Here is a 57,671-nt window from a genome sequence, read left to right as displayed (position 1 = left end):
ATGCGGGCCGGTTGTGGACCGGGCCGAACGAGGGCGCCGTCAGGGTCGCGAAGACGCGCGGGTGGTCACGGACGATCGTGGAGACGCCCTTGTTCACGTCGCCGGTGATCCCGGCACGGATCAGGTGGTAGGTGTCCCCGGCGTAGGTCCAGGCGCACGAAGGGCAGCGCGAGGCACGCCGGTTGCCGCATGCCACCCGTAACCGGCCGCCCGGCTCATCCCCTGTCGAATACGAGTAGAGGACATCCCCGCTCGCACGGTCCCGCGTGACGGTCTGGCCCACCAGGTGAATCGGATCGGAGCAGCCGCCCGTTCGGCGGACTTGGTCCTGCCAGCGGTCGAAGCCCGGCGAGTTCGCCACCCGCAGCAGATCAGCGAGCGTCAGAGGGTCGGTGCCCATGGAGGCCGCAGCGCCAGCCACGGCCTCCGGAGGGATGGGGAACACCGTCACGCGACCACCGCCAGCGGGGCCGGGGCGGGGCTGTAGCCGAACGAGTGGTCGCGCGGGCAGATCAGGTCACCGTCGTGGGTCACCACGGACAGGCCGTCGATGTCGACGCGGACCCAGGCCGGGGCGTATGCGCCGCAGCCGGGGCAGCGAGGCGACCGGGCGGGCGCCGCATCCAGCAGGTCCCAGCAGGAAGGGCGAAGGCTCATGCCGCCACCCCCCGAACGGGCACGGGCACGAGGGCGGTGAGGCGGGCGACGTGTGCGGCGAGCCGCTTCCTGGCGCCCTCGGTGATCTCGTGGTCCGGAATCCCACCGACCGCGAACTCGTTCAGGCCCGAGCCGTCGCAGTAGCCGCAGAAGATCTCCCACAGGACGCAGTCCTCATCGGCCCAGCCCGAGCCGTCGCACTTGGTGCAGTCAGCCCACGGCCGCGAAGTCAGGAAGAACAGGCACTCAGCCGGATCAGCGCACGTAGTGCCGAGGCAGGCCGGGCAGCCACGCCGAAGCCATGGACTGTTACCGGCTGCTCGGTGAAGACCGGTTCGCCGAGAACCTCGCCCACGAAGTGATCCGGGCAGGGACTGACTTCGATGGTTCTGAGCGCTCGCCAATGCGGATGGCGGAGGCAAGGATCACCCTCGGTGTCGTCGCGGCGCGTCAGGGAGATCTGGACCAGGCGGTGAACTACGGCGAGTGGGCCTTGAAGGGCGACCGCCATTCCCTGCCGTCTCTGCTCATGGTCAGTCGTGAGCTTGCAGCCATCGTCAATCGCGACTTCGCCGCCGAGCCGACCGGCCGTGAATACCTCGATCACCTGACGGCGTTGAGCCGAGCCACCTAGGCAGTTACAGGTTTCTCTACCTCATCAAGGCGGCTCGCTCCGCTCACCGCGCGCTCCCCGGCTCACCGCCGGGGCCGACGCTCCTGCCTTCGGCCCGCTCTGGCCCCGGCTACGCCGGTCGCGCGGCTGGAGCGAGCACCACCGTGGGGAGAAACCCACTGCGGCTGGGGCGGTCGGCTCCACGGCTTTAGGCAGCCACTTTGGGGCGAGCCTCTAAGATCATGGCCCCAACGTCGTGCTTTACGGGCAGGTCCACTGACTGCCCGACTCGCCATCAGCTTACGGGGCCATGATCACTCGCCCCAAAGCAGCTCCAGCCCAAAGCCGCTCCGCCGACCTTGAAACTCTGCTGAAGGCCCAGCCAGCAACTCAGGCCGCCGATATGATCTGACCCGTGGCGATTTCAGAGAAATCCATGAAGATCCTTTGGGCCCTCAGCGGCGGCTGCTGTGCTATCTGCAGAACCACACTCGTAGTTCCACGCGAGGTCGAGTTGGATGACCATTCAGTCATCGGAGAAATGGCTCACATTTACCCGCAGTCACCCGGTGGACCAAGAGGAAATGCACCTTTCACCGGAAATGGGGATCATCATTCAAATCTAGTTCTGCTATGCGGAAACCATCACAAGGTAGTCGACGACCAGGAAAATGGCTGGCCCGTGGAAAGGATGAAGAAACTCAAGGCAGACCACGAAACGTGGGTCGCGGAGACTCTTACGCACAGGCCCCTCCGCGTCACTGTCGACCCGAGTGGGCCTGATCCAAAAAAAGAAAAATTCTATATGATCAATTCGGGGGCAGAGCTATGGAACCTCATTTCTGATGCCTGGTCTTTCCTTCCCAGCTATTCGGAGGAGAATCAAAGAGACGAACAAGTGGAGCAGGTTCTTGGGCTACTAGAAGAGCTTAAAGAGTGGATGGAGATGAGCGAGTTCATTGAAACCATGACAGAGCAGCGAAACGCAAGGAAGTGCATGGATGCCATCTTGAAGGAGTGCGCAGATAACGGCTACATTCTGTATTCGCGTAGAATCAGATTTCGCACCACGGGAGGAGTTGACCCCAGTCCCATGACCTGGTGGCAGGCAGAAGTCCGCGCCGTTCCTTTTGGGGATTTTTTCAAATTGGTGGAGGAACACCTGAAAAAGCAAGAAAATGTTGACGGGGGCGAAGATTAGAGAGTAACTATGTGGGTGACCCTTTGGCGTCATCGAAATCATGCGACGGTTACATAGCGGCCCGCTTCGAGCATCGGTCCCCGTGCCGAGGCTCCACGCCGAGTGACGGCTACCCCAACGGCACAGACCCCAACGAGCGCTCGGCATTGTCAATCAGTTCCTTATAGGTGAGCACCTCTACACGGTTCACGTGAGTGTTGAGGGTGCGAAGAGCCTCGTTGATCGATTGCTCGGGTACGGAAGGTTGGACTGACGGGTGTCCGATCAGCACCACTGCGCTCGCTCGGCGGGTTTCTATGCCCAGTTCCTTGCGGATCCGGTGCCGGTTCTCGTCCAGGTTCACCAGGTAGTTCACAGCCTGACCGACTGCATTGTGCACCTCAGCGGTAGGCACCCATGACCCTCGGTACTTCTTCACCAGATTGCCGGCAAGGCTCGCGGCACGCTTCAGCTCAACCACATGGAGTGCCCCGTCACCGCGGATGAGAGGTATGTCGACCTCGTCACCCGGCACCAGTCTGCGGTGGGCGGCCTCTCCCACGAACCGCCCTCCGAAGATCCAGTGTTGCCCCTCCAGAGCGCGTTGCAGTTCGAGTTCCGAAGCAGTGGGGTCCTCGACCACCTTGCGCAAGGCCGCCAGGCCGGTCGACCGCCGGTGCAACTCGGCCGCCCTGAGAACCATCTGCCCTTCCGTATCAGCAGCAAGTAGGGCTATGGCTTCCGGCGTGCTGACGATTCGGTGGGCGGCTTCGGCCGCATCCTCAACGTCCACACGTTCTTGGAGAACGCGCTCCAGCCACACGGCTCTCTCCGCCCGCCCACGAAGAAGGCGGTAGCGCCCAGGTCGGTCCTCCGGTGCATCGAGGAACCGCGCGTCCTCGCTGAGTGTGCCGAAGTACGCAATCAGGCCGTCCACACTCGCCTCGGGGTGCTTGTCCATGTACTCACGGCCAGCCTCAGTGATGTACCTGTAGTTGATCGAGAGGATGTTCCCGACGTGCTTCCGTAGCGTCTCGCTGCGCACACCGTCCTGAAAGAGGCGATAACGCTCATCGAAGTCAGGTTGGAGGATCCGCCCTTCGGCATAATCCAGGGAATCCTGCACGAGTCGTACGACTGGCCATTCACCGGTATCCGCCGCCCGTTGGCGAGCCGTTTCCAGGAGTTGGATGAGTACTTGCCCGCCTCTGCGATGGCCCCCTTTCCCACTCTTCATGTGCTTGCGAGCAGAGGCGAGGGCGGCCTTCACCTCCGGATGGGCTGCTTCCTCAAGAACCTTCTCCACCTGAAGTTCCAATGAAAAGTCTGACCTGACACTCATACGGTGATTGTGGTCGAAGGGTCTGACAGTGGGCGTTCGTAACCTCGTCCGGCTTCGAGACCCATGTGAAGTCGATGGGGCGAAGGGACCACGCCGTGCCTGCGAGCCATGGTGGAGGCAGACGCTAGGCCGCACCACAAGCGCACCAGATCAAGCGGGGAGCAGCGGGGAACCACGGTGAAAGCAGCCGAGCGCGACGCGACTCCGGGGCAACCATTCGTGCAGGTCAGCGCCAGAACCAGCCGCAAATGACCGCAGCTTCCCAAGCTGATGGCTCAGCGGTTTGGACAGCTCAGATCTATTGGGACGCCTGTGGCCCCTCAGCATCCCTGCGGCTGGACACGACATGCCGCGCGATCGAGGACAAGGCCAGCTCGCGATCCTCGTCAACCACAAGCCAACCCTTGGCCAGGAGCGATTGCAGCACTGGGCGAACCGCTTCACCCAGCTCCTGCGCCAAGTTGTCATCCGTAGGGGAGGCGCCATCCTGGACGAGGCTCGCCACGTGGAACACGACGGCTTCTTCCCCCGCGGTGATGTTGAAGTCCATGACGTGAAGGTATGCGAGCCCTTTGGCCGCAACACGCTGAGGGCCCTGCGGTGACGGGCCCGCCGTCACGGCTTGCTCTGGTCGACGGCACCGACGGCGTGGTCGAGGCCCGCGGGGGCTGAGCGAGGCATACGCATGCGTGGCCGGTCGGCGCACCCGCCGTCGTGGCTGACTGTCGTCGGCTGAGGTTCGGACGGGGTGCTTCGAAAGTGCCGGCCGTCGGTCGAGTGCGGCGAAGCTGGGCCGTCCCTGGGCCGTCCGAGGGCGCCCGAGGACGACCGATGGCAACCGACAGTGACAGACGACCCACAGGCGTCAGTGGTGGAACCCCAGGTCACAGCCCCCCGGCCGAACGCGTTTCCCCCGAAGGCTAGCCGTCAGGCAAGATGGGGTGTATCTGCCCACTGCCGATTTCAAGCGTCCGGACGGTTTCTCTTGGCTGAGTTCATTTACACCATGCGCAAGACGCGCAAGGCGCACGGCGACAAGGTGATCCTCGACGACGTCACCCTGAGCTTCCTCCCGGGTGCGAAGATCGGCGTGGTCGGTCCCAACGGTGCGGGTAAGTCCACCGTTCTCAAGATCATGGCGGGCCTCGAGCAGCCCTCCAACGGTGACGCGTTCCTGTCGCCCGGCTTCAGCGTCGGCATCCTCATGCAGGAGCCGCAGCTGGACGAGTCCAAGACGGTCCTGGAGAACGTGCAGGACGGCGCCGCCGAGCTGATGGGCAAGCTCAGCCGCTTCAACGAGGTCGCCGAGCTGATGGCGACCGACTACTCGGACGCGCTCATGGAGGAGATGGGGAAGCTCCAGGACGACCTGGACCACTCCAACGCCTGGGACCTCGACGCGCAGCTCGAGCAGGCCATGGACGCGCTGGGCTGCCCGCCCGGCGACTGGCCGGTCACCAACCTGTCCGGTGGCGAGAAGCGCCGCGTGGCGCTCTGCAAACTGCTGATCGAGGCTCCGGACCTGCTCCTCCTCGACGAGCCCACCAACCATCTCGACGCCGAGTCGGTGAACTGGCTGGAGCAGCACCTCACGAAGTACGCGGGCGCCGTCGTCGCCGTCACTCACGACCGGTACTTCCTGAACAACGTCGCCGAGTGGATCCTCGAACTGGACCGCGGCCGCGCGATCCCCTACGAGGGCAACTACTCCACGTACCTCGACAAGAAGGCCAGCCGCCTCAAGGTCGAGGGCCGCAAGGACGAGAAGCGCGCCAAGCGGCTCAAGGAAGAGCTGGAGTGGGTCCGGTCCAACGCCAAGGGCCGCCAGACCAAGTCCAAGGCCCGCCTCGCCCGTTACGAGGAGATGGCGGCCGAGGCCGACAAGATGCGGAAGCTGGACTTCGAGGAGATCCAGATCCCGCCGGGCCCGCGACTGGGCTCCATCGTCGTCGAGGTCCAGAACCTCTCCAAGGCGTTCGGCGACAAGGTCCTCATCGACGACCTCAGCTTCACGCTGCCGCGCAACGGCATCGTCGGCGTCATCGGCCCGAACGGCGCCGGCAAGACCACGCTGTTCAAGATGATCCAGGGCCTGGAGACGCCGGACACCGGCGCGATCAAGGTCGGCGACACGGTCAAGATCAGCTACGTCGACCAGAGCCGCGCCAACATCGACCCCAAGAAGACGCTGTGGGCCGTCGTCTCCGACGAGCTCGACTACATCAACGTCGGTCAGGTCGAGATGCCGTCGCGGGCCTACGTGTCCGCCTTCGGCTTCAAGGGCCCGGACCAGCAGAAGCCCGCGGGCGTCCTCTCCGGCGGTGAGCGCAACCGGCTGAACCTGGCGCTGACCCTCAAGGAGGGCGGCAACCTGCTGCTCCTCGACGAGCCCACCAACGACCTCGACGTGGAGACCCTGTCCTCGCTCGAGAACGCGCTGCTGGAGTTCCCCGGTGCGGCCGTGGTCATCTCCCACGACCGCTGGTTCCTGGACCGGGTCGCGACGCACATCCTCGCGTACGAGGGCGAGTCGAGGTGGTACTGGTTCGAGGGTAACTTCGAGTCGTACGAGAAGAACAAGGTCGAGCGTCTCGGGGCCGACGCGGCTCGCCCGCACCGCGCCACCTACAAGAAGCTGACCCGGGGCTGATCGGTCTTGCGCCACATCTACCGCTGCCCGCTGCGCTGGGCGGACATGGACGCGTACGGCCACGTCAACAACGTGGTGTTCCTCCGCTACCTGGAGGAAGCCCGTATCGACTTCCTGTTCCGCCCGGAGAAGGACTTCAAGCAGGGGTCCGTGGTGGCGCGACACGAGATCGACTACAAGCGGCAGCTGGTCCACCGGCACGCGCCGGTGGACATCGAGCTGTGGGTGACACAGATCCGGGCGGCGTCCTTCACCATCACCTACGAGGTGAAGGACCCGGACCAGGTCTACGTCACCGCCTCGACGGTGATCGTTCCGTTCGACTTCGAGCAGCAGCGCCCGCGCCGGATCACCGCCGACGAGCGCGACTTCCTGGAGTCCTACCGGGACGACGAGGACGAGGCCGTCGCGGCATGACCGTCCTGCACCTCGCCGACGCGGGGGAGGCCGCCGACCTCGGCGCCTTCCTCGCCCGGCTGGTCCACTACGACCGTGCGGCTGCCGTGCGCCTCCAGGCGCAGGGCACCACCCTCGCGGTGTTCGGCCGGCCCCCGTCGTTCGAGGTCCTCGCGATCCGCACGGCACGGCTGGCCAAGCCCTACGAGTACGGTCTCGACGACAACCTCGACGTGACCGTCTCCGCGGGTGAGCTCCTGGAGTCCGTCGACGAGTCGGCGGCCACCGCGACCGTCCCGGGCGCCGTCACCGGACCGCCCTGGGCCGGGGTGCTGCCGCCGCGTGGCGGCTGGCGGCAGGAGCCGGGGCTGCCCGCCCCGGACGCGGTGCGCGCCACGGTCGCCGCCGTGGTCGCCGAATTCCGCTCCCGTACGCAGGAGTTGGCGCCCGAGCTGCGGACCCGTGCCGAACTGGACCGCCTCGGGCGGGAGATCTGGTCCCGGCCGCTCGGTGACACCTCGCTGCCCGTCAGGGCCGCGCACGCCGCCCAGTCGCTGGGATTCCTGCGACCCGTCGCGCCCACCGCTCCGCGTGTCCGGCCGACCGCCGCTCGGGCCGCGGACGACCGGCGACTCCTCTCCGATGAGGGCGAGTTGGGGCTGTACTCGTCGGGAGCCTGGCTTCGGCTGCGCACTCCCTTCGGGTCGATCGCCGTCCGCAGGGCCGGACTCGGCGCCCTGGACATCAGCGTCACCTGAGCCGGCCCTTCGGGAACCGCCGGGTCACTCGGGACGGCTGTCGTCCGGCCACACGCCGATGTGGTCCGCTTCCAGTTCCAGGGCCACGCGGTCCCGCATGCCCAGCGTCCGTGTGTAGTCCTCGGGGAGTTGCAGGCGCCCCGCCCGGTCGAGCATCGCGTACTCGCGGGCCACCACCGCCTCCTGGCCCGTCGCCGCGTCGACCTCCGTGCGGCGCAGCACCTCCGTGGACGTCCGGCCGTCGCGGATGGCGACCGTGCGGCGGACCTCCGAGGCGACCGCCTGGTCGTGCGTGACGATCACGATCGTCGTCCCGAGCCGCTCGTTGGCCGTGCGGAACGCGGCGAAGATCTTCTCGGCGGTGTGCGAGTCGAGTTCGCCGGTGGGCTCGTCGGCGAGCAGGACGGCCGGCGCGTTGGCGAGGGCCACCGCGATCGCCACACGCTGCTGCTGACCGCCCGACATCTGGTGCGGCCGCCGGGCGCGGCAGTCACCGATGCCCAGCAACTCCAGTAGCTCCAGGGCCCGTTCGGACTGTGCGCGGCGGCTCGTCCGGCGGGCCGCCAACTGCATCGGCAGAGCCACGTTCTGGGCCGCGGTCAGGTAGGGCAACAGGTTGCGGGCGGTCTGCTGCCAGACGAAGCCGACGACCTCCCGGCGGTAGCGCAGCCGGTCCTTGGAGCTCATCGTGAGCAGATCGCGGCCCGCGACCCGCGCCGCGCCCGCCGTCGGGGTGTCCAGTCCGGCCAGGATGTTCATCAGGGTCGACTTGCCGCTGCCCGACGCCCCCACCAGAGCCATCAACTCGCCCTCGCGGACCAGCAGATCGAGACCCTGGAGGGCCTGCACCTCCACCCCGTCCGTGGTGAAGATCCGGACCAGGCGGTCGCAGGTGATCAGGGCGTCGTGGCCGTAGGCGGGACGGCCCCGGCGGGCGGCGGCGCGGTCCGCGAGGTCGGCGAACGTCGGGCCCGCGGGCTGCGCGGAGCCCGCGGCTTCCGTCGGGTCGGCGGTGGTCATGGGCGACTCCCGGTGCTGCTCGTCGAAGGGATGCGCGAGGTGGCGGCCGAGCCGGTGGGCGGCCTGCGGTGCACGGGTGCTGCCCTCATCGGCCGTCCCCCGCCCGCAGCTCCCGGACCGAGCCGCGCCGGCCCGTCCACCACGCCTGCGCCAGCGCGACGCCCGTGGCGACGACCAGCACGGCGAGCGACGGGACGAGCAACGAGAACGCGTCCGTGCGGAGCCGGGCGGCTCCTCCGGGCGCGGGGCGGCCCGCTACCGCGATCGCCGTCAGATCGAGCCCGGGGGACAGGAGGCGGACGGCCGCCCAGCCCGTGAGCGCGCCGCCCACCGCCGCCAGCAGAGCCTGGGGCAGGGACTCCAGGACCAGGAGGCGGCGCCCCTGGGCCCGGGTGAGGCCCATCGTGCGCAGCCGGGCGAGGAGCGCCGTGCGTTCCGGTGCGGCCCGGACGAGGGCCAGCAGCAGGGCCAGTACGGCGTATCCGGCGCCTGCCGCGACCGCCGCCGTGTAGATCCGCTCGGCGCCCGACTGGAGGGGCGAGTCGACGTACGCCGCCCGTACCTCCGCGCGCAGCCGTACGTCCACGCCGCTGCCCGCCGCCCCGCGCAGAGCGGCCCCGTCCAGGTGGCCGCCGGTCAGGAGCAGCGCGGTCGGCCGCGCCGCCCGCCGGGTGAGGGCCGCCCGGTCCACGACGAGGAAGTCCAGGTCGGTCACGGCGGGCGTCACGTCCCGTACCGCCGCGATCCGCACGGTCACCGTGCTGTCGTCCTCCAGGCGCACGGAGAACGGGGCGGTGCCGAAGCGGTCGGCGAGGGAGGGGGACGCGACGGCGGGGACCACGGTCCTGCCGGCGCCCGGTCCGGCGGAGCGCAGCGTTCCCGCCGGAAATCCTCCGAGGCCCAGCTTCCGCGACAGGTGTCCGTACGCGCCCGGTTCGACGCCCACGAGCGCCGCCGTCTCGCCCGCGGTGCCCGACCCCCTGCCCGCCTGGGCCCGGTAGGCGACGCTCACGGGGACCGCCTCGCGCACGCCCCGGATACCGCGGATCCGGTCGGGGAGACCGGTGGGCAGGGCGTGGGTCGCCTCGACGCGGGCGTCGGCACCGGTGGCGAGGAGGGCCGCGTGGTCGCGGGCGGTGTGCACGCCCGCGAGGACCGAGCCGCCGAAGGCCGCCGTGGTGAGCGCCGTGAGGAGGGCCAGCAGGGGCAGCGCCGTGGAGGCCGAGGTGCGGCCCGCGCGGGCCAGCGAGAGATGGGCGACCACTCCGCGCAGCCGTCCGGCGGGGCCGGACAGCCGGCGCAGGGGGAACGGATAGAGCCGGACGAGGACCAGCGCCGCGATGACGCCGACCAGGACCGGTGCCAGGGCGACCAGGTGGTCTCCGGACCCTCCCGAGGAGCCGGCGCCGTCCGTCCCCCCGCGCCGCAGGGCGGCCACCGCGGCCGTCGCCAGCACCAGCACGGTGAGTTCCGCGACCGTGCGGCGCCGTGAGGGGCGAACGGACGCGACGTCCTCGCGTCCCTCGTGGACGCGGACCGCGCGATGGGCGTACACGGCGCGCACCGGCAGGGCGGCGCAGGCGAGGGCCGTCACCGCGAGGGCGGCGGCCACGGCGTGGGAGACACGGCCGTACGGGACGGCGAGCAGGGCCGCCCCGAGGCCGAGCGCCCCCGCCGGGACGGCCACGACGGCCGTCTCGGCGAGCAGCCGCCCGAGCAGGCCGGGCAGCGAGCCGCCGCGGGCGCGCAGCAGGGCCAGCTCGCCGCGGCGGCGCTCGGCGGCGAGACCGCTCGCCATGAGGACGACGACCGCGGCGACCGTGCCCGCGCCGAACGCGGCGACGGCCACCAACGGGGCGATGCCGGAGCGCAGTTCGGTGAAGGACGCCAGGACCTCGTCGAGATCCGTCGTCACGTCGGTCAGCGGGTCCACGCGCTCACGGATCCGCGACAGACCGGGGCCCGACTGCAGCGCGGCGACCGCGGAGGCGAGCCGGGACACGTCGTGGGCGGTCGGACCGGACGTGTCGGGGGCCACCTGCCAGTACCGCTCGGGCTTCCCGGGCGTGCCGAGCAGGACCGGTGCCGCGTCCGGCGCCAGCAGCAGCGCGCCGATCCAGTACGTGCCGCCGTCGCTGGGCAGGGTGATGAGGGACGGCTTGCGGATCAGCGGGGTGGACATCCAGTACGCGCCGTCCGGCTCGCGCGGCGCGATGATGCCGGTGATCCGTACGGCCAGCGGCGCGCGCTCCAGGCCGGGCACGTGGATCACCGAACCGACCGCGATGTGCAGGGCCCTGGCGGTCTCGGTGGTGACGGCCGCCTCCACCTCGGGGGTCGCCGCGGTGACCGAGCCCGTCGTGCGGGGCAGGCGGCCCGAGGCCGGACGGGAGTGATCGCCGAGGGCGTTCTGGGCCACGAGCGCGACCCGCGGCGGCAGCCCGCTCGGCCGGGCCAGGAAGGAGTCCGACGCGTCGGTGGGGTTGGCGGTGCGCACCCCGTACGAGGACTGGGCGCGGTCGGCGACCAGGGGCTTGTCGACGGTCGAGAGCACGGCGGCGTATCCCTTGCGCAGTGCGGTCTCGCGCAGGGCGGACTCCCCTTGCTGCCGGGAGAGTTCGAAGTCGGGCAGCGGGGCGAAGAACTGGACGGTGGTCAGCCGCGGTGACGCGTCGTCGAGGGTCCGGCGCAGGCCCGCGTCCTCGTACCGGTCGACCGCGCGCGGGAAGGCGGCGGCCAGCGTGGCGGTGAGCGCGACGAGCAGGGCCAGCGCCAGAGCCGCCCCGGGGGCGGCGCGCAGCCGGGTGCGCACCCAGGGGGCCACCACCCTCGGTCCGTCCGGGCGGGTGCGCCCGCGCGTTCCGGCATCCGTGCCGTCGTCCGTGCCCGTCATGTCACTCGCCTCCCTGCCGGCGCAGCGAACTGTCCGCGTCCGGGCGGCGCAGCGCCATGAACGCCGTGATGGCCAGCGGTGTCACGGCGACTCCCGCCAGCAGCACGGCGACGTGCGGCAGAGGGAGCCGCACCAGGACGGCGGGGACCGGGCGGGTGGCCTCCGAGGTCAGGACGATCAGCGGGACCACCGCGCGGGTCAGCACCGTGCCGAGCGCGACCCCCACCACCAGCGCCAGGCCCACCAGGACGCCCTGTTCGGCGGCGATCAGCCGGGCCAGCTGGCGGCGCGGCGCGCCCAGCGCCCTGAGCACCGCGAACTCGCCCCGGCGCTCGCGCAGCGAACCGGCCGTGCTCACCGCGAACCCGACCGCTGCCAGCGCCGCCGCGACGACCGCCGCCGCCGCGAACGCGGCCTCGGGGCCCGCCCCGAACGGATCGTCGCGCAGCCGGTCGGCGACCTCGCCCCGCACGACGACCTGGGACGGTTCGGTGCCGGGCAGCTTCCGCAGCGCTGTGGCGACCCGCGCCGCGTCGCCCGGCGCGGTGTCCAGCCACCACTCGGTGGGCGGGACGCTCTGTCCTTCGTGCGCCTGCAACACCCGGTTCACGGCTCGCAGATCGACCAGCAGCGCCCCGCCGTCGCCGTCACCGCCGTCGGCCTCCGAGGTGGTCGGCAGGGCCCGTACGGTGCCCACGATGGTCACGGGGACCGTCTCGCCCGCGAAGGGGACGTCCAGCTGCTGCCCCTCCCGTACGGCCGCCGACTTCAGGAAGCGGTCGGTCGCGACCGCCGTGACCTGCGCGGCGGCCGAGCGGTCCGGGTGCAGCCGGACGGTCACCGAGGTGACCTGCCAGGCCAGGTCGCGCGGCATGTAACCGGTGCCGTAGCGGACGGACAGGGCCGTGGCCGAGGACGCCACCAGCTTCGGGCGCGTGGCTCGCGTGGCATCGTCCGGCGCCGCCGCCGTGCTGCTGGTCCGCGAGTCGGCCTTCCAGCCGGCCGGCAGCGCGAGCCGCCGCCGCGCCCCGCCGGCGTCGCTGACGCTCAACTCCCGCAGATCCACCTGGTGTCGCTGTGCCGTGTCGACGGGCTGGGTCATGTCCAGCTGGACGCCGGTCAGGGTCAGGGGACCCGTCGCGAGGTCCAACGACAGGGCGTGGGGCCTTCCGTCGGCGGGCAGTTGACCGATCCGCTCGGTGTACGGCGTCCCGAAGCGGTCCTCCAGCGTCGCCGACACGTCCACCTCCACGCGGGCGTTCGAACTGCGCAGCCGCATCAGCAGACCGAGTCGCGTCGAGCCCTTCGGGATCGCGACCCCCCCGGTGGCACCCCTCGCCGCTAGGCCCTTCAGCAGCGGCCCCACGGGCCGTGCGGCCAGATCGCCGCGAAGCAGCATCCCGTCCGCGGCGTGCGCGGTGTCGAGAGCGAGGACCGCCGCCGTACGGCCACCCGACAGCGGCAGGGTCGTCCGGAGGGCGGGCGCCGCGTCGCGGACGCCCGGGAACGCGGTGAAGACGGCCGCCTCGCCCGGCCCGGCGTCGCTGTCCGCGGTCACGCGCACCGACGTACCTGCGCGGAAGTCCGCCTGGTCGTCCTGCGAGCGGTTCCAGGAGGCGCCCTGGCCGATGGCGAGCATGCCCATCGCCACGGCGAGGACCAGCAGCAGGACCGGTCCCGCGCCGCGCATCGGGCGCCGGCTGAGCTGCCAGCCCGCGAGCGCCGCAGGCAGCCCGCGGCCGCTCGCCGCCCGGTGCTCGGCGAGCCGGGCGACGGGCGGCAGCAGCCGCAGGGTGAGCACGGTCCCGGCGAGCAGCGCGAGGGCGGGCGCCGCCACCAGGAGCGGATCGATGCCGAGCGAACGCACGCCGGTTCCCCCGGTGGCGCCCGGCTCGGCGGAGCCGCCGGTCAGGGCGCCGGAGGTCTGCCGGTCCAGCTGCCAGTAGGCGACGGCGGCGATCACCAGCAGGCCGATGTCGGCGCCCGCGCGCACCGGAGCCGGCAGCGCCCGCGCCCGCCCCGCCGGGCCGTCGCCCGATGTGAGCGCCGGCAGGGTCACCGCGAGGGCGCATCCCAGCGCCACTCCCGCGCCGACCAGCCACACCCCGCCCCGCCCCTGGGCGACGTCCAGGCGCAGCCCGATGCGGGCCAGCGCTCCCTGTCCGGCGAGCAGCCGGGTCAGCGGGCCCGCGACCAGCGGCGCGCACAGGGCCGCCGGTACGGCCAGCAGCAGAGCCTCCAGGGCGGCGAGCCCGGCTATCCGTCGCCGGGAGGCTCCCCGCGCCCGCAACACCCTTGTCTCGCCCGCCCGTTCGGCGCTCAGCAGCCGGGCGACCAGCAGCAGCGCGTAGCCGGCCAGGAGGGCCAGTTGCAGGGCGACGATGAGGAGGGTGGAGCGCGACACGAGCAGCGAACGCTCGACACTGTCCAGGATCTCGGGCAGCGAGGTCGTCACGGCGGTCGCCCCGCTCAGCGCGTGGTTCCTGCGCAGGGCCTGCTGCCCGGCCCGTGCGGTGTCCCGCAGGGCCCCGATGCCGTCGGGCGAGAGCGTCGAGAAGTCCGCGGACGCCTGCCACGCCGACTCCCCGGCGCTGACCCGGCCGCCGGTGAGGACGCCGGGATCGGCGAGGAGCGGACCGTACGTCGTGAAGTCGACCTTCTTGATCCCGCGTCCGCCCAGCTCGTCCAGCCGCCAGTAGGGCGCGTCCGGCCGGGCGGGCCGGTACAGCCCGGTGACCCGGACCTCGCGACCGGGGCCGCCGAGCCGGTCGACCAGTGCGAGGCGGGCGCCCGGCTTCAGACCGAGCCGTTCGGCCGCCGATACGGGCAGGGCCACCTCGATCGGGGAGCCGCCGGAGCCGGTCGCCGGTCCGGGCAGCCGTCCCGAGGTGATGTCGACCTGGGTGCGGTCGAGGGCGGCGAAGTGGGTGAGGTCGGGATCCCCGGCCCGTGCGGCCGGCGCCTGGAGCGACCGGGGGAGCGCGTAGGAGCCCGAACGCACCAGCGTGCGCACGGTCACCGGATATTCGCCGAAGGTGCGCCGGGCCCCCTCGCGGACGGCGCTGTCCGCGGCGGCCCGTTGGCCGGCGCGAAGGTCGGCGCGGACGACGAGCGCGGTGTCCGCGGTGTTGCCCGGGTCCCGGAGCGCGTGGCGCAGCGAGGCGTCGCCGATGGCGGCGGAGTAGGCGGTGAGCGTCGCGAGGACGGCCGTGGTCAGCAGCACCGTGAGCAGCGCGGCGGCCAGCAGAAGACGGTGCGCCCGCGCGCGCAGTAGGACGAACCCCGTCACCCGGCCCCCCGCCGTCGTTCCGGATCTCGGACGAGCGCGATGCTTTCAGAGCGGAGGGCCTGGGGGTAAGCGCTTGTAGGCCCGCCTTGACCGGATCGTGACCGGAATCCGGCGTCGAACGACCGGAATACGCCCGTCAGTGACCGGTGATCAGCCCGCCGTGTTCACCATGGAGGCGGCCGCGTACGTCAGGTAGTTCCACAGGGTGTGCTCGTGCTCCTCGGAGAGGCCGAGCTCGTCGACCGCGACGCGCATGTGCCGGATCCAGGCGTCGTGCGCGGCCTGGTCGACCTTGAAGGGCGCGTGACGCATCCGCAGCCGCGGGTGCCCGCGGTTCTCGCTGTACGTCGTCGGGCCGCCCCAGTACTGGATCAGGAACAGCGTGAGCCGCTCCTCGGCCGGGCCCAGGTCCTCCTCCGGATACATGGGCTTCAGCAGCGGATCCTCGGCGACCCCCTCGTAGAAACGGTGCACGAGGCGACGGAAGGTCTCCTCGCCGCCGACCTGCTCGTAGAAGGTCTGCTCCTGCAACGTGCCGCGCCGAATCTCATTCACGTCCCCCATGCTCTCAGACCGGGTGACCGAGGACTCAGGGCTTAGGACCACGCCCGCGTACGGCGACGTACGGCGTCCGCGCTGTGACTTCGGGCGGATCGCGGGGAAGCCGCCGCACGTGCGGCCGCTCGCTCCGGAGGCCGTACGGCAGCACAGTGGAGGTATGGCTGCGCACGCTCTGGAGACCGGACCGGATGACCTCGCCTGCCGGGCGCGGGCGGCCCTCGTGCGCGAGATCGACCGGAGCGGGGCCTTCGCCGCCGACCCGGTCTGGCGGGAGGCCTTCGAGGCCGTCCCGCGCCATCTCTTCGTGCCCTTCTACTACGTCGGCGGCGCAGCCGGCAACGGCGGCTTCGAGCGGGTGTGGAGCGAGGACCCTGACCCGCGGGTCAGGGACGACTGGCTGCGCGGCGCCTACGAGGACACCCCGCTCGCGACCCGGGTGCGCGACGGCGAACTCGTCTCCTCCAGCAGCCAGCCGTCGCTGATGGCCAAGATGCTGGTCGAACTGGACGTACGGGACGGGCACGACGTCCTGGAGATCGGCGCCGGGACCGGGTACAACGCGGCCCTGCTCGCACACCGTCTCGGCGACTCCCGGGTCACGACGGTCGACCTCGACGTGGAGATCACCGAGGCCGCGCGCCGGCACCTGGCCCGCGCCGGACACCACCCGGCCGTCGTCACCGGCGACGGCGCCCGCGGGGTGCCCGAACGGGCCCCCTACGACCGGATCATCGCCACCTGCACGCTCACCACGATCCCGCCCGCCTGGCTGCCCCAGTGCGCGCCCGACGCCCGCATCCTCGCCCCGCTGGCCACCGGACTGATCGCGCTGCGCGTGCGGGGCCCCGGGCACGCGGAGGGCAACTTCCTGCACACCCCCGCCTACTTCGTGCCGCTGCGCGGAGACACCTCACCCGGCCCGCGGCCCGACCGGCTCGGCGGGCTGCCGCGACGGGCCCGGGGCCAGGACCTGCTCCGGTTCCTGCTGACCCTGACGGCGGGCCGTCTCGACCCGCAGGACGCGTACGCGCTGTGGGAGCGTGAGGGCCGGCCGGAGCGCGACCGGTACGGGGTCACGGTCGGCGACGGGCGGGCCCGCGCCTGGCTGGACGATCCGCGGGGGCGATACGTCTGGCCGCTGGCGTGAGGCGGCGCCCCACACCGGTGTGAAGCGGCGCTCACCGCTGATGTGAAGCGGCCCCCCGCGCCGTGCGTCCGGGGCCCCGGACGCACGGAGGCGGTGTTCCGGACTCCTCCGGAACACCGCCTCCGTCACAGATCTGCCGGACCCCGCCGCGGGGCCGGAGCTCAGCCCCGCCGGATCGTGATCGTCGTCCAGGCGCCCACGTGCACCCGGTCGCCGTCCTGCAGCGGCACCGGCACGAACGGCTGGATGGGCTCCTCGCCGCCGTTGACCGTGGTGCCGTTCGTCGAGTTCTGGTCGACGACCGCCCAGCTGCCGTCCGGCTGCTGGACCAGCACCGCGTGCTGGTGCGAGACACCCGGGTCCTCCGGCGGCACCGACAGGTCGATGTCCGGGGTGTCACCGGTGGAGTGCCGGCGACGGCCGATGGTCAGCTGGTTGCCGGTGAGCGGACGCTGCTGCTCCGGCGAGTACGCGGGCAGGTTCAGGCCCGCGGCCTCGGGGCCCGAGCGCTGCATCATCGCCATGAAGTACTCGCGGTCCGGACCGATGGTCGCACTCCACGACAGCGGCTGTTGCTGTTGCTGGTAGCCGGGACCGGGCGGGGCCTGGGTGGCACCGGCCTGCGGGTAGCCGTAGTCGCCACCGCCCTGCCCGGGGCCGCCCTGACCGCCGGGCGAACCGGCCGTCGGCGGGGAGATCACCCAGTCGTCGCCACCGCCGCCGAAGCCGGGACCACCCGACTGCGGGCCGCCCTGCTGCGGCGGCCGGCCCTGGGTGTAGGGAGCGGCGGGCTGCTGGGTGTAGGCCTGCTGCGGAGCGCCCTGGCCGCCGGGCGTGGGCCCGGGCGGCTGCGGAACCGGACGTGCCGGGTCCGCGAAAGCCGGGTCCCCGCCGAAAGCCGGGTCCCCGAAGGCGGAGGGGCCGCCGTACTGCTGGCCGGGCGGGCCCGGCGGGATCGGCTCGGCGGGCCGGTTCATCTGCGAGGGCCGCGAGCTCTGGTAGTCGAACGGGTCATGGCCGGGGCCACCGGGACCCGGACCGCCCTGACCGCCGGGACCCTGCTGCTGGAAGCGCGGCGGGCCGCCCTGGTTGCCGGGGCCGCCCTGCATGCCGGGACCCCCCTGCTGGCCGGGGCCGCCGAACGGCGAGGGTCCGCCGGGGCCGCCCGGCGAGGAACCGGTGGGGCGCGGCGCTGCCGGCGTGTAGGACGTCGCCGTGTTGGTCAGGTAGTTCCACCGGCACTCTTCGCAGAACGGCGCGGCGCCCTCACGGGGCGTGCGGCACTGCGGGCAGAGCTCGGGCTCGCCGTCCGGCACGGCGGACAGGTGGGAGCGGCCTCCGCCCTGCTGCTGCGAACCGGGCGGCGGATAGCCGTATCCGGCGCCGGGGGGCGGCGGGGGCAACGGGGGCACGGCACCGGCCATGCGGTGACCGCAGACCTCGCACCAGTCGTCGGAACCCGACTGGTGTCCGTTCGGGCAGGTCGGCATGTCGGCGCTTCCCCCTCTCCTTTTCCGGTCGTTGTGACCGGGTTTCTCCGCTTCCCCTCGGGAACCGGGCTCGCTACTTCTTTACACGAACAGTCTTTGTGGACCGTGTCTCGAGGGTCATCTCGTCGGCCTCCTCGACCCGGGCCTTCAATCGCACAGTACCTGCAGCGGCGTCGACGACGTCCACCACCTTCGCAAGCAGTTTCGCAGTATCGGCGTTGCCGGAGGCGCCGGCGAGCTGAACGGCCCGTCCCAGCTTGGCCGTTGCTCCGTCGACATCTCCCGCTTTGCGCAGATCCAGACCCTGTTGGATGACTTGTGCCAGTTCGGCCTGACCTGTGTAGTGGGCGACCTGTGGGTTGATGGACGTCGAGGCGACCATGTCGTCGGTCCACACGGCCCGTACGAGACCCTGCGCGCCGAGGTTCTGCACGCTGCCGTCGGCCTGTGGGATCACCAGGGAGACCCGGGCCGCGAGCATCTCCTGGCCGATGCCCGCCGTCGGGACCTGGACGCAGACGTGGTAGTCGCGGGACTCGTCGCCCCACGAGCCGGTGGGGTAGTCGCCGGCGCGGGGGCCCGCCTCGGTACGGCGGTCGGTCAACTCCTCGACGGTGGGCGCCATTTGCTTGACGAACTTGATCTCGGTGCCGACCGGCGTCCAGAGCCGCAGCGCCACGTCGGCGACCTCCTTGCCCATCGCCGTCTCCATCATCTGCGTGAAGTCGGCGGCCAGGGCGGCGGGGTCGGCGACGATGTCGGAGGTGCCGAGCAGCGCCGAGGCGATACCGGTGACCTCCTTGACCTCCCAGTCGGTGCCCACGCCCCGCGCGTCACAGGTGAAGCGCCCGGCGCAGGAGTCGAGGGCGGCCTTGAGGTCCTCGGGCGACTCGTGCTCGTTGCGGCCGTCGGTGAGCAGGATGCCGTGCCGGATGGCCACGTCCGCCGACGCCAGCAGGCGGTCGGCGAGCCGCAGCCAGCTGCCGATCGCCGTACCGCCGCCCGAACTGAGCTTGCGCAGCGCCTGCTTGGCCTGCCCGCGGGTGGCCGCGTCGGCGACGGCCAGCCGGCCGTTGCCCGGATAGACCTCCTTGGCGACGTGCGTGCCGCCGATGACCGCGAAGTGGACGCCGTCGCGCAGCGTGTCGATCGCGGCGGACGTCGCGTCGCGGGCGTTGCGCATCTTGGTCGGCGGGTAGTCCATCGAGCCCGAGCAGTCGACCATCACCACCACCGCGGCGTCCGGCGCCTGACCGGCCGTGTACAGATGCGGCGCGGCGACCGCGCTGCCCACGGTGCCGCCGCCGGTCGCGCTCACCGTGACGATCGCGTTGACCTCACGCCCGCCCTCGGGCAGGTACTCGTTCTGGTACACGTCGACCGAGAACTGCGGCACGTTCGACTTCGAGAAATTGGCCATGCCTTCTCTGTCCCCCTCGCGCCCCCGCCACCGGCGAGGGCCATGACTGTGCGGACCGGTCCCCTTCGGTCCTCGGCCGTCCCCGTCCGTTCGTCGGCCTCAGGCCGATCCTGCCCCCTGGACGGGGGCGGGGAACGGCAGGACGGCCACTGTTACGTTGTCGTGGCCCCCGCCGTCCAGGGCGTGGCCGACCAGTACCTGGGCGCTGTGCAGCGGACGCTCGGCGGCGTCGAGGGGGACGGCCCCGGCCATGTCCTCGGCCGCCTCCGCGTAGTTCCACAGCCCGTCGGTGCAGACCACGACCACACCGGGCCGGTCCGGCTTGAAGGACGCGGTGTGCGGCTCCAGTTCGTAGGCGTCGGCGCCCAGCCACCCGGTGATCGCGTGGGCGCGCTCGTCGGCGTACGCCTCCGCCTCGTTCATCAGGCCCGCGGCCACCATCTGCGCGGCCCACGAGTCGTCCTCGGTGAGTCGGGCGGGCAGCGAGGTGCGGTCGACCGGAACCCAGTAGGCGCGGCTGTCGCCGACCCAGCCGACGATCAGCAGGGCCGGGGTGACGATGGCGCCGACGATGGTGCAGGCGGGCGCGTTCACGTGCGGGGCGTGGTCGCCCTGGGCGGTGGACGGGTCGGCCAGCGCGTTGACGGCCTCCGCGGCCGCGACGATCGCCTCGTGCATGGCCTGCTGCGGATGGGTGCCGAGCGGCAGGGCCGCCATGAGCGACTCGCCCGCCGCGCGGGACGCCGCGAGGGACGCCTCGTCGGGGCGGGTCGCGGAGGAGACGCCGTCGCAGACGATCGCGACGACGGCGGGGGAGCCGTCGGGCAGCGCGGTCGAGGAGATCGCGAACGCGTCCTCGTTGCGGTGGTGGCGCAGACCGCGGTCACTGACCGCGGCGACCGCGCCCAACTCCTGTTCCATGTGGTCCCGTTCCCGCGGCTGCGCGTGGCCGCAGTTCTCGCAGTACCCGTCGGTGTCGACCTGGCCGGACCGGCACGCCACGCACGTCCTGCCGCCCGCGGGGGGTGCCGGCAGGTCGGCGGTGCGGGGATCCGCGGGGGCCGCCGGTGCCCCGGGGGCGGCCGGGACGCTCTCGGCGGCCGGCGGGGCGAGCGGGTACTCGTCGGGCTCCGGGGGCCGGTCGAACCGTACGCCCGATGCCTGATCGCCGTGCGGGTGCTCCGGGTGCGGGAGTTCGGAGCCGCCGGAGTCGGTGCCCCGGATGTCGGCGGCGTGGTGCACCGGCGCGGGTACGTCGGAGGTGTCGACCTCCGGCGCCACGGGCCAGTCCACGGAAGGTGCCGCCGCAGGCGCAGATGGAGCCGCAGGCGCAGATGGAGCTGTCGGCGCAGGTGGAACCGTCGGCGCGGGGGCCTCCGCGCCGACACCGTTGATGGCGATCGTGGGGTGGTCCTGCGGTGGTGTCGGCACCGTCGACAGGTCGTAGCCGCACGCACCGCAGAAACGGTCACCCGCCTCCAGCGGCTCCTCGCAACTGGGGCACCGCGAAAGGGCCGTGGGCTGGGGCATCTGGGACATCAATCACACCCACGTCCGGGGGCGGTAACGGTTTGCACGTTCCACCAGGTCGATCCTCTCCTCGCCGCCCCGCGCGAGCCGGGCCAGCGTCCGGTACGAACGTTCGAGGCCGAAACGGAGGCCGCGCTCGTCCAACGCGCTGCCGAGCAGCACAGGTCCGCCTCCAGAGGCCGGAGCGGAACCCTGGCTACCGGAGAGTACCCAGTCCAGGGCGCAACCGAGGACCTCCGTCGACAACTGCTCGCGTCGCACCGCGTCGAGACCGAACCCGTCGAGCGCCTCGACCTGCCCCGCGGCGGCCGTCAGGTCGTCCAGGAACGGCGGTGCGGCGGAGTCCGCGACCGGGCGCTGCCGCAGCCGCGCCCGCACGGCGGCGACCCGCGCGGCCGTGTAGTGGATCGACGACTCCGGTACGGACTCCAGGGTGCGTACGGCGGCACGGCGGTCCCCGGCGGCGAGCTGCACGCGGGCCAGTCCGAACGCCGCGCTCACATAGCTGGGGTCCGTCGTCCAGACCAGGCGGTAGTACTCCGCGGCGTTGTCCAGCTGGCCGAGCACCTCCGCGCACAGGCCGAGGGCCAGCTTCGGCGCGGGCTCGCCGGGGAAGGCGTCGTACACGGCGTCGAAGGACAGGGCCGCGATCTCGTTCCCGCCCGTCGCGAGCGCCGTGACACCGCGGTACCAGACCACCCGCCAGTCGTCCGGGTGGTCCGACTCCAGCGCCTCCACCCCGTGGTGCGCGGCGGCCGCTTCGCCCATCTCCAGGCGGGCCCGCAGCTCACGCAGCCGCAGCTCCGGGGAGCCGGCCGGGGCCGCGTGCAGCGCGGCGATCAGCTCGGCGGGCGCCGACGCGATGAGTCCCGCGAGGAAGCCGGCGTTCGGGTCGCCCGGGTCCACCCGGGGAACGGGCAGCGCGAGCGCGGCGGCCGCCGCCGGAACGGCCTTGACCAGCGTGGGGGAGTCCGCAGGCGGCGGCAGGGGTGCCGCGCCGTCGGCGCCCGCGGGCAGCCGGGGCGCGGCCTTCCTCCCACGGACGGGGGCCGGCCGGGCCCCGAGCCGCGACACGTCCTCGGCCGCGGTCCCGAACAGCTGCGTGTCGGTGACCTTCGTCTCCGGCCCGAACAGCGTCGACAGCGCGGGCCGTGCCCGCCCCGTCTGGAGGGACACCACCTCGCGCAGCACGCCGGTCAGCTGCTCGGACATCTCCTGCGCCGACGCGAACCGGCGTGCGGGATCCGGGTCGGTGGCGCGGACCAGGAGCCGGTAGAACGACTCGTACTGGCGGAAGACCTCGATGTGGCCCGGGTCGGGCAGGGAGTCCACGAAGACGTTCGTGTAGCCCTGGAAGTCGAAGGTGAGGACCGCGAGCGTCCGCGCGACCGTGTAGAGGTCGGAGGCGACGGAGGGGCCCACTTCGGCGACCTCGGGTGCCTGGTAGCCCACCGTGCCGTAGATGGCCGACTCGTCGTCGTCCATGCGGCGCACCGCGCCCATGTCGATCAGCTTGAGCTGGTCCTCGGTCTGGATCGCGTTGTCGACCTTGAAGTCGCAGTACAGCAGGTTGCGGCTGTGCAGATGACCGAGGGCCTCCAGGGCCTCGATGCCGTACGCGCAGGCCTGTTCCACCGGCAGCGGGTCCCGCTTGCCGTCCGGCGTCCGCCGACCGTTGGCGATCTCCTTCAGCGACTTGCCGCCGACGTACTCCATGACGATGTACCCGTCCAGCGAACCCGTCCGCTGGTCGAGGTGCTCGACGAAGTTGTAGATCCGCACGATGTTGGCGTGCTCGATCTCCGCGAGGAAGCGCCGCTCGGAGATCGCCGCCGCCATCGCGTCCTGGTCGCCCGTGTCGAGCAGACCCTTCAGGACCACCCACCGGTCGGAGACCGCGCGGTCCACGGCGAGGTACACCCAGCCGAGCCCGCCGTGCGCGAGACAGCCCGCCACCTCGTACTGGCCGTGCACGATGTCACCGGTCTGCAGCTTCGGCACGAACGAGTACGGGTGGCCGCACTTCGTGCAGAAACCCTCGGTGCGACCGGCCCGGTCACCGCGCGAACGCCCCACCGGAGCACCGCAGTCGGAGCGCGAACAGAACCGCTTGCGCTCGGGGACCTCCGGGTTCTCCTGCACCATCTCGCGCGGATCGGGACGCGGTACCCCCGGGACCTCGACGAGACCCGCGCCGAGCCGGCCCCGGCCGGAGGAACCCGCCGTCGAACCGGAGCTGCGCACCGACACCGAACGGTTCGTCGAACCGCCGGACAGCGACCGCGACAGCCGGCCGGACACCGAGCGCCGGGACTGCGAGGAGCGCGACGACGTCCGCGAGCTGGCCCGCGAACTCCCGCGCACGCTCCCGCTGGTGGAACCGCGCGAGGCGCTGCCGCCCGCGGTCACCCCCGTCGGAGGTGAGTTCACCATCCCCTTCGCGGACACGACCGGGGCGAGCCCGCACGTGTCGCAGTACCGCTCGCCACCGCCCATGTCCTCGTACGACCCCTCGCAACCGGGCCGCTGGCATCTCTGTTGTTCACCCACAGCGTGCTCACTCACGCCGCACCCCCTTCCCCGCTCACGCGTCGGGCCCCCTGTGCTCCGCCCGGTCCTGCGGCCCGCCCTGCTCCGGCACCCTCGGGCTCAGCGCCTCCGCGACGGCCGTCTGATACCGCAGCACCGCCTCCTCCGCCACCCGAAGGTCGCAGGGAGCGCTCCACAGCATGCGCCGGGCCGCGTCGTAGCGCTCCACGAGGAACGGGTCCTCGGCGAAGCCGAGACGCGCGACCTTCGCCTTGTACGCGTCGAGCCGGCCGCGCAGCTCCGCCCGGACCGCGAGCGGCGCGGTGACCGCCGACAACGACTCGCGGGCGCGCATCAGTTCGTCCTCCGCCTTCTCCTCCAGCGCCTCCAGGAGTGGTGACAGGCGGTGCCACTGCGCGTGCCTGCGGTACTCCGCGGCCGCCGCCAGCTGCTCCTGCAACGCCGTCGGCGGACCGCTCACGGCGGGCACCTCCGACGCGGCGATCTTCGCGAGCACCTCGCCGCGGGCACTGCGCGCCTCGGCGAGCGTACGGTCGGCCCGGCTGAGCACGTCCCGCAGCTTCACAAGACGCGCCTCCGCGTCCTGGCGCACGGTGAGCACCGCGTCGATCTCGCGGCGCACCTCCTCCAGGGCGCGCGCCTCACGGTCGTACGCCGTCGTGTCCGGCCGGCCGCCACCGGGGGCCGAACTGCCCTGCGTCGGCGTCCAGAAGGCCAGCGGGTCGGAGATGACCTGCTCGCGCAGGGTGGTCAGGGTGCGGGTGATCCGCTCCAGGTCGTCGCCCGAGGGATGCTCGCCGGGGCGCACGCCCACGGAGTGCGCGAGCCCGCGGGTGCGCTGGAGCTCGGCGGCCAGTAAATCGATCCGGGCGGGCAGCGCGGACCACACGGCGTCCGCGCTGACGATCATGTCGAGCGAGGACGCGTACAGCTCGTTCATCCGGTCCACCAGCGCGGCCGGCGTGAACCGCTCGCTGAGCTTGCCGCTGCCGGCCAGCGTCGGCGCGTTCGCCGTGGCCGTGGCGGAACCGGCGACCGTGATGCCCGAACCACGCAGCAGCTCGGTCAGTTCGACCAGGTCCTCACGGCTGGACCAGCGCCTGCGGGAGCGGATGTCGCGGGCGGAGCGCAGCGCATCGGTGTACGCGTCGAAGTACGCCCACAGCAGGGTGATCGAGGCGTCCGCGGACGTCCAGCGCTCCTTGGTGGTGCCGGTGAGTTCGGCGCCTTCCAGGAGCCTGCGGCCCGCGTGGTCCTGCAGGGCGAGGAGGGAGGTCTCGATGGCCTCGTGCTCGGCGCCGAGGCGCGCCAGCGCACGGTCCGCCTCGTCCCGGTCCATCACCGGCCCGGGGGGCTCCGTGGCGCCCATCGATCACCTCTCGCTTCCTGTCCGTCCCCAGCGCGCTCGGCGGCGCGCCAGGGCAACTCTCCAGTGGTATCAGGTCGGTTACTTGTACTGGGCGGTGGGCGGTTCCTTCGAGGGGGAGTCGTCCTTGAGGGTCGGCGCGAGCCACTTGTCGTAGGACTGGCGCCAGCCGTCCTTGCGGTAGTCCGCGAGGATCCGGTTGACGCGGCGCACCAGGTCGTCCGACGTCTTGCGCATGGCCACGCCGTAGTACTCCGTGGTGAAGGTGTCGCCCTTCAGCCTGACCGTGGGGTCCTGCGCCGCCTGGCTCGCGGCGAGCGCGCCGTCGGTCACCACCGCGTCGGCCTCACCCAGCTGGAGCCGCACCAGGCAGTCGAGCTGGTTGGGGACGGCGATGACGCTGGCGGACGCGACCATCTTGTCGGTATTCAGTTTGTCGAAGGCCGTGGAACCCGTCGCCGCGCAGATCCTCCGGTGGGCGAGGCTCTTGTCGTACCCCGTGATCGAGGACTTGTCCGGGGCGAGTACCTGCTGGCCGGTCTTGAAGTAGGGCGCGGAGAAGGCGACGTCGGCAAGGCGGGTACAGGTGATCGTCATGGTGCGCACGACCATGTCGACCGTGCCTTCCTTGACGGCGGAGATGCGCTGGCTGGTGGGGATGGCGCGGAACTGGACGGCGTCCGGGTCGCCGAGGATGTCCTTGGCGATGGCGTGGACCAGATCGATGTCGAAGCCCTCCAGGTCACTGCCGGCCTTCGGGTTGTTCGGGTCGCGGTAGCCCCAGCGGTAGCTGTTCTGGTCGACGCCGACGATCAGCCGCCGGTCCTTGCGCGCCTTGATGGCCTCGATGGTCGGCCCGTCCGCGCTCGACGGGGCGGGGCTCCGGTCCTGCGGGTCGGTGCACTTCTCGGCCTTGGCCTGGGTGCCCCGGCCGAGGCCCTGGCCGCCGACGTCCGCACCGCCCTCCCCGTGCGCGTCGCTGAGCGGCAGCAGCAGTGCGAAGACGAGCGCGACCGCGCAGGCGAACGCCATCGCGCCCACGCCGCCCCAGCCGCGCAGGCTCGCCCTCAGGCGTCGAGCGATCATCGCCGCTCCCCCTCTCACCGGTACTCCGAAAGCCTGCGCCCGACGCCGAACACCGCGCCCGCCGCGGCCAGGACCGCGAGGACCGCCGCGCCGACCGGGAGCCCGCTCATGGCCCCCAGACCGTCGCCCGCCGCCTGCTTGAACTCGGCCTGCTCGTGCGTCAGCGCGCGCGTGAGGTTCTTGTCGACACCGTCGAAGCACGCGCCCGTGGGCTTCTTGTCGAGGGAGCCGATGACCTTGTCGAGCGCGTCCTGGTACTTGCCCTGCTCGTCGAACGCGCGGGCGTCCTTGTGCCGGGCCTTCCACTCCTTCATGTTGGACGTCGCGGTCTGTACGGGCTTCTCGCCCGCCGCGTCGTCCGCGAGGTTCTCCGCCACGGCGAGGCCCTTGGTGAGCTGCTTCATCTCCGTGTCGAACTCGCTGTCGTACAGGTCGACCGTGGTCGTGCCGTCGGCCAGGGTCTTGGTCTCCGCGCCGCGGCTGACCAGGGTGAGGTTCTCGTTGCCCCGCGCCTTCAGCGACGCGATCTGCGCGTCGTGCAGCACGTTCAGGGACCGGACGCCGTGGTCGTAGGAATCGTCGAGGCCGGCCCGGGCGACGGTGTGCCCGACGGCGAGCCACAGCAGGACGACCACGGACGCGGCGGTCGCCGCGGCCATGCCCTGGTTCATCACCCGGTTCGTCCGGCGGTAGTTGCGCCGCTGCGCCCACACGAGGGCTCCGAGCGCGACGAGGCCGAGGGCGATCGCCGCCCACGGGTAGGGCTTGGCCTCGGCGTAGTCGGCGCTCAGCCGCTGGTTCTCCCGTGTGTAGAGCTGCTGGGCCTTCGGCAGCATCTGGTCCTGCATCTTCTCGTTCGCGTACCGGAGATAGGCGCCGCCCAGCGGGAAGCCCTGCCGGTTGTTGGCGCGGGCGCGCTCGACCAGGCCCGTGTACTCGGGCAGCAGTCTGTTCAGCTGGGAGATCGTGGCCGCCGAAGGGGAGCCCGGCTCACTGCTGTTGGCCGCGGTGACGAGCTTCGCGGAAGCCGTCCGGATGTCCCGGTCGTAGCGGTCGCGGGATTCCTTCGTCTCCTGGCCGCCGGCCAGGAAGCCGCTGGCGGCCGCGGTGTTGGCGTCGGCGAGGGAGCGGTAGATGTCGGCGGCGCTGGCGCTCAGCGGCTGGCTGCTGTTCAGCACGTTGTCCGCCGCGTCCGAACGCTGCGTCATCTGCAGGGCGGTGACCGCACCGAAGGCGACGACCAGCAGGGCCAGGAGAGCGCCGATGATCCGCAGGCGTCCCGGCTCCGTCGTCGCGCCGGCCCGCAGCCGGTCCACACCCTCCGCCCACGCCGTACGCCGTGGCGGAGCGGCCGGTGCCGCGGTACCGGCCGACGGCAGCCCGTGGGGAGCGCCGGGCCCGGCCTGCGGCACGGGAGGTCCGGCCTGCGGCGGCACGGCCGGCATCGTCGGCGCGCCCCGCCCCGGTGGCGCCGCACTGCCTTTCGGCGGCTGTGTCACGTGACCTCCCCCATGGTCATCCGTCCGCTCACGCTCGCCGCGGACGCGGCCGGCGCGGCCGCACGGCGTAGGTGCACGGCGGCAAGTATCGCCGCCGGGACCGGCATCCGCACAGGCCTTGCCTGGATCTTGTTCGGATCACGGCGCAGCACGAATTCCCCGGCACCGCCCCCCTGCCCATGAACACGTGTTCCGGTCCGGTTCGGTTCCCGCGCCGGCGCGGCGGAACGCGGGGGCGCCCACCCGCGCGCCCCCGCGTTCACCGGTCCGGTCAGCCCCCTTCGTAGAAGGCCCGCACGCGCGCGTGGACGTCGTGCCCCGCGCTCAACCGGTCCAGGCCCAGCAGCGCCGCACCCAGCACGGGCGGGGCCGCGACCACCTGCGGGACCGCCTTCGGGGCGCGGGCGGCGAGGAGTTCGCGGATCCGGTCGTCGAGCTGCGGGTGCCGGGCCGCGAGGATGCTGCCGCCGAGGAGGACCGGGGTCTCCTCCGCGAGCAGGTCGAGGCGGGTCAGCGCCACCGCGGCCATGGCGACCACCTCCTCCGCGAGCCGGTCGACGAGCCCGCGGGCCACCGGGTCGCCGTCCACCGCGGTGGCGAAGAGGACCGGGGTCAGTTCGTGCCGGCGCGCGTTGCCGATGCGCTCCAGGTGCAGCGCCTCGATGAGCGCGTACATGGAGTCCAGGCCGAAGTGCGCGGGCAGGGTGCGGGTCAGGGCGGTGGGTCCGCCCCGGCCGTCCTCGGCCCGTGCCGCGTGCCACAGGGCCTCCTCCGCCAGACCCCAGCCGCCGCCCCAGTCACCGGAGATGCGGCCGATGGCCGGGAAGCGGGCGGTACGGCCGTCGGGCCGCATACCGACGCAGTTGATGCCGGCGCCGCACACGACGGCGACACCGCGCGGGTCGGCTATCCCGGCACGCAGGATCGCGAACGTGTCGTTGCGCACCTCCACGCTCGCGCCCCACGCGCGCGCGTCCAGCGCCGCAGCCAACTGCTCCTCCTCCACGGGCAGATCCGCGTTGGCGAGACAGGCGGAGACGTGCTCGACCGAGGTGACGCCCGCCTCCACGAAGGCCCGCCGCACGGCGTCGGCGAGCACGTCGACCGCGGTCTCGACGCCGACCACCGGGGGCCGGAACCCGCCGCCGCGCGCGGTGCCGGTCACCCGGCCGTCCGCGGTGACCACGGCGACGTCGGTCTTGCTGTTCCCCGCGTCGATGGCCAGCACGAGGCCGGTGAGGTCTGCGGGCCCGGACCCGGCGGCCGTCCCGGCGCCGGATTCCGTCGAGGTCATGCCCACGCGAGGTGCTCCCGGTTGTGCGCGATCAGCTGGTCGGTCAGGGTGTCGGCATAGGCGTACTGGCCGATCAGGGGGTGCGCGAGCAGGGCTCGGAAGACCCGGTCGCGGCCCCCGCGCAGGGCGGCCTCCAGAGCGAGGTCCTCGTACGCCGTCACGTTCGCCATGAGGCCCGCGTACAGCGGGTCCACGGCCGGGACCGCGAGCGGCGTGGCGCCCTTGGCGTTGATCGCGGCCTGGACCTCGATGACCGCGTCGTCCGGCAGGAACGGCAGGGTTCCCCGGTTGTAGGTGTTCACCACCTGGTAGGGGCTGCCGCCTCCGCCGAGCAGTGACGCGGCGAGGTCCACGGCGGCCTCCGAGTAGAAGGCACCGCCGCGACGGGCCAGCAGCTCCGGCTTCTCGTCGAGCGCCGGGTCGCCGTACATCGCCAGCAACTGCCGCTCCATCTCGGCGACTTCGGCCGCGCGCGAGGGCTTGGTGCGCAGTTCCTCGACGACGGCGTCGTGCGCGTAGAAGTAGCGCAGGTAGTACGAGGGGACCACGCCGAGCCGGTCGACGAGGCTGCGCGGCAGTCGCAGGTCGTCGGCGACGGCGTCACCGTGCTCGGCGAGCAGCTTGGGCAGGACGTTCTCGCCCTCGGGGCCGCCGAGGCGCACCCCGGTCTCCCAGGTGAGGTGGTTGAGGCCCACGTGGTCGAGGTGCACGTCGGCGGCGGAGACGCCGAGCAGGCCGGCGAACTTCCGCTGGAAGCCGATCGCCACGTTGCACAGGCCGACCGCCTTGTGGCCCGCCTGGAGGAGGGCGCGGGTGACGATGCCGACCGGGTTGGTGAAGTCGATGATCCACGCGTCCGGGTTGCTGCGGCGGACCCGCTCGGCGATGTCCAGCACCACCGGAACGGTCCGCAGCGCCTTGGCCAGACCGCCGGCGCCCGTCGTCTCCTGTCCGACGCAGCCGCACTCCAGCGGCCAGGTCTCGTCCTGCTGACGGGCCGCCTGGCCGCCGACCCGGAGCTGCAGGAGCACCGCGTCGGCGCCCTCCACGCCCGCGTCCAGGTCGGAGGTCGTGACGATCCGGCCGGGGTGGCCCTGCTTGGCGAAGATGCGCCGTGCCAGACCGCCCACCAGCTCCAGGCGGTCGGCCGCCGGGTCGACGAGGACCAGTTCCTCGACCGGCAGGGTGTCCCGCAACCGGGCGAAGCCGTCGATGAGTTCGGGGGTGTAGGTCGACCCTCCGCCGACCACGGTGAGTTTCATGGTTAACCCTTCACTCCGGTGAGCGTGACACCCTCGACGAACGCCTTCTGCGCGAAGAAGAACACGAGGATCACGGGGGCCATGACCAGAACGGTCGCGGCCATGGTGAGATTCCAGTCGGTGTGGTGCGCGCCCTTGAACGACTCCAGGCCGTAGGACAGGGTCCAGGCGCCCTGGTTCTCCGAGGCGTAGATCTGCGGTCCGAAGTAGTCGTTCCAGGCGTAGAAGAACTGGAAGAGCGCGACGGCCGCGATACCGGGCTTCGCCATCGGCAGGACGATCTTCAGCAGGGTCCGCAGGTCCCCGCAGCCGTCGACCTTGGCGGCGTCCAGGTACTCGTTCGGGATGGTCATCAGGAACTGGCGCAGCAGGAAGATGGAGAACGCGTCGCCGAACGCCATCGGGATGATCAGCGGCCACAGGGTGCCCGACATGTCCAGCTGCTTGGCCCAGAACAGGTACATCGGGATGATCACGACCTGCGGCGGCAGCATCATCATCGAGATGACCAGCATCAGGGACAGATTCCGGCCGCGGAAGCGGAACTTGGCGAGCGCGTAGGCGACCGGGATCGACGAGACGACGGTCAGCACGGTGCCGAAGCCCGCGTACAGCAGGGTGTTCTTCCACCAGGTGAGGAAGCCCGGGGTGTCGAAGACCTTCTTGTAGTTGCCCCATTCCCAGGTGTGCGGGATCAGGTCCCGGCTGAGTGCCTGGCTGTCGCTCATCAGCGAGGTCAGGAACACGAACACGAAGGGCAGGACGAAGAAGAGGGCGGTGGCGACGCCGAGCGAGTGGATGGCCACCCACTCCAGGAGCGCCTTGCGGCGGGCGGTGCGTTCGGCGGGGGAGACGGGCTTCGCCAACTCCGCCGGCTTGTCGAGTACGTGGGTCATCGGTCAGTCACCTGCCTGGATGAGGCCGCCCCGGCGCCGCATCAGGAACGCGGTGAACACCATGGACAGGGCGAACAGCACGAGCGCGACCACACAGGCGGAGCCGTAGTCGAAGCGCTGGAAGCCGAGGTTGTAGACGAGCTGGGGCAGGGTGAGCGTCGACTTGTCGGGATAGCCGGGCTCGAACTGCGTGCCGGCGCCCTGGATGACGCCCGAGGCGACCTTCCCGGCGATGAGCGGCTGTGTGTAGTACTGCATGGTCTGGATCACGCCGGTGACCACGGCGAACATCACGATGGGCGAGATGTTCGGCAGCGTCACGTACCGGAAGCGCTGCCAGGCGGAGGCGCCGTCCAGTTCCGCTGCCTCGTACTGCTCGGTCGGCACGTCGAGCAGCGCGGCCATGAAGATGACCATCAGGTCGCCGATGCCCCACAGGGCGAGCAGGGTCAGGGCCGGCTTGGACCAGGAGGGGTCGTTGAACCAGCCGGGGGCCGGGACGCCGACCTTGTCCAGGATCGAGTTGACCGGCCCCGTACCGGGGTTGAGGAGGAAGGCGAAGGCCATGGTGGCCGCCACCGGCGGGGCGAGGTAGGGCAGGTAGAAGAGGGTGCGGAAGACTCCCGTGCCCGTCTTGATCTTCGTGATCAGCAGGCCCACGCCGAGTCCGAACAGGACCCGCAGGGTCACCATCACGAGGACCAGCCACAGGGTGTTGCGCAACGCGGGCCAGAACAGCGGGTAGTTCTCGAAGACGTACGTCCAGTTCTGCGTCCCCGCCCACGTCGGCGGCTTGAAGCCGTCGTAGTGCATGAAGGAGAAGTAGACGGTCGAGATCAGCGGGTAGGCGAAGAAGACCGCGAACCCGATCAACCAGGGCGACATGAAGGCGAGGGTGCGAAGCGCCGACCGGCGGCGCTTCGAAGCCGGCGTGACAGTGCTCATCGTGTGGCTACTTCGCCTGCGCGATGTCCGTGTCGATCTGCTTGGCGGTGGATTCCAGGCCCGCCTTCAGATCCTTCGTCCTGCCGCTCTCGTAGTCGTATCCGAACTGCTGGAGCGTCACGAGGTAGGTGCCGCCGTTGATGGACGCCGGCGTCGTCGTGGAGTTCGGGTTCGACGCGATGTCCAGGAACGTCTTGAACCGCGGGTCGTACTTCAGCTTCGGCGACTTGAGGGCTTCGAGCGTCGAGGGCACGTTGTGGATGTCGTTGGCGAAGCCGACCACCGCGTCCGTGTTCGTGGTCATGTACTTGACCAGCTCCCAGGCCGCGTTCTGCTTCTTGCTGGTGGCCGCGATGCCCGTGATCGTGCCGGTGGTGTAGCCCTTGCCGTACTGGTCCGCCTGGTCGTCCGGGACCGGCAGCGGGGCGACCCCGATCTCGAAGCCGGGCTTGGCCTCCTCGGCCATGCCGAGCCGCCACTCGCCGTCCAGCTGCATGGCGACCTGACCGGTGTGGAAGGGGTGCTTGGGGCCCCACTCGTCACCGAGCTTGGAGCGGTAGGTCTCCAGCTTCTTGAAGCCGCCGAGCTCGTCGACCAGCTTCTTCTGGAGGGTGAAACCGGCCGTGAAGGCGGGGTCCTTGGCGACGTTCGACTTGCCGCTGCCGTCGAAGTACGTCGGCGAGAACTGCCCGAAGTAGTGCTCGGTGGTGGACTCCCAGCCGTGGTAGTTCGGCATGAACCCGAGCTGGGAGTAGGAGTCGCCCTTGGTGACGGTGAGCTTCTTGGCGTCCTTCTCGAACTCCGACCAGGTCTTCGGCGGCGAGGAGATCCCGGCCTTCTCGAAGGCGGTCTTGTTGTAGTAGAGGCCGTACGCGTCACCGAGCAGCGGCGCCGTGCACCGGTTGCCGTCGAACTGGGTGTACTCGTTCATCGCCTTCGGGAACGTCGTCTCGGGGTCGATGCCCGACTTCTTGAAGAAGGGGTTGAGATCGACGAGCGCGCCCGAGGAGCAGAACTTGCCCACGTTGTTCGTGGTGAACGAGGAGATCACGTCGGGCGCCTTGCCACCGCCGGCCCGCAGCGCCTGGTTGATCTTGTCGTCCGTCATGTTGGCGACGACGTTGACGTGGATGTTGGGGTGCGCCTTCTCGAAGCCGGCGACCAGCGACCTGACGGCCTTGACCTCGCCCGGCGCGCTCCACGCGTGCCAGAAGTTGATCGTCTGTTCCTTGGACGCGTCGTCGCTCCCGCCGCCGTCGGACTGGCCGGTACACGCGGTGGCGAAGAGGGCTATCGAGGCGGAGGCGGCGAGCGCGACAGCCACCTTTCGGGACATTCCGGGCATGGCGAGTTCTCCCTGCGAAGGACGGGGCGAAACGGGGTGACGGGCGGGACGGGTGGGACGGTGAAGGCGACGGGGTCGTGCGGGTGCCGAGCGGTGGTGCGGATCAGCGGGAGGTGTCGAAGACCTCGTCGCGGGTGGCTGCCAGGGCGCTCTCCAACGCGCCGCGCAGTACGGGGTGTTCGTGGACGCCGCCGACCACGAGGCGCGGCCGGGACGCGGCCAGCTCCTCCAGCTCGGCCTGGACCAGGGCCCGCAGTGGTTCGCCGCCCGCGGTGAGCGACGAGCCGCTGAGCACGACCAGTTCGGGATCGAGTACGGAGACCAGCGAGGCCAGACCGGTGGCGAGACCGGTCGCGTAGGTCTCCAGGAGCTGTCGGTAGGGGCCGTCCCCGACGGCCGCGGCCCGCTCGACGACGGTGGCCGCGACCTCGGTGTACGGACCCGCGGGCAGGTCCTTGATGCCGAGTTCGCGGGCCAGCTTCGGGATCGCCTGGGAACCGGCCAGCTCCTGGTAGCCACCGCTGTTGGCCTTGGTCACCTGGCGCACCAGGGGTGCGCCGGGCACCGGCAGGAAGCCGACCTCGCCCGCGCCGCCGGTCCAGCCGCGGTGCAGCCGTCCGCCGAGGACGAGTGCGGCACCGAGGCCGCCCTCGTTCCACAGCAGGACGAAGTCCTCGTGTCCCCGGGCGGCGCCGAGCCGCTGCTCCGCGATGGCGACGAGGTTGACGTCGTTCTCGTACTCGACGGGCATCGGCAGCGCGGCCGCCAGCTCGTCGAGCAGTGTCGGGGTGTGCCAGCCGGGCAGGTGCGAGGCGTACCGCAGCCGGCCGGTGTTGGGGTCGAAGGCGCCGGGCGTGCCGATGACCAGGCGGCGGACGTCGTCCCGGGCCAGTCCGGCGGCCTTGACCGCGCCGTCGAGGGCGTCGGTGACCTGGCGTACGACGGGCTGGGCGGGGCGGCGGCCCGGGGTGGGCAGTTCGTACTCGCCGACGGTCCGGCCGGTGATGTCGGCGACGGCGGCGAGGATGCGGTCGGGGGTGACGTCCAGGCCCGCCGCGTGGCCGGCGCCCGGATTGACCACGTACAGCTGGGCGTTGGGGCCAGGGCGGCCCTCGCTCGTGCCGGTGGCGAGCACCAGGCCCGCCGCTTCCAGGCGGGCGAGGAGCTGCGAGGCGGTGGGCTTGGACAGCCCGGTGAGCTTGCCGATGCGGGTCCGTGAGAGGGGGCCGTGCGCGAGCAGCAGGTCGAGTGCGGCCCGGTCGTTCATGGCGCGCAGGACGCGCGGGGTGCCCGGCGTACCGGCGGAACCTGCCATGTCTGTCGCCACCTGCCCTTCTTGGCCGACCAGCTTCCCAGGGGTGCCTTCCGGAAGTCCACCGCAAGATCATTGTTAGGAAAGTTTCCTATTGCTGGTGCGAGGAAAGTAGGCCGGGTGGGGCGGGGGCGTCAAGAGAAACCACCCCCGCGGCAACCGACTCGTTACCTGCGGGGGCGGTGCCGTTCGAGGTCGGGGCGCTGTCGTTCGAGGCGGGGCGCGCTTGTTCGACGGGGCGGGGCGTGCGCTCCGTTCACGAGGCGGCGGCACGCGAAAGGAGGCGGCGCCCGGGGTGACCGGGTGCCGCCTCCTTCGTACGGGCGAGTCCTGTGGCGCTACTTGGCCGTGCTCGGCGGGGTGGGGCCCGGGACGATCGGGGCCGCGGCCAGGGACTGCGCGGAGGTCGGGTTCGCGTGGGCCGAGGGGGCCGCCACACTCTCCGACGGGTCGACCGGCTCCTCCTCGTGGGCCGCCGCCACCCCGCCGACGATCCGGATGTCCGCCTCGTCGAAGGCCCGCTTGATGCGCCAGCGCAGCTCGCGCTCGACGGACAGGGCCTTGCCGGGCATGGTCTTGGCCGAGACGCGGACCACCATGGAGTCGAGCAGCACGCTGTCCAGGCCGAGGATCTCGATCGGGCCCCACAGGCGCTCGTTCCAGGGCTCTTCCTTGCTCATGGCCTCGGCGACGTTGTTCAGGACGGACTGCACCTGGTCGAGGTCCTCCGAGGCGCGGACGGTGACGTCCACACCGGCCGTGGCCCAGCCCTGGGAGAGGTTGCCGATGCGCTTGACCTCGCCGTTGCGGACGTACCAGATCTCGCCGCTGTCGCCGCGCAGTTTCGTCACGCGCAGGCCCACCTCGATGACCTCGCCGGACGCGACGCCCGCGTCGATCGTGTCACCGACGCCGTACTGGTCCTCCAGGATCATGAAGACGCCGGAGAGGAAGTCCGTGACCAGGTTGCGGGCGCCGAAACCGATGGCCACACCGGCCACACCGGCCGAGGCGAGCAGCGGGGCGAGGTTGATCGCGAACGTGCCGAGGATCATCAGCGCGGCGGTGCCCATGATCAGGAAGGACGCGACCGAGCGCAGGACCGACCCGATGGCCTGCGAGCGCTGCCGGCGGCGCTCCACGTTGACCAGCAGCCCGCCGAGCGAGGTGCCGTCGACGGCCTGCACCGTGCGGTTCATGCGATCGATGAGCTTGGTGATCGCCCGCCGCACCACCACTCTCAGCACCGCGGCTATGACCACGATGAGCAGCACGCGCAGACCTATCGCGAGCCAGGTCGACCAGTTCTCCTCGACCCAGCTCGCGGCGTTGGTCGCACTTTCCTGGGCGTCCTGAAGCGTGGGGGCGACCCGACCGGTCGTCGACGGGGACGGCGACGGGGTCGGGGCGGCGGCCAGGGCCGATAGGACGGTCAGGGACACAGCAGGTACCTCCAGGCGTAGCGGTCCGCCCGCGGCCGGGGACATAAGAGGCGCCGTTCGGGCAGAACCACCACACTAACGGGGCATCGTGTGTGGATCGTTGTGTTCAGCGGGGGAGAGACGGTGCTCACCTGGGGATGCAGGGGGTGTGGTCGAAAACACTCCCAGCCCGTTACCGGGACATGGTGGCGCTTCCACCAGGCATGAGGAGAGACTGGCTACAGATCGTCCCGGCGCGAGCCACGCGCCGCCGGCGTACAAGGAGGCATCCGTGCCGCACGTCCTGGTTCTCAACGCGTCGTACGAGCCGCTCGGCGTCGTACCGCTCCGCCGCGCGCTCGTCCTCGTTCTGGAGAACAAAGCCGTCTCTCTCGAGGAATCCGGCGCCTTCATGCACAGCGCGACCGTAACTGTCCCCGCACCCAGCGTGGTCCGGCTGAAGAGGTTCGTACGGGTTCCCTACCGAGGGCCCGTCCCGCTGACCAGGCGAGCGCTGTTCGCCCGCGACGGCGGCCGGTGCATGTACTGCGGTGGCGTCGCAACCAGCGTCGACCACGTCATCCCGCGCTCACGCGGGGGTCAGCACGCCTGGGACAACGTGGTGGCGTCCTGCCGCCGCTGCAACCACACCAAGGCCGACCGCCACCTGGTCGAGATCGGCTGGCGCCTGCGCCACAAACCCGCCCCGCCGACGGGGCTCGCCTGGCGCATCATCGGAACCGGGCACAGGGACCCGCGCTGGTTGCCCTACCTGCAGCCTTACGGCGCGGACGACGCGATGGCCCGGATCGACGGCATTTCAGCCTGACGATCCGGGCTTTTGTGTTGCCACCTTCCGGCACGCGCGGCACGTGCGGCACGCCGGGTCCGGCCCGCCGGGAGGACCCCTGTGCCTCCCGGGGGGCGGGCGTGGGCAACTGTGCGCCGTTCAGAGGCGGCGCAGCTCCGCGGGCCGCATCGAGCGGCGCAGCAGGGGCAGGGACGTGGCCGCGGCGAGCAGGCAGGCCGCGTAGACGGCCGGGGGGACGACCAGCGGCAGGAGCGGGACCGTTCCGTGGCCCGCGAGCTGTCCGTACCAGAGGCCGACGACGAGGCCTCCGGCACCGGCGACCGCGACGGCCGGGGCGAGCGGCAGCGCGGTCTCCAGGAGCAGGGCTCGGCCGAGCACGCTCTGCGGCACGCCTGCCGCGACCTGCGCCGCGAGGCCGCGGCGTCGCGTGGCCAGCGACTCGGCGGTGCCCACGGCGAGACCGGACAGCGCGAGCGCGAGAGCGATCAGGATCGCCGCGCCGGAGAGGTCGACCCCGGTGGTGTAGAAGGACAGGTCCGCCGCGAGCATTTCGGGGTCGCGTCCCGTGAGGTCGGCGAGCAGCACCTCACGTACGCCGACGAAGCCGGTCCCCACGACGGTCACGAGCAGCACCGCCGCGTGGGTGCGGGCGCCGGCCCACGGATCGTCCCGCAGCCGCTCGGCCGCGATCAGGGTCGCGGGGTTCTCGGTCCGTTCCGCGAGCACGCGGCCGATCAGACGGGCGGCCGCACCCGCCGCCCGGACGGCGCCGAGGCCGGTGAGAATCACCACGATCAGGACGAACCCCTGGGTCGTCTCGTACCCGCCGAGGCGGCGCGGGCCGAGGGCAAGGCCGGTGAGAAGGATCACCAGCGCCGTCACGACGACGACACGGCCGGGGCGCCGTCCCGCCGCCGGACGTGTCCGGCGCACGTGGCCCAGCGGTGAGGCCACGACGTGGCGCAGCGCGAACGTGCTCACCAGGGCGCCCAGCACGGGCACGGCCACCGCGACCGACGTGCACGCCACCCAGAGGAGAGCGGGCGGGTCGGGCCACCTGTGCCACACGTACGGAACAGCGGCGGCGGTGGCGAGTACGGAGCCGATGAGGCACGCCAGTCCGGTTTCCAGGGCGGCGATCCGCCGTACCTGGCCGGGTGCGGCCCCCGCCAGGCGCAGTGCGGCGAGCCTCCGGTCACGGTGCACGGCACCGACGCGGGCGCACTGCCCGAGGAAGCCCAGCACCGGCACCAGCAGGAGCACCAGGGCCAGGACCACGCCGGAACGCTCGGCGGGGTGGTCGAGCAGCCCGTCGGCCACCGGGACCCTGCGGTCCCCGCGGATCGAGAGGACCACCGCGGCGGTCAGACCGAGTCCGGTGGACAGGGCCGCACCGGCCGCCGTCAGTGTCACGCGCCACCACTCCCGCCGGTCGGAACCGCGGGTGAGGAGCAGGGCGAGTCCGAGGTCCGTTCTCACCGGGACACCTCCTGGGTCCGCAGCGCGGCGGGGACCGTCGACGGGGAGCCGTGGGCGGGGACCGCGCCGTCCCGCAGCGAGACCTCCCGGTCCGCGTACGCCGCCACCTGGGCGTCGTGCGTGACCAGCAGGACCGCCGTGCCGGACTCCCGGGCGGTCCGGATCAGCGCGCTCATCACCTGCTCCCCGGCGAGGGAGTCGAGCGCGCCGGTCGGCTCGTCCGCGAAAACGATCCTCGGATCCGTCGCCATGGCCCGGGCCAGCGCCACCCGCTGGGCCTCGCCGCCGCTCATCTCGCCGGGCCGCTTCGCCTCCTGCTCCCGGACACCGAACCGCTCCAGCCACTCACCCGCCCGCTCACGCGCCGCGGAGCGGGGAATGCCCGCGAGCAGCAGCGGCAGCGCCACGTTGTCGGCGGCCGTCAGCTCGGGGATCAGCTGTCCGAACTGGAACACCACCCCGAACTCCGTCCTGCGCAGCTCGCTGAGCCGCTTCTCGGGCAGCAGGTCGAGGCGCGCACCGTCGTACTCCACCGTGCCGATGTCGGGCCGGACGATGCCCGCCAGGCAGTGCAGCAGCGTCGACTTGCCGCTGCCGCTGGGTCCCGTGACGGAGACCACCTCGCCGGCGGCCAGCTCGATCGAGGCACCGCGCAGGGCCGGGGTGGGCCCGTGCGCCTTGACCAGGCCGTGGGCGGCCAGAAGGGGGTTGCTCATGCTGCGTCGACCTCCGCGGTCAGAGGGGTGAGCCGGGCCGCGGTGGTGTTCATCCAGCGGAGGTCGGCGTCCAGGTGGTTGAGGGCGTAGTCGGCCGAGAGGACGGTCGCGAGGTCGGCGCCGGGCTCCGTCTTCACGGCGGTGAGTTCGCGCATCCGCTCCATGTGCGCGGTGCGCTGGGCCCGGAGGTAGCCGGCCGGATCCGCCGAGGCGAGGATCGAGACGACGACCTTGGCGAAGATCTCGTTCGTCACGAAGGGGGCGGGCGGGGTGATCTCGCCCGCCCACCGGGCCAGTTCGCGCGAGCCGTCGTCGGTCGAGCGGTACAGCGTCCGCTCCGGGCCGCCGTCCGAGTCGGTGCCGTCGACCGCGGCGAGTCCGTCGCGGACCAGCCGTTGCAGTGTCGTGTAGACCTGCCCGTAGGCCAACGGGCGTGCCTGCGGGAAGCGTTCGTCGTGCCGTCGCTTGAGGTCGTACCCGTGACCGGGTCCTCCGGCGAGCAGCCCCAACAAGATGTGACGGGTGCTCATGGACTGAGTATGTACTCAATATATGTACTGAGTGAATAGCTGACCGGAAGATCGCCGTAATTGATCACCGGGAGAGGTCGCGTCCCGTCGGTGGATCCGGCCCGCAGGTCAGTCCGCGACCCCGTAAACCCCCACCGACCACAACGAATATCCGTACCGGGTGGCCCGCTTGATGCCCTGGACGCGGACGAAGCGGACGGCGCGTTCGTCGAAGCGGACCTCCTCGTGACCGCCGGGGGCGTCGTTCACGGTGGCCGCCGTGCGCCAGACGCGGCCGTCGGCGGAGACCTGGACGCGGTAGGCGGAGGGGCGGGCGTCCTGCCAGTGCAGGGTGAGGCGGCCGAGGCGGGCCGGTTCGGCCAGGCGCACCTGCCACCAGGCGCCGTCCTCGACGGGCGAGGACCAACGCGTGCCCGGATCACCGTCGTTGGCCGCCGAGGCCGGGAAGTCCGGGGTCTCGTCGCCGGACGAGGAGGCCGTGCCGGTGCGCGCCAGGTCCTGGCCCGCCGTGCGGGGGAAGGCGCGGACGGTCAGGATGCGGGTCTCGGAGCCGAAGGTGACCGGCACCTCGTACGTGCCCGAGGGGGTGCCCGGCGCGACCGTGACCTCGACCGCGGTGTCGACGACCGCGCCACGGGGGAGTGTCGAGGAGCCCTGCGGCACCTCGACCCGGATGCCCTCGGGGGCCTTCGCGGTCAGCTCGCCGCGGACGTCGGAGGGTCGAAGCGAGGTGATCCGGGCCGTCACCCGCCGGGTGCCGCCGATCTCCACGTCCGCCGTCGAACGGCTCAACTCAAGTTCTGCGGCGGGGGAGTCGGCGAACCACGGCACCAGATGCCGTACCTGGTCCCGGCTGGGACCACTGACCCGGAGCGCGTCCGTGCGCACGCCCGACGTGTGGATCTCCGTCGCGCCCCCGGCCGCCAGCGGGCCGAGGCGCCGCCAGCCCTCGCCGGGCACGTGCGCCTCGACGGAGCCCGCGGCGGCGGGGTCGGTGAGCACGCTCACGGCGGTCAGCGTGCGGGGACGCGGGAGCGTGAGGGTACGGGGGTCGGCCTCCCCGCCGGTCCCGCCGTCCCGCCGACCGCCGTTGTTCCGGGGCGCGTCGTCCTGCGCGGAGCCGCTGTGCTGGGCGTCACCGCCGCTGTCCGCCCGGCCGTCGCCCTTCGGTGCCGCCCCGTCCGTCGCCCCGCCGGGCTTCGTCCGTCCGCCGGGCCGAGCCGACGGATCGTTGTCGAGCCCCGCCCACCTCCGGTAAGCGGAGCGGGCCTTGGTCAGGAACGGGTCGAGCACGCCCTTGCCGACCGTCACCCCGCTCGCCGCGAGTTCGGCGCGCAGCCGTTCCAGGGTGTTGTACGCCGTCCACGCGGCCGTCGCGTCACCCCTCGCCTGGGCGGCGGCCAGGTCGACGGCCGTCTCGCCGGCCGCCCCGTACCGGGCCAACTGCGTGGTCCAGGGCTCCACTTCGGTTGCGACAGGACGTCCGGCCAGCCGCTCCGGGGTCTCGCGCATCACCGTGAACGCGGCGCGCAGCCGCTCGGCCGCCGCCGCGTTCGCGGCCCGGTCCGTGGTCGTCCGCGCCTGAAAGAACGCCTCGACGAGCGGGCGCAGATACGCCGACTCCTCGCCGCCCAGCACGGACGACGCCTCGTTCCCGGCCAGCGCGCGCAGCGCACCGGCCCGCCGGGCGTCCCCGTCCGCGAGGTCCTCGATCGCGGCCTTCCAGGACTCCTTCGGGCGGTAGTCCCGCGGGTTCCACGCGTAGTCGGCCGCGGTGAACAGCGGGATGCGGGAGGCCTCGGCCTGGGGCATCGCGTTCGCCAGCAGCGCCGCCGAGCCCGTCGCGACCGCGGGCTCGCGCCCCTCGTAGGGGCCGAGGAACACGCGGTCCTGCGCGTAGTCGTTGACCGGGTAGTTGTCCATGGTGACGAGCCGGTGGCCGCCGAACACCTCGCGGGTGCGGGCGAGTTCGCCACCCGTGATCGTCTTGGGCACGACGCCGACGCCCGTCCAGGCGATCTCGACGCCCTCGGCAAGGGCGCTCGCCAGCTCGCGCCGGTAGTCCGTCGCCCCGTCCTCGTAGTACTCCGTCGGCATCAGGGACAGGGCGGCCACGTCCGGGTGGCGCGCGGCGAGATGCCGGGCCACGGCGTTCGCCACCCGTGCCTGCGCCCGCGCCGCCGCCGCGGGTCCTGAGCCGAACGTGTCCGCGTCCGCCCCGCAGTGCCACTCGCTGTAGCTGACGTCCTGGAACTGGACCTGGAACGCCCGGAATCCGAGCGCCCACATGGCGTCGAGCTTGCGCGTGAGGGCCTTCACGTCGGCGTCCGAGGAGAAGCACATTGCCTGCCCCGGGGCCACCGTCCAGGCCGGCGTCACGTGGTTGCGCCGTGCCCGCTCCGCCAGGTCCCGGAAGTGCGCGCGCTGTGCGGCCGGGTACGGCTCACGCCAGCGCTCCTGCCGGTAGAGGTCGTCGCCGGGGGCGTAGACGTACCGGTTCTGCTTGGTCCGCCCCATGAAGTCGAGCTGTGCGAGGCGCTGTTCGGTGGTCCACGGGCTGCCGTAGAACCCCTCGGTGGTGCCGCGCACACCGGTGCCGGGCCAGTCCCGGACGACGGCGCCGGCGATCCTGCCGTCCGTGCGCACGAGTTGACGGAGTGTCTGGACCGCGTGGAACAGGCCGTCCTCGCCGACTCCCGCGAGCGCGAGGGTGTCGCTGCCGTCGACCCGGCCGACGGCCAGCCGGTAGCCGCCGGTGGGGAGATCGGCGCGGGGAGCCGCGCCGAGCGCCGTGAGGGCACGCTCCAGGGAGCTCGGTCCGGTGCCGGGGACGGAGTTCGCGCCCCACCGGCCGGTGCGCGCCGCCTCCGTGCCCACCCGCACCACCAGGGCGCGCGCCGGAACGACGTCACCCTCGCGCGCCGTGCTGATCTTCCGCGCGCCCGCCTCCCGCAGCACCGCGCGCAGGGCCTCGACGGCGTACGGGTCGAGCGTGCCGTCGGAGGTGTCGGGGGGTGCCGGCGCGTACCGGTCGGAGGTGACGCCGGGTGCGAACGGGGTGTGCGGTGTGCCGGGGGCGTACGGCGCCGCCGTCGCGCCCGCCGGACCGGTGACCAGGACGACCTCGTCGGGGACCGCGACCGGGGAGCCGTTCGCCCGCAGGGACTGCGGGCGGGGCCAGACGGAGGGCACGGCGCCGCCGGTGGACTCGGCGTCGTCCGCGGAGGCCGTGGGACCCGCATCGGGGGGCGCCGCGACGGCGACCGGAGCTGTCCCGAGAGCGCTCGCGACCACGGCGAACGCGAGCGCGGTCGTCCCCTTCGCCCGCCGGAGCCGCACGCTTCCCCCTCGTAGCTCGCCTCCCCGGCGGCTGCGCCGGATCGGCGACGAGCCCACCATCCGGGTGGTGAGGGTGTCAACGGGAGTGGCCGAAGTGTCAGGATTGCCCCAGCCTGGAAGGGCGGCCCGGAGGGACGGGACGGCGGCGGAGTGTGACCAGAAGCACGTTGTTCGTCCGTGTACGTCTGCCGTCGCGCCGACTGGGTAGGGCTGCGGTGACCGTCTGGGCATGCCGTTCCGGCAACGGCCCGCCGCCGACCGCCGGAATGCCCTCGGACGCCGTACCCGACTCGACCAAGGAGGCCCCCGTGGCCGCATCGGCTCACCTGCTTCTCTCGGCCCTGTCCAAACGCGACGCGGAGCCGTCCGTCCCCGGCCAGCGCGGCGGACGCGCGTCCGCCGAGCCCGAGGGCGCCGGCTTCTGCCTGCTCAGCGCGGAAGGCGCCTGCACGGAACTGCCCCTCACCAGCGAACCCCCGCTGCCCGACGCGGAACCCCTGACCAGCGAGCCGCCGCTGGCCGACGCCGCGCACCTGACGAGCGAGCCCACCTCCACCGGCGCCGCGTCGGGGTTCTAGATGGCATCGAGTGGGCCCGCCGAGCCGCAGCGGACGCCATCGGAGCCGGCACCGCCGACACCCCTGTCCCGGCTCGCCGAACTGCACGGCGTCGCCCCCGCCTACAGCCCCTCCCCGGACCGCACGGTCGCCGCCTCGGACGCCGCGCTCGTCGCGATCCTGGCCGCCCTCGGCGTCGACGCGAGCACCCCGGACGCCGTGACCGCCTCGCTCGCCCGCCACGAGGCCGAAGCGGCCCGCCGCCTGCTGCCGCCGACCGTGGTCTGCTGGGGCGGCCTGGCCCCCGCCGGGCTCGACGCGCTGCCCGACGGCACCCGGCTGCGCGTCACCACCGAACAGGGCGAGACCCGCGCCTCCGCCGAGGGGCTGCCCCCCGGCGTTCACACGCTGCACGCCACCGCGCCCGACGGCCGCACCGCCGACGCCCACCTCGTCGTCGCCCCCACCCGGCTGCCCGCGCCGCCCGGACGCACGTACGGCCTGCTCGTCCAGCTCTACTCCCTCCTCTCCCGCCGCTCCTGGGGCATGGGCGACCTCGGTGACCTCGCCGAGCTGACCGCCTGGGCGGGACGCGCGCTCGGCGCCGGATTCGTACAGGTCAACCCGTTGCACGCGGCCGTGCCCGGCGACCCGACCGACCCCTCCCCGTACCGGCCCTCCTCCCGGCGCTTCCCCGACCCCGTGCACCTGCGCGTCGAGGACGTCCCCGAGTACCCGTACGCCGAGGACCACGAGCGGCTGCGCACGGTGCTGGAGCGGGCCGAGCAACTGCGCGAATCCGTGCTGCGCAAGGGCGCGTTGATCGACCGTGACGCCGTCTGGGAACTCAAGCGCGAGGCGCTGGAAGCGGTGCGCGCCGTACCGCTCGGCCCCGGCCGGCGGGCCGCCTACGCCGACTTCCTCGCCGAGGAGGGCCAGGCGCTGGAGGACCACGCCACCTGGTACGCGCTCGCCGAGGTGCACGGCTCCGACTGGCGGAACTGGCCCGCCGGGCTGCGCGATCCCCGCTCGCCGGAGACCGCCCGCGCGCGCGGCGAGCTGATGGACCGCGTCGACTTCCACAGCAGGCTCGCCTGGCTCACCGACGCCCAGCTCGCCGCCGCCCAGCGCTCGGCGCGCGACGCGGGCATGGCCGTCGGCCTCGTCCACGACCTCGCCGTCGGCGTCCACCCGGACGGGGCCGACGCCTGGGCGCAGCAGGAGCACTTCGCGGCCGGCATGTCCGTGGGCGCGCCCCCGGACGCCTTCAACGCGCGCGGCCAGGACTGGGGTCTGCCGCCCTGGCGGCCCGACCGGCTCGCCGCGTCCGGATACGCGCCCTACCGCCGCCTCCTGCGCGCCCTCCTGCGGCACGCGGGCGCGCTGCGCATCGACCACGTCATGGGTCTGTTCCGGCTCTGGTGGGTCCCCCAGGGGCAGCCGCCGACCGAGGGCTCCTACGTCCGCTACGACGCCGAGGCCATGCTCGCGATCCTGGTCCTGGAGGCCTCACGGGCCGGGACCCTGGTGATCGGCGAGGACCTCGGCACGGTCGAACCCGGCGTGCGCGAGACGCTCCAGGAACGCGGTGTGCTCGGCACGTCCGTGCTGTGGTTCGAGCGGGACTGGGAGGGCGACGGGCACCCGCTGCCTCCCGAGAGCTGGCGCGCCGACTGTCTGGCCACCGTCACCACCCACGACCTGCCGTCCACCGCGGCGCGGCTCACCGGTGAACACGTCGAACTGCGCGCCGGCCTCGGCCTGTTGCTCGGCTCCCTCGACGAGGAGCGGGCGGCCGCCGCGGCGGACACCCGGGAGTGGCTCGCCGTGCTGGGCCGGCTCGGGCTGCTGCACGGCGCGACCGGCGGCAGCCCCGCGTCGGCCGAGGAGGCAGAGATCCAGGCCGTGCACCGGTTCCTGCTGCGCACCCCGGCCCACATGATCGGCGTCTGGCTGCCGGACGCCGTCGGGGACCGGCGCCCGCAGAACCTGCCCGGCACCTGGGACCAGTACCCCAACTGGCGGTTGCCCATCGCCGACGCGGAAGGCCGTCCGGTGACTCTGGAGGACCTCGCCGCGTCACCCCGGCTGCACGCCCTCCTGGGGGTCGTACGGGCGGAGAGCGGCCCCGGCGGGCTCGGGGGCGGCGACGTGGACGGAGGGCTCTCGGAGGGGTCGGGAGAGGGGCCGTGACCTCCGTACGGCACCCCCGGGCGCGCGCGTCATTCAGGTGTTCGCTACGTTTGCACCGTGGACAAGAAGAACGCTCTGCGCGCCGGTGCCCTGGCCGCCGGTACGACGCTGATGATGCTGCTCATGTCGTCCCCCGCGCTCGCGCTGACCCGCGACGACGGTGACGACCCCGGCCAGGGGCTGAGCGTGCTCGACACGCTGGGTCTCTATGTCGCGGCGCCGATCGTGCTGTTCCTGGTCATCGCCGGCCTGGTGATGGTCCTGGACAAGTCCCACAAGCAGCCGAAGCAGGGCTGAGCGCCGCTCGCCCCACCGCCTCTCTCCGTCGGGGGAGTTCCCGCACCCACCCGGTGCGGGGACTCCCCCGACGCGTTTGCGCGGGGGCTCTTCGCGGGCTGCCCTCGGGCGTTCCGGTGGAGGCTCAGTCGCTGGTCGCGGCCAGCAACGGGCGCAGCAGGGCGGCCAATTGGGTGGCCTGGTCGCCATCGAGGGCCGAGAGCGCGGCCGTCTGGACGGCGAGCCCGGTGCCCACCGCCTCGTCGATCAGCCGCAGGCCCTCGTCCGTCAGGGTGACCTTCAGGCCGCGCCGGTCGTGCGGATCGGGGGACCGGCGGAGCAGCCCGGCGCGCTCCAGTTTGTCCAGGCGCCCGGTCATCCCGCCGGTGGTGAGCATGAGCGTGGCCGAGAGCTGACGGGGCGAGAGCGTGTACGGGGCGTCCGAGCGGCGCAGGGTCGCCAGTACGTCGAACTCCCCGCGTGAGATCCCGTACCGCGCGTACGCCTTCTCCATCCGGTCGCCCAGTGCCCGCGAGATCCGGAAGACGCGCCCGAAGACCTCCATCGCGGCGGTGTCGAGATCCGGCCGGACCGCGGCCCACTGCTCGATGATCGCGTCGACGGGGTCCTCGGGGGTGCTCATGGAGCGAGTATCCGCCGCGTCGCAGGTGGCCCGCAAGAAAGTAGCTCGGAAGGGAGTGGGTCGGAGGCAAGCGGATCAATGACAAGCGGATCGCCCTTGAGTTGGTCGGCGAAAAGCATCTTGCCTCTAATTAGCTTAGAGCTAAGCTAAAGACATGACCACGAACCGCTTCGCCCTGACGGCGCTCACCGCGCTCGCCCCCGTCTCCTGGGGCAGCACCTACGCGGTCACCACCGAGTTCCTCCCCGCCGACCGGCCGCTGTTCACGGCCGCGCTGCGCGCCCTGCCCGCGGGGCTGCTCCTCCTCGCGCTCGCCCGTGTGCTGCCGCGGGGCGTCTGGTGGGGGAAGGCCGCCGTGCTGGGCGCGCTGAACATCGGAGCCTTCTTCCCGCTGCTGTTCCTCTCCGCGTACCGGCTGCCCGGTGGCATGGCGGCGGTCGTCGGCTCGGTCGGGCCGCTGTTCGTGGCGGGGCTCTCCGTACTGCTGCTCGGCGACCGGCCGACCCTCCGCACGCTCCTCACCGGCGTCGCCGCCGCGCTCGGCGTCAGCCTCGTCGTCCTGAAGGCCGCGGGGGCGCTGGACCCCGTCGGGGTCCTCGCGGCGCTCGCCTCCACCGCGTCGATGTCCGCGGGCACCGTGCTCACCAAGCGCTGGGGCCGGCCGGACGGGGTCGGCCCGCTCGCGCTGACCGCCTGGCAGCTGACCGCGGGCGGGCTGCTGATCGTGCCGGCCGCCCTCGTCGTCGAGGGGGCCCCGCCCGCCCTGGACGGCCGCGCGGTGGGCGGCTATCTGTACCTCGCGCTGGCCAACACGGCGGTCGCGTACTGGCTCTGGTTCCGCGGCATCGGCCGGCTGACCGCCACACAGGTCACGTTCCTCGGGCCGCTCTCGCCGCTGACCGCCGCGGTCATCGGCTGGGCCGCCCTGGGGCAGACCCTCACCCCGCTGCAACTGGCGGGCATGGGGCTGGCGTTCGGGGCCACGGTCCTCGGCCAGCTGAGGACCCGCGGGCCCGCCACCACCGTGATCGCCGCCACCTCCGCCGCCGAGGCCGGCGACGTGCGACCGGCCACCCGGCCCCGTGGTTCCGCTGAAGAGAGTCCTCGAAAGGGTTCGCCGGACCTGACGGTTCCCGGCTCGCGACGGTAGGACCCGGGCGGACGCCTCGCCTCCGGGCGGGCCCGTCACCCCGTCAGCCCCGTTCCACCGCGTACAGGAAGCAGCCGTACTCCACCGCCCGCACATGGACGAGGGCCACCTCGGGGTCGGTGAAGGCCGTCGTGAAGGCCTGCTGGAACGTGTCCGGCGGCTCCACCAGCTGCCCACCCAGGATGCGCCCCTCGGCCGAGTAGCGGCGCAGGACGCGGTGGGCGTTCGTGAAGGGGAGTTCCCCGCCGGCCGGGCCCGCGCAGTCGCCGGCGTGGACGAAGACCGGACCCTGCTCGTCGTACGCGCCCGGCTCGGTGCCGGTCTCCGCGGCCCGGCGGCGCAGCGGGGCGTAGGAGACGAGGGCGATGCGCTCGCCGGGTTCGCTGCGGCGCAGGCAGCAGCGCAGCGGCGCGCCGCCCTCCGGATCGGTCAGCGGGGCGGCCGGACGGCCGGCGTCGTCGCTGTCGAGGAGCTCCTTCAGGACGGTCGGGGGGATGGGCCGTGCGGTGTACGTCGTCATGGCTCCAGGCTCGCGCCCGCGCGGGCCTGGCACCGGCGGGAAACGGACATCGCCTTCCGTGTGGGTCCCGTGGAAGGATGGCGCAACCCACACATAACGAGGAGATGACCGCGTGCCTGGCACAAACCTGACCCGCGAAGAGGCGCAGCAGCGCGCGAAGCTGCTCACCGTTGACTCGTACGAGGTCGATCTCGACCTCTCCGGCGCGCAGGAGGGCGGCACCTACAGGTCCGTGACCACGGTGCGCTTCGACTCCGCCGAGGACGGCACGGAGTCGTTCATCGACCTGGTCGCCCCGACCGTCCACGAGGTCACCCTCAACGGCGACCCGCTCGACCCGGCCCAGGTCTTCGAGGACTCGCGGATCGCCCTGCCCGGTCTGCTGCAGGGCCGCAACGTCCTGCGCGTCGTCGCGGACTGCGCGTACACCAACACCGGTGAGGGTCTGCACCGGTTCGTCGACCCCGTCGACCAGCAGGCCTACCTCTACACCCAGTTCGAGGTGCCGGACGCCCGCCGTGTCTTCGCGTCCTTCGAGCAGCCGGACCTGAAGGCGACCTTCCAGTTCACCGTGAAGGCGCCGTCCGGCTGGACGGTCATCTCCAACTCGCCGACGCCGGAGCCCAAGGACGACGTCTGGGCCTTCGAGCCGACGCCGCGGATCTCGTCCTACATCACCGCGCTGATCGTCGGCCCGTACCACTCCGTGCACAGCGTGTACGAGAAGGACGGGCAGTCCGTGCCGCTGGGCATCTACTGCCGCCCCTCGCTCGCCGAGTTCCTCGACTCGGACGCGATCTTCGAGGTCACCCGGCAGGGCTTCGACTGGTTCCAGGAGAAGTTCGACTACGCGTACCCGTTCAAGAAGTACGACCAGCTCTTCGTGCCCGAGTTCAACGCGGGCGCGATGGAGAACGCCGGCGCGGTCACCATCCGCGACCAGTACGTGTTCCGCTCCAAGGTCACCGACGCCGCCTACGAGCTGCGCGCCGAGACGATCCTGCACGAGCTCGCCCACATGTGGTTCGGCGACCTCGTGACCATGGAGTGGTGGAACGACCTGTGGCTGAACGAGTCGTTCGCCACCTACACCTCCATCGCCTGCCAGGCCCACCACGCGGACAGCCGGTGGCCGCACTCCTGGACCACCTTCGCCAACTCGATGAAGACGTGGGCCTACCGGCAGGACCAGCTGCCCTCCACCCACCCGATCATGGCGGAGATCGGCGACCTCGACGACGTGCTCGTCAACTTCGACGGCATCACGTACGCCAAGGGCGCCTCGGTCCTCAAGCAGCTCGTCGCCTACGTCGGCATGGACGAGTTCTTCAGCGGCGTCCAGGCCTACTTCAAGGCCCACGCCTTCGGGAACACCCGCCTGTCCGACCTCCTCGGCGCGCTGGAGCAGACCTCCGGACGCGACCTCGGGACCTGGTCGCAGAAGTGGCTCCAGACCGCCGGCATCAACGTCCTGCGCCCGGAGATCGAGACCGACGCCGACGGTGTCATCACCGCCTTCGCCGTCCGTCAGGAGGCGCCCGCGCTGCCCGCCGGCGCCCAGGGCGAGCCCACGCTGCGCCCGCACCGCATCGCGGTCGGCCTCTACGATCTCGACGGCGGCAGCGGCAAGCTCGTCCGCGGCGAGCGCGTCGAGCTGGACGTCGACGGGGAGCTGACCGCCGTACCGCAGCTCGTCGGCAAGCGCCGCCCCGACGTGATCCTCCTCAACGACGACGACCTCTCGTACGCCAAGGTCCGCCTCGACGAGGACTCGCTGGCCTTCGTCACCGAGCACCTCGGCGACTTCGAGTCCTCCCTGCCGCGTGCCCTGTGCTGGGCCTCGGCCTGGGACATGACCCGTGACGCCGAGCTCCCCACCCGCGACTACCTCGCCCTGGTGCTGTCCGGCATCGGCAAGGAGTCCGACATCGGTGTCGTCCAGTCGCTGCACCGTCAGGTGAAGCTGGCGATCGAGCTGTACGCCGACCCGACGGCCCGCGAGGCGCTGCTGACCCGCTGGACGGACGCGACGCTCGCCCACCTGCGGGCGGCGGCGGCCGGCAGCGACCACCAGCTCGCCTGGGCGCGCGCCTTCGCGGCGACCGCCCGTACGCCGGAGCAGCTCGACCTCCTGGAGGCGCTCCTCGAAGGCCGCGAGACCGTCGAGGGCCTCGCCGTGGACACCGAGCTGCGCTGGGCGTTCGTGGAGCGGCTCGCCGCCGTCGGACGCTTCGACGAGGCGGAGATCGCCGCCGAGTACGAGCGGGACAGGACGGCCGCCGGTGAGCGGCACGCGGCCACCGCCCGGGCGGCCCGGCCGACCGAGGAGGCGAAGGCGGAGGCGTGGGCCTCGGTCGTCGAGTCCGACAAGCTCCCCAACGCCGTGCAGGAAGCGGTGATCGGCGGCTTCGTCCAGACCGACCAGCGCGAGCTGCTCGCCCCGTACACGGAGAAGTTCTTCGCCGTGGTCAAGGAGATCTGGGACGGCCGCTCGCACGAGATCGCGCAGCAGGTCGCCGTCGGCCTCTACCCGTCCGTGCAGGTCTCCGAGGAGACCCTCGCCACGACGGACGAGTGGCTGGCCTCGGCCGAGCCCAGCGCGGCCCTGCGCCGCCTGGTCTCGGAGTCCCGCTCGGGCGTCGAGCGTGCGCTGAAGGCCCAGGCGGCCGACGCGCGGGCGGCGACCGCCTAGGACGTGCCCGACGGGAAACCGTGACGGCGGGCGGGGAGACCGAACCGGTCTCCCCGCCCGCCGTCGTGTTCCCGCCCGGGGCGGGGCGGCGGCAGGGGCCGGTCAGTGGGGGACCATCCCGCCCGTGACGTTGACGAACGTGCCCGTGATGCCGCCCGCCAGGTCCGAGGCGAGGAACGCGGCCGTGGCGGCGATCTCGGCGAGGGTCGGGTTGCGACGGGTCATGCGCATCCCGGCGAGGTTCGCGAGCAGCCCCTGCAGGGCGGCGTCGTCGAGGTTCATGTTGCTGTCGACCGCGGCGAGCTTCTCCCGGGTCAGCGTCTCGGGCACCCCGGCCGCCCACAGGCCGACGACCCGCAGTCCGTGCGGTCCCTGCTCGGTCGCCAGGTTCCGCACCAGCGTGTCGATCGCCGCGTCCGCCGGACCGGTGCCGCCCATCATCGGACTGCCGTGCGCGGAGCCGCTGTCGAGGGTGAGGACCACGCCCGAGCCGGACCGGGCCATGCGCCGGGCGGCGGCGCGGGCGGTGATGAAGGTGGTGCGGATGCCGGTCTCGACGGGCCGCACGAAGTCCTCGACGGACAGGTCGACCAGCGGCAGGCCCTGCACGTCGCCGCGCGTCACCAGGTTGAAGGAGATGTCGAGGGCGTCCAGCGAGGCGATGTGCGCCTCGACGGCCGCCTCGTCCAGCGCGTCGAGCACCGCGGTCTCGGCGTGCCCTCCCGTCGCCGTGATGTCCTTGGCCACCGTCTCCAGCGTCTCGGCCGTCCGTCCCACCAGGTGCACCCGGGCGCCCTCGCGGGCGAAGGTGCGGGCGACGGCGCCGCCGATGGATCCGCCCGCGCCGTAGACGACCGCGGTCTTGTCGGTGAGCAGCATGGTGATCTCCTGAGGTGTTCGTTCGCCGTATGGGTCCTGTGATTCCGCGTACGGCCGGCCGTGCCGGTCGGCCGTACGTGTCGGTCATACAGACGTCACGCCCCCGCCCCACTCATCGGTCGGCGCCCGGCAGGCGGCGCGGCCCCGTTCACCGGACCGCCCGCCGGACCGTTCACCGAACCGCTCACCGGCCCGCCGGGAGCCTCAACGGCAGCCCGAACGCGGGGAACAGGTGCGGCTCGAACGACGTGATCTCCACGATGCGGTCGCCCTCGATGCGCAGGACGTCCAGGACCTGGGCGCGGTAGACGGTCGTGCCCGGGCGCCGCACGTAACCTCCGGCGGCGAGCTGTCCGTTGGCCCGTGCGGGCAGGTGGCGCCAGTGTCCGAGGAACATCGGCGAGGCGGGGTCCAGGCTGATCCGCAGGAACTCGGTGATCGCGTCGCGGCCCACGAACCAGAACGGGTTCGGCGGCATGGTGAGGGCGATGTCCTCGCTGAGCAGGCCGGTGAACCGTGTGAGGTCGAGACTCTCGGCGGCCGCCATGTAGCGGCGCAGGACCTCCCGCTCGCGGGCGTCGGTCCCGGTGGTCCACTCGGTGCGGCGGCGGGGCAGCCGGTCGCGCAGTGTGGGCCTGGCCCGCTGCAGGGCGCTGTTGACCGAGGCCACCGTCATCTCCAGGGCCTCGGCCGTCTCGGCGGCGGACAGCCCGAGGACGTCCCGCAGGACCAGCACGGCGCGCTGGCGGGCGGGCAGATGCTGGATGGCGGCCAGGAAGACCAGCTCCAGGGTCTCCCTGGAGACGGCGAGGGCGTCCGGCTGCTCCTCGGCCGAGGGCAGGTCCTCGTCGGGGTAGGGCTGCAGCCAGGTGACGCGGGCCGGCGGATCGGCGCTGCCGTGGTTCATGCCGGGGAGCGGTTCGTAGCGCTGCGGGCGGCGGGCCGTGCGCCGCTGGAGGTCCAGACAGGCGTTGGTGGCGATCCGGTACAGCCAGGTCCGTACGCTCGCCTTCCCCGCGTAGCCCTCGCGGGCCCGCCACGCGCGCAGGAACGTCTCCTGCACGAGGTCCTCCGCGTCGTCGTAGGACCCCGACATGCGGTAGCAGTGCACGCGCAGCTCGCGCCGGTACGGCTCCACGAGCACGGCGAAGTCGCTCTCGGCGAGGACGGGGTCCGCTCCGGAGTCGTGCGCCGGGGCGTGCGTCTCGGAATCCCGCGGCACCCGGTCGTGCGTCACGCGATCGCGCGTGACGGAATCCGGTGCACCGGGGTCACCGGGACGTCCGGGGGAGGCTTGGGCGGCCGGGGAGGCCGGTTCCGCGAGGTCCCGCGGCGGCGGCGATTTCGTCACGGAGGGCGGTGTGACGGAATCGGCCTTCGCGCTGTCCCGGGCGACCCGGGCGATGCGGCGCAGTTGTCCGACCGAGGAGGCCAGGTCGGTCACGCCGGAGTAGAAGACCGACGGAGGCTGCGGTACCAGGTCCTCGACCTGCCGGCCGATCGCGTCGATCAGTCCGCGCACGGTGTCGGCGGGTGCCGCCCGGCGGTCCCGGTACGCCTTCTGCCGGCAGGCCGCCGAGCAGTACAGGGAGGTACGCCCCGTGCGTCCGGCCCGTCCGGGCAGGGGCTTCCCACAGCTGCGGCACACGGTGTCGGCGACCACGGGGACCTCCGGGCTCTTTCGTCACGCGCAGACGACGTGACGCTATCGGCTGCGGCGCCCGGCGCACCGAGGAAGCGCCGTATCGGCCGTGTCCGAGTCGTCCCGGGTGGCCCGAGGCCCGCACCGACCGGAGACCGTGGCGCCGCCACCGGACGCCGGAGGGGCGGGGCCCCGACCGGCGCCCCGCCCCTCGCGAACCGTCCGGCCCGGGTGTCAGCTCCTGCGGTCCTTCAGCTCGGCCGCGACCAGCTCCGCGATCTGGACCGCGTTCAGCGCGGCGCCCTTGCGGAGGTTGTCGTTGGAGACGAACAGCGCGAGCCCGTGCTCGGCGGTCTCGTCCTGGCGGATGCGGCCGACGAACGACGCGTCCTTGCCGGCGGCCTGGAGGGGCGTCGGGATCTCGGAGAGGACGACACCGGGGGCGCCCGCGAGCAGCTCGGTGGCGCGCTCGGCGGAGAGCGGACGGGCGAAGCGGGCGTTCACCTGGAGGGAGTGTCCGGAGAAGACCGGGACACGGACGCAGGTGCCGGAGACCTTGAGGGCGGGGATCTCCAGGATCTTGCGGGACTCGTGGCGGAGCTTCTGCTCCTCGTCGGTCTCGTTCAGGCCGTCGTCGACGACGGAGCCGGCGAGCGGGACCACGTTGAACGCGATGGGGCGCTTGTAGACCTGCGGCTCGGGGAAGTCGACCGCGTCGCCGTCGTGGGTCAGCTTGTCGGCCTCGGCGACGACCTTGAGTGCCTGGCCGTGCAGCTCCGCCACGCCCGCGACGCCGGAGCCGGACACCGCCTGGTAGGTGGCGACGACGAGCGCCTCCAGGCCCGCCTCCTCGTGCAGCGGCTTCAGGACCGGCATCGCGGCCATGGTCGTGCAGTTCGGGTTGGCGATGATGCCCTTGGGGCGGTCGGCGATCGCGTGCGGGTTCACCTCGGAGACGACGAGGGGGACCTCGGGGTCCTTGCGCCAGGCGGAGGAGTTGTCGATCACGACGGCACCCTGCGCGGCGACCTTCTCGGCCAGCGCCTTCGCGGTCGTGCCGCCCGCGGAGAAGAGCACGATGTCCAGGCCGGAGTAGTCCGCCGTGGAAGCGTCCTCCACCGTGACACCGTCGACGACCGTCCCGGCCGAGCGGGCCGAGGCGAACAGGCGCAGCTCGTCGACCGGGAAGTCCCGCTCGACGAGGATCCTGCGCATGACTGTGCCGACCTGACCGGTGGCTCCGACGATTCCGACCCTCACGGCGACTCCCTTTGCGTGCGTTTCACGTGGTCCAGCGCTTCCATCATGCGTCTGACCCGGGCCCGCGTGTCCAATCCTTTCGCCGCGCCGTCCGAGGAACGGGACGCCTCCGGAGGGCCCGGGGAGCCCGATCCTGCGGCGGCCGGACGCCCGGGTACGAAGAAATCGCCCCGCGACTACGGGGAACCGCAAGCCGTACGGTGTGGGACCCGTCATGGTTTCCGGTCCGGTGTGACGTACGACTCGAAGCGGGCCGAACGTTTCGGCCCGCACCGGCGTCCTAGGGGAAACGCGGGAGGGGAGGGTGGCTGTGCTGCGCAGAAAGCCACGCCGCGCGCCGGGGGCGGACGACCCCCTGGACGCGGCGCAGGAACGCCGGGTGCGGGCCGTGCTCGCGCTCGGCGGGGTGCCTCAGGCGGACCTGCCGGACGGGGTGCAGCAGGTGCGGCTGCGGCTGCTGGAGCGGGCGGCCAAGGGGGACGAGGCGCCGCGCGACGTGTCCGCCTGGGCGGCGGTCGTCGCCTCGAACCTGGCGATGGACTGGCACCGGGCCAAGCGCCGGCAGGAGCGGCTGGGTGAACGCCTCGCCTCGCTGCGACAGTTGGAGCAGCCCTCCGACGAGGAGTCCAGCGTGCTCGCGCTGGCCGTCGCCCAGGGCCTGGACGAACTGCCGGACCCCCAGCGCCAGGTCGTCGTGCTGCGGTTCTACGCCGATCTGCCCGTGCGCGAGATCGCCGACGAACTCGGCATACCCGAGGGCACGGTCAAGAGCAGGCTGCACACGGCGGTCCGCGCGCTGCGCGCCCGCCTGCACGAGGACGAGGTGGTGTGACGTGGCCGAGTACGAAGGGGTCGACGCGCTGCTGGCCGCGATCACGGACGCGTCACTGCCCCAGGGCGCCCGCGACGACGTCGTGTTCATGGCCGAGCACCGTTCGGCCCGCGAGGACGTGGACATGCTCCGGGAGCAGCTGATCATCATCGGGGACGCCCTGGCGGACCCGGGGAACAGCCCCGAACCCGCCGACGCCGCCAAGAAGTCCACGAAGGACAGGAAGGACAGGAAGGACAGGAAGGACAGGAAGGCAGAGAAGTCCAGGAAGCCGGCCGGGTCCAGGACGTCCACGGCCACCGGGCGGCCGGGACAGGGCCGTCCAGGGAGTGCCCCGGGCCGCGCCCGGAGGCGCGGCGCGTTCGCCGTCGGCGCCCTCGCGGCGGCCGCGGTGGCCTCGCTGGTCGTCGGCATGGGCTGGCTGGTCGCACAGGGCGGGGCCGGAGTGAACGACGCCGCCAGTGACGCCAAGTCGGACCAGGGCGACGGCGGCGGGAGTCTCAGCGCGCCGGGCTACATCGCCTGCTCCCGGCTCATCGCCGAGGGCACGGTCGCCCGGGTGAGCCAGGAGCCCGGCACCGGGCAGGACCGGATCACCCTCGACGTCTACCACTACTACAAGCCGGCCAAGGGCGAGAAGGAGGTCAGCTTCCTGATGGAGAGGAACGTCGACCCCCGTCTGCACAAGGGCGACGAGGTGCTGGTCGGCATCCCGCGCGACGCGGCCGGCCCCGACATCTGGACCACGGGGGACGAGGCCATCGCCCGCGAACGCTCCTGGATCGTCAAGGCACTGCCCGAGTCCCGGGGTCTGAAGTGCGGGGAGTGAGGCGCCGCCCGTCCCGCGGGCGGTGACGGCCGGCGGGGCCGCGGACGGTGACGGGCGGCACGGGGGCGCAGAGGCCGTGGCGCACGCGAAAGGGCGGGCGCCCGTATCCGGACGCCCGCCCCGTGTCCGTACCGCTCACGCGGCCGGAGGCCTACGCCGTCACGGCGTGACCTTCTCGATCTTCACGCTGCCGGTGCCCGCGACGGTGCCGTGCGCGTTCACCAGCTGGACCTGACCGAAGAACTCGCGTCCCTCGGGCGCGGCCGCGGCGGCGGTGACCGAACCGGACACCGTGGCCGAGGCGCCGGTGGCGAGCTTCACCGGGGTGGAGTCGTCGACCGAGACCGTGCCGAGCGCGCTGGAGAAGAACACGTCCAGGTAGTCGTACGCGGTCGAGCCCGACGGGATCGAGTAGCCCGCGACCTCGACGGTGTACGTGCCGGCGGCGGGGGAGGCGATGGATACGGCCTCCTCCGAGTCACCGTCCGCGGACTGTCCGACGACCGTCCCGGCGGCGTCGTACACCGTCAGGTCCAGGTCGGCGGCGGTGTCCGAGACGTTGCCGATGGACACGTCGAGCGACGCGGCGCCCGCGGGCACCTCGACCGTGGTGGTCTGCGTCGCGCCGTCGGCGATGGTCGGCCGGGTGCTCTTGGAGGAGCCGAGCGGACCGCCCTTCAGTTTGCCGTCGATCGCGGCGAAGTTGTTCGTCACCTTCCAGGAGGCGGTGGACGGGACGCCCACCTTGGCCTCGGGAACGGTCACGACCGCCGGGTCGAACGCCGCGCCGAGCACGGCGACGTCGAGCTTGTACGGGTTGTCGAGCAGCGGCGAGGTGCGGCGCGCCTCGACCTCGATCTCCCAGACGCCGGGCTGCGGGTCCGCGTACGAACGCACGTCGGGCTTGCAGCCGTTGCCGTCGAGGTAGTTGTTGTAGCAGTACGGGGTGCCGGTGTCCTCGACCGGAACGCCGTACGGGTGGATCGAGATGAACCGGGTCTGGCTCTTGTCCTTCAGCCCGCCGATCGCCACCTCCAGCGCCGAGGCGCCCTCGGGGACCGTGACGAAGGAGGACGTGGTGCTGTTGCGCTGCACCGAACCGGACGCCTTGTAGGTGTACTTGACCGGCGAGGAGACGACGACGGTCGACAGGATCTGCTTGTCGACGCCCTCGGTCCGCGGGTCGTCGACCTCGAGGATCGCGCTCTTGAGACCGGCCGACCGGGGGGCGGCCTGGACCTTGACGGTCACCGGCTGGTTCAGCGGGAGCCTGACCTCGTCCGAGCCGACGATGCGGAAGGTGCCCTCGGCGTTGTTCTCGAAGTACAGCTCGTGCCGGATCGCGCGGTCCTCGCCCGACGTCCGCGTGACGGTGATGTCGTACGTCTTGCGGTCGCCGGC

46 protein-coding genes (2 of these 46 cut by a window edge) are annotated in these 57,671 nt (G+C 72.2%); 14 read left to right on the top strand and 32 right to left on the bottom strand.

Going from position 1 to position 57,671, the window contains the following annotated elements:
• Positions 1-400 carry the 5' end (the start) of a replication initiator protein RepSA gene (gene repSA, locus ACIRQH_RS21660; RefSeq protein WP_404226825.1) on the bottom strand. It extends 977 nt beyond the left edge of the window, so 400 of the gene's 1,377 nt are visible here — the first part of the coding sequence; the start codon lies at positions 398-400; its stop codon lies beyond the left edge, outside the window.
• Between the two features lie 47 nt (positions 401-447).
• Positions 448-657 (bottom strand): hypothetical protein, encoded by a 210-nt coding sequence (locus tag ACIRQH_RS21655; RefSeq protein WP_404226824.1) that lies wholly within the window; start codon positions 655-657, stop codon positions 448-450.
• Positions 658-958: 301 nt separating this feature from the next.
• Between ACIRQH_RS21655 and ACIRQH_RS21650 the strand changes: the two genes are divergently transcribed.
• Both ACIRQH_RS21650 and ACIRQH_RS21645 read left to right on the top strand, forming a co-directional pair.
• Positions 959-1,291, top strand: a complete 333-nt coding sequence (locus ACIRQH_RS21650) for a hypothetical protein (protein WP_404226823.1) — start codon at positions 959-961, stop codon at positions 1,289-1,291.
• 394 nt (positions 1,292-1,685) lie between these two features.
• On the top strand, positions 1,686-2,471 hold the full coding sequence (locus tag ACIRQH_RS21645) for an HNH endonuclease (RefSeq protein WP_404226822.1): 786 nt from the start codon (positions 1,686-1,688) through the stop codon (positions 2,469-2,471).
• A gap of 109 nt (positions 2,472-2,580) precedes the next feature.
• On the opposite strand, the gene ACIRQH_RS21640 is transcribed toward ACIRQH_RS21645, so the two are convergent.
• Positions 2,581-3,792, bottom strand: a complete 1,212-nt coding sequence (locus ACIRQH_RS21640; RefSeq protein WP_404226821.1) for a Shedu anti-phage system protein SduA domain-containing protein — start codon at positions 3,790-3,792, stop codon at positions 2,581-2,583.
• A 298-nt stretch (positions 3,793-4,090) separates the two neighbouring features.
• Positions 4,091-4,342, bottom strand: coding sequence for a hypothetical protein (locus tag ACIRQH_RS21635; RefSeq protein ID WP_404226820.1), 252 nt, complete (start codon positions 4,340-4,342; stop codon positions 4,091-4,093).
• Positions 4,343-4,777: 435 nt separating this feature from the next.
• On the opposite strand from ACIRQH_RS21635, the gene ettA reads away from it, so the two are divergent.
• Genes ettA through ACIRQH_RS21620 form a run of 3 tightly spaced genes read left to right on the top strand, consistent with a single transcriptional unit; the run spans position 4,778 to position 7,596 of the window.
• Entirely contained in the window at positions 4,778-6,442 is a 1,665-nt protein-coding gene (gene ettA, locus ACIRQH_RS21630; protein ID WP_358821927.1) for an energy-dependent translational throttle protein EttA, read from the top strand.
• 6 nt (positions 6,443-6,448) lie between these two features.
• Positions 6,449-6,859: a thioesterase family protein gene (locus tag ACIRQH_RS21625; RefSeq protein ID WP_358821926.1), complete on the top strand. Its 411-nt coding sequence runs from the start codon at positions 6,449-6,451 to the stop codon at positions 6,857-6,859.
• Positions 6,856-7,596 carry a hypothetical protein gene (locus tag ACIRQH_RS21620; RefSeq protein WP_388931019.1) on the top strand — a complete coding sequence of 247 codons (741 nt, stop codon included), beginning with the start codon at positions 6,856-6,858 and terminating at the stop codon, positions 7,594-7,596. Before ACIRQH_RS21625 ends, ACIRQH_RS21620 begins: the two co-directional genes overlap by 4 nt.
• A 24-nt stretch (positions 7,597-7,620) precedes the next feature.
• Here the strand turns inward: ACIRQH_RS21620 and ACIRQH_RS21615 are convergent, their stop codons facing one another.
• The 4 genes from ACIRQH_RS21615 to ACIRQH_RS21600 form a co-directional block, all read right to left on the bottom strand.
• Positions 7,621-8,616: an ABC transporter ATP-binding protein gene (locus tag ACIRQH_RS21615; protein ID WP_388931017.1), complete on the bottom strand. Its 996-nt coding sequence runs from the start codon at positions 8,614-8,616 to the stop codon at positions 7,621-7,623.
• An 85-nt stretch (positions 8,617-8,701) separates the two neighbouring features.
• Complete coding sequence (locus ACIRQH_RS21610) at positions 8,702-11,509, bottom strand: FtsX-like permease family protein (RefSeq protein ID WP_404226819.1); 2,808 nt, start codon at positions 11,507-11,509, stop codon at positions 8,702-8,704.
• Between the two features lies 1 nt (position 11,510).
• Positions 11,511-14,798, bottom strand: a complete 3,288-nt coding sequence (locus ACIRQH_RS21605; RefSeq protein ID WP_404226818.1) for an FtsX-like permease family protein — start codon at positions 14,796-14,798, stop codon at positions 11,511-11,513.
• Positions 14,799-14,948: 150 nt separating this feature from the next.
• Positions 14,949-15,362: a globin gene (locus tag ACIRQH_RS21600; protein WP_179165238.1), complete on the bottom strand. Its 414-nt coding sequence runs from the start codon at positions 15,360-15,362 to the stop codon at positions 14,949-14,951.
• Positions 15,363-15,516: 154 nt separating this feature from the next.
• Between ACIRQH_RS21600 and ACIRQH_RS21595 the strand changes: the two genes are divergently transcribed.
• Positions 15,517-16,506, top strand: coding sequence for a methyltransferase domain-containing protein (locus ACIRQH_RS21595; protein ID WP_388865822.1), 990 nt, complete (start codon positions 15,517-15,519; stop codon positions 16,504-16,506).
• Positions 16,507-16,667: 161 nt separating this feature from the next.
• Here the strand turns inward: ACIRQH_RS21595 and ACIRQH_RS21590 are convergent, their stop codons facing one another.
• The 14 genes from ACIRQH_RS21590 to ACIRQH_RS21525 all read right to left on the bottom strand — a co-directional run bounded on the left by ACIRQH_RS21590 (position 16,668) and on the right by ACIRQH_RS21525 (position 35,988).
• Complete coding sequence (locus ACIRQH_RS21590; protein ID WP_388931007.1) at positions 16,668-17,996, bottom strand: FHA domain-containing protein; 1,329 nt, start codon at positions 17,994-17,996, stop codon at positions 16,668-16,670.
• Between the two features lie 73 nt (positions 17,997-18,069).
• A complete protein-coding gene (locus ACIRQH_RS21585) occupies positions 18,070-19,416 on the bottom strand; it encodes a VWA domain-containing protein (RefSeq protein ID WP_388931005.1) in 1,347 nt (448 codons plus the stop codon).
• A 99-nt stretch (positions 19,417-19,515) separates the two neighbouring features.
• Entirely contained in the window at positions 19,516-20,958 is a 1,443-nt protein-coding gene (locus tag ACIRQH_RS21580; protein ID WP_404226817.1) for a PP2C family serine/threonine-protein phosphatase, read from the bottom strand.
• Entirely contained in the window at positions 20,959-23,442 is a 2,484-nt protein-coding gene (locus ACIRQH_RS21575; protein WP_388877891.1) for a tetratricopeptide repeat protein, read from the bottom strand.
• 88 nt (positions 23,443-23,530) lie between these two features.
• Positions 23,531-24,865, bottom strand: coding sequence for a hypothetical protein (locus ACIRQH_RS21570; RefSeq protein ID WP_358819363.1), 1,335 nt, complete (start codon positions 24,863-24,865; stop codon positions 23,531-23,533).
• Between the two features lie 78 nt (positions 24,866-24,943).
• Positions 24,944-25,948: a glutamate ABC transporter substrate-binding protein gene (locus tag ACIRQH_RS21565; protein WP_404226816.1), complete on the bottom strand. Its 1,005-nt coding sequence runs from the start codon at positions 25,946-25,948 to the stop codon at positions 24,944-24,946.
• A 14-nt stretch (positions 25,949-25,962) separates the two neighbouring features.
• Positions 25,963-27,447, bottom strand: a complete 1,485-nt coding sequence (locus ACIRQH_RS21560) for a hypothetical protein (RefSeq protein WP_388877875.1) — start codon at positions 27,445-27,447, stop codon at positions 25,963-25,965.
• Between the two features lie 271 nt (positions 27,448-27,718).
• A complete protein-coding gene (locus ACIRQH_RS21555) occupies positions 27,719-28,741 on the bottom strand; it encodes an N-acetylglucosamine kinase (RefSeq protein ID WP_388877872.1) in 1,023 nt (340 codons plus the stop codon).
• Complete coding sequence (locus tag ACIRQH_RS21550) at positions 28,738-30,003, bottom strand: 6-phospho-beta-glucosidase (RefSeq protein WP_358819359.1); 1,266 nt, start codon at positions 30,001-30,003, stop codon at positions 28,738-28,740. The genes ACIRQH_RS21555 and ACIRQH_RS21550 overlap by 4 nt, the downstream gene beginning before the upstream one ends.
• A gap of 2 nt (positions 30,004-30,005) precedes the next feature.
• On the bottom strand, positions 30,006-30,899 hold the full coding sequence (locus tag ACIRQH_RS21545; RefSeq protein WP_388877868.1) for a carbohydrate ABC transporter permease: 894 nt from the start codon (positions 30,897-30,899) through the stop codon (positions 30,006-30,008).
• Positions 30,900-30,902: 3 nt separating this feature from the next.
• On the bottom strand, positions 30,903-31,844 hold the full coding sequence (locus ACIRQH_RS21540) for a carbohydrate ABC transporter permease (protein WP_404226815.1): 942 nt from the start codon (positions 31,842-31,844) through the stop codon (positions 30,903-30,905).
• Between the two features lie 7 nt (positions 31,845-31,851).
• Entirely contained in the window at positions 31,852-33,189 is a 1,338-nt protein-coding gene (locus tag ACIRQH_RS21535) for an ABC transporter substrate-binding protein (protein WP_388877865.1), read from the bottom strand.
• Positions 33,190-33,292: 103 nt separating this feature from the next.
• Positions 33,293-34,504 (bottom strand): ROK family transcriptional regulator, encoded by a 1,212-nt coding sequence (locus ACIRQH_RS21530; RefSeq protein WP_358819355.1) that lies wholly within the window; start codon positions 34,502-34,504, stop codon positions 33,293-33,295.
• Between the two features lie 335 nt (positions 34,505-34,839).
• Positions 34,840-35,988 (bottom strand): mechanosensitive ion channel family protein, encoded by a 1,149-nt coding sequence (locus tag ACIRQH_RS21525; RefSeq protein WP_388930994.1) that lies wholly within the window; start codon positions 35,986-35,988, stop codon positions 34,840-34,842.
• 226 nt (positions 35,989-36,214) lie between these two features.
• On the opposite strand from ACIRQH_RS21525, the gene ACIRQH_RS21520 reads away from it, so the two are divergent.
• Positions 36,215-36,751 (top strand): HNH endonuclease, encoded by a 537-nt coding sequence (locus tag ACIRQH_RS21520; protein WP_358819353.1) that lies wholly within the window; start codon positions 36,215-36,217, stop codon positions 36,749-36,751.
• A 120-nt stretch (positions 36,752-36,871) separates the two neighbouring features.
• On the opposite strand, the gene ACIRQH_RS21515 is transcribed toward ACIRQH_RS21520, so the two are convergent.
• The 4 genes from ACIRQH_RS21515 to ACIRQH_RS21500 form a co-directional block, all read right to left on the bottom strand.
• Positions 36,872-38,212: an FtsX-like permease family protein gene (locus ACIRQH_RS21515; protein ID WP_404226814.1), complete on the bottom strand. Its 1,341-nt coding sequence runs from the start codon at positions 38,210-38,212 to the stop codon at positions 36,872-36,874.
• The gene (locus tag ACIRQH_RS21510) at positions 38,209-38,928 is read right to left on the bottom strand and encodes an ABC transporter ATP-binding protein (protein WP_404226813.1); all 720 of its coding nucleotides are present in this window, start codon (positions 38,926-38,928) and stop codon (positions 38,209-38,211) included. The genes ACIRQH_RS21515 and ACIRQH_RS21510 overlap by 4 nt, the downstream gene beginning before the upstream one ends.
• Entirely contained in the window at positions 38,925-39,458 is a 534-nt protein-coding gene (locus ACIRQH_RS21505) for a PadR family transcriptional regulator (protein ID WP_388877852.1), read from the bottom strand. Before ACIRQH_RS21505 ends, ACIRQH_RS21510 begins: the two co-directional genes overlap by 4 nt.
• A gap of 108 nt (positions 39,459-39,566) precedes the next feature.
• Positions 39,567-42,797 carry a beta-N-acetylglucosaminidase domain-containing protein gene (locus tag ACIRQH_RS21500; protein WP_404226812.1) on the bottom strand — a complete coding sequence of 1,077 codons (3,231 nt, stop codon included), beginning with the start codon at positions 42,795-42,797 and terminating at the stop codon, positions 39,567-39,569.
• A 308-nt stretch (positions 42,798-43,105) separates the two neighbouring features.
• Between ACIRQH_RS21500 and ACIRQH_RS21495 the strand changes: the two genes are divergently transcribed.
• Genes ACIRQH_RS21495 through ACIRQH_RS21485 form a run of 3 tightly spaced genes read left to right on the top strand, consistent with a single transcriptional unit; the run spans position 43,106 to position 45,844 of the window.
• Positions 43,106-43,375 (top strand): hypothetical protein, encoded by a 270-nt coding sequence (locus tag ACIRQH_RS21495; protein ID WP_358819348.1) that lies wholly within the window; start codon positions 43,106-43,108, stop codon positions 43,373-43,375.
• Positions 43,376-45,547, top strand: a complete 2,172-nt coding sequence (gene malQ, locus ACIRQH_RS21490) for a 4-alpha-glucanotransferase (protein ID WP_404226811.1) — start codon at positions 43,376-43,378, stop codon at positions 45,545-45,547.
• 57 nt (positions 45,548-45,604) lie between these two features.
• Positions 45,605-45,844: a hypothetical protein gene (locus tag ACIRQH_RS21485; RefSeq protein WP_358819346.1), complete on the top strand. Its 240-nt coding sequence runs from the start codon at positions 45,605-45,607 to the stop codon at positions 45,842-45,844.
• A 124-nt stretch (positions 45,845-45,968) separates the two neighbouring features.
• Here the strand turns inward: ACIRQH_RS21485 and ACIRQH_RS21480 are convergent, their stop codons facing one another.
• On the bottom strand, positions 45,969-46,466 hold the full coding sequence (locus tag ACIRQH_RS21480; RefSeq protein ID WP_404226810.1) for a MarR family winged helix-turn-helix transcriptional regulator: 498 nt from the start codon (positions 46,464-46,466) through the stop codon (positions 45,969-45,971).
• Positions 46,467-46,620: 154 nt separating this feature from the next.
• Between ACIRQH_RS21480 and ACIRQH_RS21475 the strand changes: the two genes are divergently transcribed.
• Positions 46,621-47,616, top strand: coding sequence for an EamA family transporter (locus ACIRQH_RS21475; RefSeq protein ID WP_388930982.1), 996 nt, complete (start codon positions 46,621-46,623; stop codon positions 47,614-47,616).
• 43 nt (positions 47,617-47,659) lie between these two features.
• On the opposite strand, the gene ACIRQH_RS21470 is transcribed toward ACIRQH_RS21475, so the two are convergent.
• Positions 47,660-48,136 (bottom strand): DUF1203 domain-containing protein, encoded by a 477-nt coding sequence (locus ACIRQH_RS21470; RefSeq protein WP_404226809.1) that lies wholly within the window; start codon positions 48,134-48,136, stop codon positions 47,660-47,662.
• Between the two features lie 112 nt (positions 48,137-48,248).
• Between ACIRQH_RS21470 and pepN the strand changes: the two genes are divergently transcribed.
• On the top strand, positions 48,249-50,828 hold the full coding sequence (gene pepN / locus ACIRQH_RS21465; protein WP_358819342.1) for an aminopeptidase N: 2,580 nt from the start codon (positions 48,249-48,251) through the stop codon (positions 50,826-50,828).
• A 102-nt stretch (positions 50,829-50,930) separates the two neighbouring features.
• Here pepN and ACIRQH_RS21460 read toward each other — a convergent pair whose 3' ends face one another.
• From ACIRQH_RS21460 to ACIRQH_RS21450, 3 genes are all read right to left on the bottom strand, one after another.
• Entirely contained in the window at positions 50,931-51,707 is a 777-nt protein-coding gene (locus ACIRQH_RS21460; RefSeq protein WP_388930977.1) for an SDR family NAD(P)-dependent oxidoreductase, read from the bottom strand.
• A gap of 184 nt (positions 51,708-51,891) precedes the next feature.
• On the bottom strand, positions 51,892-53,370 hold the full coding sequence (locus ACIRQH_RS21455; RefSeq protein ID WP_404226808.1) for a sigma-70 family RNA polymerase sigma factor: 1,479 nt from the start codon (positions 53,368-53,370) through the stop codon (positions 51,892-51,894).
• Positions 53,371-53,583: 213 nt separating this feature from the next.
• On the bottom strand, positions 53,584-54,609 hold the full coding sequence (locus ACIRQH_RS21450; RefSeq protein ID WP_388930973.1) for an aspartate-semialdehyde dehydrogenase: 1,026 nt from the start codon (positions 54,607-54,609) through the stop codon (positions 53,584-53,586).
• Positions 54,610-54,913: 304 nt separating this feature from the next.
• On the opposite strand from ACIRQH_RS21450, the gene ACIRQH_RS21445 reads away from it, so the two are divergent.
• Together ACIRQH_RS21445 and ACIRQH_RS21440 are read left to right on the top strand one after the other, a co-directional pair.
• Entirely contained in the window at positions 54,914-55,441 is a 528-nt protein-coding gene (locus ACIRQH_RS21445; RefSeq protein WP_358819338.1) for a sigma-70 family RNA polymerase sigma factor, read from the top strand.
• A 1-nt stretch (position 55,442) separates the two neighbouring features.
• Positions 55,443-56,270 carry a hypothetical protein gene (locus tag ACIRQH_RS21440; RefSeq protein WP_404226807.1) on the top strand — a complete coding sequence of 276 codons (828 nt, stop codon included), beginning with the start codon at positions 55,443-55,445 and terminating at the stop codon, positions 56,268-56,270.
• A gap of 159 nt (positions 56,271-56,429) precedes the next feature.
• On the opposite strand, the gene ACIRQH_RS21435 is transcribed toward ACIRQH_RS21440, so the two are convergent.
• On the bottom strand, positions 56,430-57,671 hold the 3' portion of the coding sequence (locus ACIRQH_RS21435; RefSeq protein WP_388930968.1) for a S8 family serine peptidase. Its footprint extends 2,067 nt past the window's final position; only the last 1,242 of its 3,309 coding nucleotides appear in the window; its start codon lies off the right edge, out of view; its stop codon occupies positions 56,430-56,432.

Origin of the sequence: Streptomyces sp. NPDC102279 (genome assembly GCF_044766365.1) — a bacterium.
In the GTDB taxonomy this organism is placed as follows: domain Bacteria; phylum Actinomycetota; class Actinomycetes; order Streptomycetales; family Streptomycetaceae; genus Streptomyces.
This window is presented reverse-complemented; position numbering and strand designations above follow the sequence as displayed.

Excerpts from the sequence above, each read along its gene's own strand:
- ACIRQH_RS21655 (WP_404226824.1), bottom strand. The coding sequence starts at position 657 with ATGAGCCTTCGCCCTTCCTGCTGGGACCTGCTGGATGCGGCGCCCGCC.
- ACIRQH_RS21650 (WP_404226823.1), top strand. The coding sequence starts at position 959 with ATGGACTGTTACCGGCTGCTCGGTGAAGACCGGTTCGCCGAGAACCTC.
- ACIRQH_RS21640 (WP_404226821.1), bottom strand. The coding sequence starts at position 3,792 with ATGAGTGTCAGGTCAGACTTTTCATTGGAACTTCAGGTGGAGAAGGTT.
- ACIRQH_RS21635 (WP_404226820.1), bottom strand. The coding sequence starts at position 4,342 with ATGGACTTCAACATCACCGCGGGGGAAGAAGCCGTCGTGTTCCACGTG.
- ACIRQH_RS21620 (WP_388931019.1), top strand. The coding sequence starts at position 6,856 with ATGACCGTCCTGCACCTCGCCGACGCGGGGGAGGCCGCCGACCTCGGC.
- ACIRQH_RS21615 (WP_388931017.1), bottom strand. The coding sequence starts at position 8,616 with ATGACCACCGCCGACCCGACGGAAGCCGCGGGCTCCGCGCAGCCCGCG.
- ACIRQH_RS21610 (WP_404226819.1), bottom strand. The coding sequence starts at position 11,509 with ATGACGGGCACGGACGACGGCACGGATGCCGGAACGCGCGGGCGCACC.
- ACIRQH_RS21600 (WP_179165238.1), bottom strand. The coding sequence starts at position 15,362 with ATGGGGGACGTGAATGAGATTCGGCGCGGCACGTTGCAGGAGCAGACC.
- ACIRQH_RS21595 (WP_388865822.1), top strand. The coding sequence starts at position 15,517 with ATGGCTGCGCACGCTCTGGAGACCGGACCGGATGACCTCGCCTGCCGG.
- ACIRQH_RS21590 (WP_388931007.1), bottom strand. The coding sequence starts at position 17,996 with ATGCCGACCTGCCCGAACGGACACCAGTCGGGTTCCGACGACTGGTGC.
- ACIRQH_RS21585 (WP_388931005.1), bottom strand. The coding sequence starts at position 19,416 with ATGGCCAATTTCTCGAAGTCGAACGTGCCGCAGTTCTCGGTCGACGTG.
- ACIRQH_RS21575 (WP_388877891.1), bottom strand. The coding sequence starts at position 23,442 with ATGGGCGGTGGCGAGCGGTACTGCGACACGTGCGGGCTCGCCCCGGTC.
- ACIRQH_RS21570 (WP_358819363.1), bottom strand. The coding sequence starts at position 24,865 with ATGGGCGCCACGGAGCCCCCCGGGCCGGTGATGGACCGGGACGAGGCG.
- ACIRQH_RS21565 (WP_404226816.1), bottom strand. The coding sequence starts at position 25,948 with ATGATCGCTCGACGCCTGAGGGCGAGCCTGCGCGGCTGGGGCGGCGTG.
- ACIRQH_RS21555 (WP_388877872.1), bottom strand. The coding sequence starts at position 28,741 with ATGACCTCGACGGAATCCGGCGCCGGGACGGCCGCCGGGTCCGGGCCC.
- ACIRQH_RS21550 (WP_358819359.1), bottom strand. The coding sequence starts at position 30,003 with ATGAAACTCACCGTGGTCGGCGGAGGGTCGACCTACACCCCCGAACTC.
- ACIRQH_RS21545 (WP_388877868.1), bottom strand. The coding sequence starts at position 30,899 with ATGACCCACGTACTCGACAAGCCGGCGGAGTTGGCGAAGCCCGTCTCC.
- ACIRQH_RS21540 (WP_404226815.1), bottom strand. The coding sequence starts at position 31,844 with ATGAGCACTGTCACGCCGGCTTCGAAGCGCCGCCGGTCGGCGCTTCGC.
- ACIRQH_RS21535 (WP_388877865.1), bottom strand. The coding sequence starts at position 33,189 with ATGCCCGGAATGTCCCGAAAGGTGGCTGTCGCGCTCGCCGCCTCCGCC.
- ACIRQH_RS21530 (WP_358819355.1), bottom strand. The coding sequence starts at position 34,504 with ATGGCAGGTTCCGCCGGTACGCCGGGCACCCCGCGCGTCCTGCGCGCC.
- ACIRQH_RS21525 (WP_388930994.1), bottom strand. The coding sequence starts at position 35,988 with ATGTCCCCGGCCGCGGGCGGACCGCTACGCCTGGAGGTACCTGCTGTG.
- ACIRQH_RS21510 (WP_404226813.1), bottom strand. The coding sequence starts at position 38,928 with ATGAGCAACCCCCTTCTGGCCGCCCACGGCCTGGTCAAGGCGCACGGG.
- ACIRQH_RS21505 (WP_388877852.1), bottom strand. The coding sequence starts at position 39,458 with ATGAGCACCCGTCACATCTTGTTGGGGCTGCTCGCCGGAGGACCCGGT.
- malQ (WP_404226811.1), top strand. The coding sequence starts at position 43,376 with ATGGCATCGAGTGGGCCCGCCGAGCCGCAGCGGACGCCATCGGAGCCG.
- ACIRQH_RS21480 (WP_404226810.1), bottom strand. The coding sequence starts at position 46,466 with ATGAGCACCCCCGAGGACCCCGTCGACGCGATCATCGAGCAGTGGGCC.
- ACIRQH_RS21475 (WP_388930982.1), top strand. The coding sequence starts at position 46,621 with ATGACCACGAACCGCTTCGCCCTGACGGCGCTCACCGCGCTCGCCCCC.
- ACIRQH_RS21470 (WP_404226809.1), bottom strand. The coding sequence starts at position 48,136 with ATGACGACGTACACCGCACGGCCCATCCCCCCGACCGTCCTGAAGGAG.
- ACIRQH_RS21460 (WP_388930977.1), bottom strand. The coding sequence starts at position 51,707 with ATGCTGCTCACCGACAAGACCGCGGTCGTCTACGGCGCGGGCGGATCC.